Here is a 57,671-nt window from a genome sequence, read left to right as displayed (position 1 = left end):
GCCACGCGATGATGGAGCCGCACGCGACCATCGCCGCCTGGGAGGGCGACAAGCTCACCCTCTGGACCTCCAACCAGATGATCGCCTGGACCAAGGGCAGCATCGCCAAGATCCTCGACATCCCGGAGGCGTCGATCCGCGTCGACTCGCCCTATATCGGCGGCGGCTTCGGGGGAAAGCTGTTCGTGCGCTCCGACGCCGTGGTGGCGGCGCTGGCCGCCAAGGCCGCCGGCCGACCGGTCAAGGTCGCGCTGACCCGGCCGCTGGTCGCCAACAACACGACCCACCGGCCGGCCACGATCCAGCGCATCCGCATCGGTGCGACACCGGACGGGACGATCACCGCCATTGCGCACGAGAGCACCTCCGGCAACCTGCCCAAGGGCAAGCCGGAGACGGCGGTGGATCAGACCAAGCTGCTCTATGCCGGGGCCAATCGCCTGACGGCGATGAAGCTCGCCCATCTCGACCTGCCCGAGGGCAATTCGATGCGGGCGCCGGGCGAGGCGCCGGGCCTGATGGCCCTCGAGATCGCCATGGACGAGATGGCCGAGAAGCTGGGCATGGACCCGGTCGCCTTCCGCGTCCGCAACGACACCCAGGTCGATCCGGGGCATCCCGAGCGTCCGTTCTCCCACCGCAACCTCGTGGGCTGCCTGAAGCTCGGCGCGGAGACGTTCAACTGGTCGGCCCGCAACCCGAAGCCCGGCCAGGTTCGCGACGGGCGCTGGCTCGTGGGCATCGGCATGGCGGCGGGTTTCCGCAACAACCTGCTGATGAAGTCGGGCGCCCGGGTCCGCCTCGGGCGCGACGGCATCGTCACGGTCGAGACCGACATGACCGATATCGGGACCGGCTCCTACACCATCATCGCGCAGACCGCCGCCGAGATGATGGGCGTGGGCCTCGACAAGGTGGTGGTGCGCCTCGGCGATTCGTCCTACCCGGTCTCGGCCGGCTCGGGTGGCCAGTTCGGTGCGAACAACTCGACCGCCGGTGTCTACGCGGCCTGCGTCCAGCTCCGCGAGGCGGTGGCGCAGCGGCTCGGCTTCAACTCGGCCGATGCGGTGTTCGCGGACGGGCAGGTCCGCTCCGGAAATCGCACCGAGACCCTGGCCAAGGCGGCCAGCGAGGGTGAACTGGTGGCGGAGGATTCGATCGAGTACGGCGACCTCGCCAAGAAGCAGCAGCAATCGACCTTCGCGGGCCACTTCGTCGAGGTCGGCGTCGACGTCGACACGGCGGAGATCCGGGTGCGGCGCATGCTGGCGGTCTGTGCCGCCGGGCGCATCCTCAACCCGAAATCGGCCCGCAGCCAGGTCATCGGCGGTATGACGATGGGCGTCGGCGGAGCGCTGATGGAGGAACTCGCGGTCGACACCAAGCGCGGCTTCTTCGTGAACCACGATCTCGCCGGCTACGAGGTGCCGGTGCACGCGGACATTCCGCACCAGGAGGTGATCTTCCTCGACGAGGTCGATCCGCAATCCTCGCCGATGAAGGCCAAGGGCGTGGGCGAACTCGGCATCTGCGGTGTGGGCGCGGCGGTGGCCAACGCGGTCTACAACGCCACCGGCGTGCGGGTGCGGAGCTACCCGATCACCCTCGACAAGCTCCTCGGCCAAATGCCGGACGCTGCCTGAGACCGAACGCGCGAAGGCCGCGGCAGGGATCCTGCCGCGGCCCGCAGGACGTCGCGCGACCCCCGGTGGCCTCAGGCCGCCGGGGGTCGTTCGCGTTCAGCTGTGTGCCAGCACCGCCAGCAGCAGCAGGGCGATGATGTTCGTGATCTTGATCGCCGGATTCACGGCGGGGCCGGCTGTGTCCTTGTAGGGATCGCCGACGGTGTCGCCGGTCACGGCCGCCTTGTGGGCGTCCGAGCCCTTGCCGCCGTGATGCCCGTCCTCGATGTACTTCTTGGCGTTGTCCCAGGCACCGCCGCCCGAGGTCATCGAGATCGCAACGTAGAGCCCCGTGATGATCACGCCGAGGAGCATCGCTCCCACCGTGGCGAAGGCCTGGCTCTTTCCGCCGATCGGCTGGATCACGAAGAACAGCACGATCGGCGACAGCACCGGCAGCAGCGAGGGAACGATCATCTCCTTGATCGCCGCCCGGGTGAGCATGTCGACGGCGCGGCCGTAATCCGGCCGGTCGGTCCCCTGCATGATGCCGGGCTTCTCACGGAACTGCCGACGCACCTCCTCCACCACGGCGCCGGCCGCGCGGCCCACCGCGGTCATCGCCATGCCGCCGAACAGGAACGGGATCAGGCCGCCCAGCAGCAGACCGACGACCACGTAGGGGTTGGAGAGCGAGAAATCGACGGTCACGCCCTGGAAGAAGCGGTACTGGGTCGGGCTCGCATGGGCGATGAAGTAGTTCAGGTCGGAGGTGTAGGCGGCGAACAGCACCAGGGCGCCGAGGCCGGCCGAGCCGATGGCGTAGCCCTTGGTCACCGCCTTGGTGGTGTTGCCGACCGCGTCGAGGGCATCGGTGGACTTGCGAACGTCCGGCGGCAGGCCGGCCATCTCGGCGATGCCGCCGGCATTGTCGGTGACCGGCCCGAAGGCATCGAGGGCCACGATGAAGCCGGCGAGCGCCAGCATGGCGGTGACCGCGATGGCGATGCCGAACAGCCCGGCCAGCGAGTAGGTGCTGATGATGCCCGCGACGATGACGAGCGCGGGCAGAGCGGTGGATTCGAGCGAGATCGCCAGGCCTTGGATCACGTTGGTGCCGTGGCCCGTCACGGACGCGTCCGCGATGGACTTCACCGGCCGGAAGTTGGTGCCGGTGTAGTACTCGGTGATGACGACGATCAGCGCCGTGATGACGAGGCCGATCACCGCGCAGCCGAGAAGGCCCCCGGAGGTGAAGGTCACGCCCGCGTTGGTGGTGAAGGCCGTGCCGAAGCCGCCGAACAGGGCGTAGTTCACGCCCGCGATGGCGACGATCGAGAGGGCTCCGGCGGTGATCAGGCCCTTGTAGAGTGCGCCCATGATCGACTGGTTGGCCCCGAGCCGCACCGCGTAGGTGCCGGCGATCGAGGTCAGGATGCAGGCCGAGCCGATGGCCAGGGGATAGAGCAGCATCGCCTCGAGGACGTTGCGCCCCCCGACCTCGGTCTGGCCGGAGAAGAAGATCGCCGCGAGCACCATGGTGGCGACCACGGTCACCGCGTAGGTCTCGAACAGGTCGGCCGCCATGCCGGCGCAGTCGCCGACGTTGTCGCCGACATTGTCCGCGATGGTGGCAGGGTTGCGCGGATCGTCCTCCGGGATCCCGGCCTCGACCTTGCCGACGAGGTCGCCGCCGACATCCGCGCCCTTGGTGAAGATGCCGCCGCCGAGACGGGCGAAGATCGAGATTAGCGAGGCGCCGAAGCCCAGGGCCACCAGGGCGTCGATGACGTCGCGGCTGGCCGGCGACAGGCCGGCGATGCGGGTGAGGTAGCCGTAGTAGAGCGCCACGCCGAGGAGCGCGAGGCCGGCCACGAACATGCCGGTGACGGCCCCCGATTTGAAGGCGACGTCGAGGCCGCCGCCGAGCGACGTGGAGGCCGCCTGCGCGGTGCGGACGTTGGCACGCACCGAGACGTTCATGCCGATGAAGCCGGCCGCCCCCGACAGCACGGCGCCGATCAGGAAGCCGATCCCCACCTTCAACCCGAGGAAATATGTGAGGGCGACGAACAGCACGAGCCCGACGATCGCGATCGTGGCGTATTGGCGCCGGAGATAGGCCTGCGCCCCCTCGGCGATCGCCCCCGCGATCTCCTGCATGCGCTGGGTGCCGGCGTCGCGCTTCATCACGTCGTTGATCGTGAGGATGCCATAGGCGACGGCGCACAGCCCGCCCAGGATGATAAGCAACAAAGCTGTCATTCGACCGTCCTTGATTGGCGATGCCTGTGCGGGTCTGTCGTGGCGTTGCTGGACTTCGTGGCCGTGATTTCCGGGTGTGCGCAGCGTTTCTGGCGTGCGAAGGTCATCGTTCGCGCGAGCGTCTCCGCCGCGCGCCGCGTTTCTGTTTTTGTGCATCTCCTCCCAAGGAATGCCTGCTCTGAGTGCCAAACTTCACCGGCGCTGGCAAATGCTGCCGAGCTTTTTCAGCCGCGAATATTTTTGCATCGCAAAACAGGTCGGGTTCGGTGGAAGTGTTCGCGCGGGCGCGAGCCTGATCTCAGCGTTCGCGGACGGCGCCGCGCGAAGCGGCCGGCGTCTCAGAAGTGGCTGAAGGACCCTGTCCCCAGCATCCGCGGCGTGCCGTCGGCCTCCCGGAAGGAAGGCGACGCGGAACCGGCCGTGACCGTGCCGATGCAGGTCAGGGGCGTGCCGGTGGCGCCCGCCGCCGCCAGGCAGGCGTTCAGGTTCGCGGGGGCCACGGCGCAGAGGATCTCGTAATCGTCGCCGCCGGTCGCGATCGGGGTCAGGAGGGCCGGCTCCTGGGCCAAGGCTCTCGCGGCGGCGGGCGAGAGCGGGAGCCGGGCGAGATCGATCTCCGCGGAGCGCTCCTCCCCCTTCAGCATCTTGGCCAGATCCCCGGCGAGGCCGTCCGAGACGTCCATCGCGGCCCGGGCATAGCGGCGCAGGACCGGAGCGAGGCCGATGCGCGGGCGGGGATGCCAGTAGCGATCGATGAGGGCGTCGCGATCCGCCGCGTCCAGCGCGCCCGCCCAGCCCGGCCCGTTGGGGCGGCGCAGGAGCAAGCCCAGGGCCGCATCCCCGATCGTGCCGCTGACGCAGATCCGGTCGCCGACCTGCGCGGTCCCACGCCGGACGATTCCCCCCGCTGGGACTTCGCCGATCGCGGTCACGCCGATCAGCGCCGGGCCGGCCGCCCGCACGGTATCGCCGCCGAGGAGGTCGAGGCCGAACTCCGAGAGACCATCGGCGAGGCCGGCCGCGAAGCCAGCGAGCCAGTGCTCGGTCCAGTCATCGGGCAGCGCGAGCGTCAGCAGGATTCCGCGCGGGCGGGCGCCCTTGGCGGCGAGGTCCGAGACGTTCACGCCGAGGGCCTTGCGGGCGATCGAACCCGGTGGATCGTCGGGAAAATAATGCACCCCGGCCACGATGGCGTCGGCCGTGAGAACGAGGTCGCAGCCGGGACTGGGCGACAGGGTGGCGGCGTCGTCGCGCAGGCCATCCGCTCCGGGTCCCGCCAGGGGCGCGAAGTAGCGCGCGATCAGCCCGTCCTCGTCGGGCCGGGCCACCGGGGTCAGGCCCGGCCGGAGGCCGGCAGGCCGGCAAATTCGTTGCCGCGCACGTCCCGGGCCACCTTGTCGAGGACGCCGTTGACCATGCCGGGCTCGTCGCCGCCGAAGAAGCTGTGGGCGACATCGACGTATTCGGAGATGACGACCCGCGCCGGTACGTCGCGGCGGGACATGAGCTCGTAGGCGCCCGCCCGCAGGATGGCGCGCAGGACCGCCTCGATGCGCTTGAGGGGCCAGCCCGAGGCCAGTGCCCCGTCGAGGATCGGATCGATGGCCCGCTGCTCTTCGACGACGCCGCGCAGGAGGTCGCGGAAGAAGGCGATCTCGGCGGCCGGATGCTCGATGCCGTCGACTTCGCGCCCGATCCAGAAGGTCTCGAACTCGGTGAGCGCCTCGATCACGCCCTTGCCCGAGATTTCCATGTCGTAGAGCGCCTGCACGACGGACAGGCGTGCGCCGCTGCGTTCGGCGGTCTTCATCCCGGAGTCGTTGGCCATGATCCTCAATCCTCTCCGACCGACGCCGCCGATGCGTCGCGCTTCAGCGACAGCACCGCGAGCGCGGCCTCGGCGGCACCGCCGCCCTTGTTCAGTTCGGCGACCCGGGCACGGGCCTGGGCCTGGGCTTCCGTCTCCACCGTGAGGATGCCGTTACCCAGCGGCAGGCGCAGGGTGACGGAGAGGTCCATCAGGGCCCGCGCGCTCTCGCCCGCGACGATGTCGTAATGCCCGGTCTCGCCGCGGATGACGCAACCGAGCGCCACCACGGCATCGTAGGGCTGGCCGGCACGGGCCGCGGCCTCGACCAGGATCGCGATGGCGGCCGGGATCTCCAGGGCGCCGGGCACGGTCACCACCGTGGCCACCGCTTCGGCCGCGGCAAGGGCGCCTTCCGCGCCGGCCAGGAGCTCGTCGGCGAGATCCTCGTAGTAGCGGGCTTCGACCACGAGGACGCGCGCGCCCTTGACGTTGGCGGGAGCGGTGCGGGAAGCGTAGGCGAGCGATACCATCGAGAGGCTTTCACGGGACACGGTCGGCGGACGGCACAGCAGCCGGGACCGGGCGCGCTTGCCGCGACCCTCGGGGATCCGTCGGTGCGCAAGACTCGACCGGCCGGACCTGTCCTGCGCCCGCAGCCGCGAGCGATAGACCCTAGGCGCCGTGGCGACAAGCGCGAGCCCCGCCAATCCGGGACTGCGGGTGCTGGTCCGCGCGCGCTCAGGCCCCTGCGGCGGCGCGGCTCTCGGACAGGCGGGCGGCGTAGCGGGCGATGAGGTCGACCTCGAGGTTGAGCCGATCCCCGGCCCGCCGCTCGCCCCAGGTGGTCACCGCCAGGGTGTGCGGGATGAGCAGCACCGAGAACAGGTCGCCGTCCACCGTGTTCACGGTCAGCGAAGTGCCGTCGAGGCAGACCGAGCCCTTCTCGGCGATGAAGCGTGCGAGCTGGGCCGGGGCGCGCAGGGTGAAGCGGTCCGAGGGGGCCCATTGCGGATCCCCCGCGCCGCCCGTGACGGGGTCTCGGGCCACGAGTTCGGCCAGGCCGTCCACGTGGCCGGTGACGAGATGGCCGCCGAGCTCGTCGCCGATCTTCAGGGAGCGCTCGAGATTCAGGCGCCGGCCCTCGCGCCACGTGCTCACATGGGTGCGGGCCAGCGTCTCGGCCGCGGCATCGACGGCGAAGATGCAGCCGTCCTCCGCCGGCTCGATCGCGACCGCCGTGAGGCAAGGGCCCGAGCAGGCGATGGAGGCACCCAGCGCGATGGTGGCGGGATCGTAGTGCGAGCGGATGCGAATGCGGCGCAGGCGGTCGTCGCCGGCGACCGACACGACCTCTCCGACATCCGTGACGAGACCGGTGAACATCTCAGGCGCTCCGCTCGTAGGTGACGGCCCGGTCGGGACCGAGAAACCGGGTTTCGACGACCCGGAGGTGGTGTTCGTCGAGCCGCTTCCGAAGCACAGGGCCGATGGCCGGCAGGCCGCCGGTGTCGCCGAGTCGTCCTGGGCCGGTGATGAGCGTGAAGACGTCGACGAGGTCGGCGCCCGCCAGGGCATCGGCAAGGTGCGGGCCGCCTTCGCAGCAGAGGCGCGTCACGCCCCGCTCGGCCAGGGCCCGCAAGGCGGCGTGCAGGTCGACCCGTCCCGCGCCGTCGGCATCGACGCCGATCACCTCCACACCGAAGGAGGCCAGCATGCGCTTGGCGTGCACCGGAGCCCGGCGGGTGCTGAGGATCAGGGTCGGAACGTCGCGGGCGCTCCGCACCAGGGTGGTGGAGGGCAGCAGGCGAAGGTTCGAATCGAGCACGACGCGCAGGGGCGAACGGTCGGACAGCCCCGGCAGCCGGACCGTGAGGGACGGATCGTCGGCGCGCGCGGTGCCGATGCCGACGAGGATCGCATCCGCGTGCGCTCGCCAGAGATGGACCGCTCCGTCGGCGATGGCGCCGGTGATCCGCAGGCGCTCGGCGGGTGCACCGGCGAAACCATCCTGGGTCTGGGCGAGCTTGAGGTGCAGGCTCGGCCGCCCCCGCGTCACACGGGTGACGTGGCCGCGATGATCGCGGGCGGCCTCCTCCGTTAGGAGGCCCGTGGTCACCGCGATCCCGGCGGCGGCGAGGAGATTATGGCCGCGCCCGGCGACCCGCGGATCGGGGTCCTCCAGGGCCGTGACGACGCGGGCGATGCCGGCTGCGACGATGGCGTCGGTGCAGGGTGGGGTCCGTCCGTGATGGGAGCACGGCTCCAGGCTGACGTAGAGCGTGGCGCCGCGGGCCGCCTCCCCCGCCATGGCGAGAGCGATCGGCTCCGCGTGCGGGCGGCCGCCAGGGGCGGTCACGCCCTGGCCGACGATCCGCTCCGCACCGGGCGGACCCGCCACCACCACCGCGCCGACGGAGGGGTTCGGCCAGGTGCGTCCGAGGTTGCGATGCCCGAGGGCGAGGGCGAGACGCATGTAGCGGCGGTCGGTCTCGGCCGGGCCCGCGGTCTCCGTTCCGGCGGTCTCCATTCCGGCGCTCCTCACGCCCGGGACTTCGGCTGGCGCTTCGGCCGGAGGGGCGTGACCGTCGCAGAGAGATCCGGAAGCCGGTCCCCAGTCGCGGTTCCGCCCGCCCCGCGCGGCTCCTCCGAGCCCGTATCGGCCGGGAGGGCAGCCGGATCGGAGAGGGTCCCGAGCAACGCCTTGAAGTCGCTGGCCTCGCGGAAATTCTTGTAGACCGAGGCGAAGCGCACGTAGGCGACGTCGTCGAGCCCCTTCAGGCCCTCCATCACGAGTTCGCCGATGGCCTCGCTGCCGATCTCGGCCTCGCCGCTGCTCTCGAGCTGACGCGTGATGCCGCTGACGAGGCGTTCGACGCGCTCGGGGTCCACCGGGCGCTTGCGCAGGGCGACCCCGATCGAGCGCTGGAGCTTGTCGCGGTCGAAGGGCACGCGCTTGCCCGAGCGCTTGAGCACGGTGAGTTCGCGCAACTGCACCCGTTCGAAGGTGGTGAAGCGACCGCCGCAATCCGGGCAGACCCGGCGCCGGCGGATCGCCGCCGCGTCGTCGCTCGGGCGCGAATCCTTCACCTGGGTGTCGGGACCGCCGCAATAGGGACACCGCATCGGACGGACACCTGGGAGGGAGGAGCGCTGAGGGGAAGGCGCGCCGGAAACGACAACGGCCGCGGACCCGAGGGTCCGCGGCCGTTGCATGGCATGGTGAGGGGCGCCGGTTCAAGCGCCCGCTGGCGGGGCGTTGCGCCTCAGCCGTAGATCGGGAAGCGGTCGGTGAGGGCGTGCACCCGCTGCTTCACGCTCGCCTCGACCGCGGCATCGCCCTCGTCACCCTTGGCCACCAGGCCATCGAGGACTTCGACGATGAGTCCGCCGATCTGCTTGAACTCGGCGACGCCGAAGCCGCGCGAGGTGCCGGCCGGGGTGCCAAGGCGGATGCCCGAGGTGATGGTGGGCTTCTGCGTGTCGAACGGCACGCCGTTCTTGTTGCAGGTGATGTCGGCGCGGCTGAGGGCCGCTTCCGCCGCCTTGCCGGTGAGGCCCTTGCTGGTGAGGTCGACCAGCATGAGGTGGTTGTCGGTACCGCCCGAGGTGATGTTGTAGCCGCTCGACATCAGGGTGTCGGCCAGCGCCTTGGCGTTCTCGATCACCTGCTTGGCGTAGATCTTGAACTCGGGCTTCAGGGCCTCGCCGAAGGCCACGGCCTTGCCGGCGATGACGTGCATGAGCGGGCCGCCCTGGATGCCGGGGAAGATCGCCGAATTGAACTTCTTGGCCAGCGCCTCGTCGTTCGTCAGGATCATGCCGCCGCGCGGGCCGCGCAGGGTCTTGTGGGTCGTCGTGGTGACGACGTGGGCGTGCGGGAACGGCGACGGATGCACGCCGGCCGCGATCAGGCCCGCGAAATGCGCCGCGTCCACGAAGAAATAGGCGCCGACGGCATCGGCGATCTCACGGAACTTGGCGAAGTCCCAGTGGCGCGGGTAGCCCGAGCCGCCGGCGATGATCACCTTGGGCTTGTGCTCGTGCGCAAGGGCCTCGACCTGCTCCATGTCGATGCGCTGGTCGTCGCGGCGCACGGTGTAGGAGACGGGCTTGAACCACTTGCCCGAGACGTTCGGGGGGGCGCCGTGGGTGAGGTGGCCGCCGGCCGCGAGGTCGAGGCCGAGGAAGGTGTCGCCCGGCTGCATCAGGGCCAGGAACACGCCCTGGTTCGCCTGGCTGCCGGAGTTCGGCTGCACGTTGGCGAAGCCGCAGTTGAACAGACGCTTGGCGCGATCGATGGCCAGGTTCTCGGCGATGTCGACGAACTGGCAGCCGCCATAGTAGCGGCGGCCCGGATAGCCCTCGGCGTACTTGTTCGTCAGCACCGAGCCCTGCGCTTCGAGAACCGCGCGCGAGACGATGTTCTCGGAGGCGATCAGCTCGATCTCGTGCTGCTGGCGGCCGAGTTCCTGGGCCACCGCCTGCGCGATCTCCGGATCCGCGTCCGCGAGGGGAGCAGCGAAGAAGGTGTTGGAGAAGTGCTTGTCGGCAGCAGTACCGGCGCTCATGGAAAGCCTCGATTGTTGAACGGGCGGACGCACCCGTAATCCGCTGGCGTTGGGCGGGCGGGCGTTCGAAGGCTGGATTACTACACGCGACCGGTTCCAAGGCCAAGCACAGGCATTTTTTTGCGTGGGATCAAAAAAATTCAGCACAGAGCGCGTCGCTCAGAGTCGAGACGGCAACAACCCGTGTCGTGGCGTCGCATCCACCATGCAAAAGGCCCGCGCCTTGGGGCGCGGGCCACGACAATCGTGCGGTTTGATCGCCCGTGAGCGGGCTCAGTTCTCCTCGTCGCCCGGCTCGAAGCTCTGAACCGGCTCGGCGCTGGCGACGGGGGTCGGGGCCGAGAGGGTCGAGGGCACGTTCACGCCGTCACGCTTGTAGATGTCGTCGCGGAACTGGACGAGGCCGTCCGGGGTCGACCAGGCCGTGATGTAGGTCCAGTAGACCGGAACCGGGGTCGACAGCGTGGCGTCGACCCGCTTGCCGCTCTCGATGGCCTGCTCGACCTGCTCGCGGCCCCAGCCGGGCGTGTCCTTGAGAAGCCAGGTGATGTACTCGCGCACGTTCTGCACGCGGACGCAGCCCGAGGAGATGAAGCGGAAATCGTCGCCGTAGACGCCCTTCGAGTTCGTGTCGTGCATGAACACGCCGTAGGGGTTCGGAATGTTGATGCGCACGATGCCCATCGAGTTGAAGTCGGCGCCCGAATCCTGGCGGTAGCGGTAGCGGGTGCCTTCGTCCGAGTTCCAGTTCACCGAAGCCGGGGAGATTTCGTTTTCGCCGGCGAAGATACGGATCTTGTTCTCGGTGAGGTAGGTCGGATCCTTCTGCATCTTGGGGATTAGGTCCTTCTTCACGATGGAAGCCGGGACCGTCCAGAACGGGTTGAAATTGATCTGCGTCGCCTTGGTGTTCATGATCGGCGACTGGCGGTCGATCTTGCCGACGCCGGCGGCGTGAAGGGTCACGACCTGGCCGTTCTCCACCGTCTGCACCAGGGCGGCGGGGATGTTGGTGATGACGAACCGATTACCGAGGTTGCCGGCATAGGAGCGCAGGCGCACCACGTTGATTTCGAGCTGGTGCAGGCGGACATCGGCCGGCACGTTCATGGCCGCCTGGGTGGTCTGGCTCATGGCGCCGGTCTGGCTCAGGCCATGCCGCGCCTGGAAACGCTTCACGCCGGCCGCGACGTAGGAATCGTATACGCCCGAGCCGCCGGATGCCGGGTCGAGGTCGCCCGTGACGATCAGGCGCTGGCGCAGGGCGGCCACGGCCGGCCCCTTGGCGCCGACGCGCAGGCGATCGGCGCCGGAGACCGGCTTCCATCCGCCGCGATTGACGATGTCCCGGTAGCGCTCGATCATCTGCTCCGTGGCCGCCACGGTCTGCGGAGACAGGATCGGCGTCGAGGAGCGCTGCACCTGCATGGCGGCGGGCGAGGCGTAGTCCTGCGCCCATTCGGCCTGGGCGAAGCCGCCGGCCTCACGCGCCGTCGCCGACTGGCCGATGACGGCCGCCGATGCGAGCAGCGCGAAGCCGAGCGCGCGGGTGTGGAAAGCCTGATTCAGCATCGGACGTGAACTCTGATCTGATTTACGAAGCGACATGCGGTGTCGTCGGTCCCGGCAGCGCGCGCCGAGGTCTCGCAACACCCCCTGTCACGACCGTGTCGGGGTACGGTTAAGAACTCATGGGGACCCGGCCACATTGTGGCACGGCGCGGCTTATCCCCGCGATCCCCGGACACGTTCTCTCGACTGCGGCCCGTGTGCCACAGCACGGTGTCTCACCGTGCGATCGGTATGGCGAAACGAGGACCGATGGCGTAAGTCGAAGGACGATGACGCTTCCGGCGAACCAGGCTGGCCACGGAAGGTGGGCCCCGCTGCGTGCGATCACTGCGGTGGTCGCCCTCTACGCGTTCGTTCTCCATGCCGTCCTCAGCGGTCTCGTGCCCCTGCCGGACTCCTCCGCGCACGGCATCCTCTGCCTCGGGCAGATCGACGAGGCCGGCCCCGCTGCACCCGATTCGACCCACGCCCATCATCAGCCCTGTTGCACCGTGGCCGGGCCGATGCTGCACGCGGCGATGCCGGAGGTGTCGGCTCGCACCATCGTCTGGCCGGCGCCCGCGACGAGCCGGGTGACCTGGCGACGCGAGGCGTCCGTTTCCGCTCGTGGACCGCCGGGCACGATCCCCCATCCCAGAGGTCCGCCCGCCGTCTGATCCGATCGCCGATTCCCGATCCCATCAGACACGGACCATCCGATGAACCGCATCCCCCGGGCCGAGCTCTTCGCAGGCCTCCTCCTCTCCCTGTCCGCTACCGCCGCCCTCGCCCACGCCACCCTGGAGCGCAAGGAGGCGAGCCCGAATGCCGCCTACCGCGGCGTCGTGCAGATCACCCATGGCTGCGACGGCCAGCCGACCAACCGCGTCAGCGTCACCATCCCCGAGGGCGTGATCGGTGCCAAACCGATGCCGAAGCCCGGCTGGACCGTGACGACCGCGAAGGGCGCCTATGCCCGCGCCTATCCGTACTATCACGGGGACATTCGCGAGGGGGTGAGGACCATCACCTGGACCGGGGGCAGCCTGCCCGACGATCAGGTCGACGAATTCACTTTCCTGGCGCGGGTCAGCGACGCCTTCGCGCCCGGCAGTACGGTCTACTTCCCCGTCGAGCAGGATTGCGCCGCGGGGCAGTACCGCTGGGGCGAGATCCCGGCCGCGGGGCAGGATGCCCATGCCCTGAAATCCCCCGCCCCCGGCGTCCGCATCGTGGCCGCCGCCTCCGGCCCGGCCCGCGCCGCGGCGTCGAGCGTCAAGGCCGGCGACCTGAGCATCGAGACCCCCTGGATGCGCGCGACGCCCGGCGGCGCCAAGGTGGCGGGCGGCTACGTCCGCGTCACCAACACCGGCAGCCAGGCCGACCGCCTCGTCGGTGCTTCGACCCCCCTGGCGGGACGCACGTCGATCCACTCCATGACCATGGAGGGCGGCGTGATGAAGATGGCCCCGGTCGAGGGTGGCCTGATGATCAAGCCGGGCGAGACGGTGGAGCTGAAGCCCGGCGGGCTGCACCTCATGTTCGAGGATCTCGCGAGTGGACCCAAGGCCGGCGAGACGGTCGAGGGCACGCTGCGCTTCGAGCGCGCCGGCACCGTGCCCGTCACCTTCAGCGTCGCGCCCATCGGCGCGATGAAGCCGGGTGCGCCAGCCGCCGCCGCGACGGCACCGGGCCACCACGAGCACTGACGCCGCGCGTCCCCGGATCCCGGGGACCGAAGGCCGGCCGGATCCTACCGTGACCGGCCGGCTCGACGCCTGGCGGTGTTCGTCTTCCAACTGGCCCGACCCATCGCTCCGCCGCGCGCATCCCCGCGCGGCGTCCGCCACCTCGCCCCTCTCCCACCGGGATCATGCCGGCCCCTTCGCGCCGTCGCGAAGCGCGGGCCCATGGTCCGGAGCCCGTCCCATGTCCGCGCCTCGGAATGTCTCCCCTCCCCGAAATGAGCTCGCCCCGCTCTCCCCCTGCCCCAAGGCCGCTGCCCTCGCCCTCCTGGGGGGTGCCTCGCTCCTGACCCTCGTCATCGCCGCGACGCCGTCCTGCGCCGAGGAAACGGCTGCCGCAACGTTGTCCGAGCTCAGCATCGAGGGCGCCGCGGCCGGCTCCCTCACGGTGCCGAGCGTCGCGGCCCAGCGCGCTGCGGTGAACGCCACCGTCGGTTCCGTCGCCTTCGTCGACGCCAAGGACTTCCAGGACCGCTACGCCAATACCCTGCGCGATACGCTGAAGGACGTGCCCGGTGTCTACGTGCAGGAACGCTACGGCCAGGAACTCCGCCTGTCGGTGCGGGGCTCGGGCATCTCGCGTGGCTTCCACCTGCGCGGGCTCGAACTGCTGCAGGACGGCATTCCGCTGAACCTCGCCGACGGCAGCGGCGACTTCTACCAGGTCGATCCCCTGGGGCTGCGCTCGATCGAGGTCTACAAGGGCGGCAACGCCCTCACCTTCGGAGCGACAACCCTCGGCGGGGCCATCAACGCCGTCACCCCCACCGCCCAGACGGCCTTCGCGCCCAACATCCTGCGCATCGACGGCGGCGCCTTCAACACGATCCGGGAGAACGTTCAGGTCTCGCGCATCTCCGGCCCGGTCGATTTTCTCGTCAACGGCACGATCACCAATTCCGACGGCTACCGGGACCACGAGACCCAGCGGACGCAGAACTTCAACGCCAATCTCGGCTACCAGCTCGCGCCGGGCGTCGAGACGCGCTTCTATGCCGGAGTCTACCTGACCGACCAGAAGCTCCCCGGCACGCTGAGCCTCTTCAATGCCCTGAACAATCCGACGCTCGCCAATCCGTCGGCGATCGCCGGCAACCAGTCGCGCAAGGTCGAGACCGAGCGGATCGCCAACCGCACCTCGTTCCTGCTCGATGTCGGCAAGCTCGACATCGACACCTGGGCGATCCACAAGTCGCTCTACCACCCGATTTTCCAGGTCATCGATCAGGACGGCTGGACCTACGGGATCGCCCCGCACTGGGCCGGGACCTTCGAGGTCGCCGGCTATCGCAACGACCTGATCCTCGGCCTGCGCGCCTTCGCGGGCCAGAATTCGGCCCTCCAGTTCGTCAACGTCGCCGGCCAGCGCGGCGCGCAGACGCTGCGCGCGGTGCAGAGCGCCTCGAACTACGAAGCCTATGGCGAGAACCGCTTCTGGTTCCTCCCGGACGTGGCCCTGATGGCCGGCGCCAAGGCGTTTTCCTCCAACCGGACCTACAGCAACAAGGGCGGCTTCTCCGGCGCCAACGCGTTCCCCGCCTCGGCCAACGAGACCTATGCGGGTATCAATCCCAAGGTCGGCCTCCTCTGGCAGCCGCTGCCCGACCTGCAGGTCTTCGGCGACATCACCGGGTCGCGTGACGTGCCGGATTTCTCCGACCTCGTGCAGCAGAATACGCTGAACACCACGTTCGTGCCGCTGCGGGCGCAGCGCGCCGTGACCTACGAGGCCGGCACGCGCGGGCGGATCGATCGACTGTCCTGGGACGTCACCCTCTATCGCTCGGAGATCCGCGACGAGCTCATCAACTTCTCGATCAACCCGGGCCTCAACATTCCGGCCGCGACCTTCAACGCGCCCCGGACCCGCCACCAGGGCGTCGAGGCCGCAATCGCCCTCGATCTTGCCCGCGATCTGATCGGCACCGGCGACGCGGTCGTGGTTTCGCAGATCTGGACCCACAACGACTTCCACTTCCTCGCCGACCCGGTCTTCGGCGACAACCAGATCGCCGGCATCCCGCGCGATGTGCTGCGCACGGTCTTGACCTATCGCAACCGCGAGGGTTTCCACGTCAGTCCCTCCGTCGACTGGGTGCCCCAGGGTGCCTTCGCCGACCATGCCAACAGCCTGAAGGTGCCGGGCTACGCCCTCCTCAACGTCCAGGCCGGGTACGACTTCCAGAACGGCGTCTCGGTCTTCGTCGATGCCCGAAACCTGACCGATGCCCGCTACGTGTCGGACATCTCCGTCGTCACCGATGCCCGGACCGTCGCGGGCGGCCCGGTGGCCTTTTACCCGGGCGTCGGCCGCAGCATCTTCGGCGGCATCCGCGCCGGTTTCTGATCGGGCGGGAGCGGGCCGCCGGGTGAGGGTGCGCCTTTCGCGGCCGCCCGCTAGAAGCGCGCCATGAATGAGGGTTTCACCATCGCGCGCGCCCCCGGTGTTCCGGCGCCAGACCATCACCCGGACGTGCATGTCGGCCGGGATGGCTGGCTGTTCCTGATCGGCGGCACCAATTCCGTGCTGAGGCAGTATCGCGATCCGGGGATGCCACGCGCCATCCTCTGGCGCTGGCGCCGCATCCTGGAAGCGCGGGTGCGGCGCTGCGCGGGCCTCGGCATCCGCTACGCCCACGTGGTGGCGCCGGAGAAGCTCACGGTCTATCCGCAGGCGTCCGATGCGCTCGCCTTCGACCCCGAGCGCGCGCCGGTCCTGCGCCTGGAGCGCTGGCTCCGCCTCTCGCCGGCCCGGCGCCACTGGATCGATCTCGTACGGCCGTTTCGCGCGCGTGCCGCCGAGGCGCCGCTCTATTGCCGAACGGACAGCCACTGGACCTTCGCCGGATATCTCCTCGCCTATGGCGAGATTTGCCGCCATCTCGGTCTTGCTCCGCGCCAGGATATCCTCCGGCGCCGCATCGGCTCACCCGCACCCTATGCCGGCGATCTCGGCCTGAAGTTCGATCCGATCCGCAGGGAGACGGTGGAGTCCTGCCTGTTCGAGACCTCGGCGCGGCGCATCCACGCCAACAGGCTTGTCACGGCCTTCGAGGCGGAGGGCCGGGGTCAGGCGGCGCATATCGGCGCCCACGTGGTCTACCGAAACGACTCGTCCGAGGCCGACCCGCGCCGGCTGGTGTTGTTCGCCGATTCCTACGGCCACCACACGTCGACCCCCCATACGGGCAGCCTGACGCCGCTCCTCGCCGACACCTTTCGCGAAGTTCACGTCCTGTGGTCGACGAGCATCGACTGGGGCTACCTCGCGCGGGTGAAGCCGGATTTCGTGGTGTCGGAGATCGCCGAGCGCTTCATGATCGAGCTGCCCCAGACCGGCTTCAACATCGAGAAGCTCGCGGATCTCGCCTTGGCGCGTAGGGCAGGCTGAAACGACGAACGCCCCGGAGATGTCTCCGGGGCGCGATGTCGATCGATGGCGGTCCGCGATGGGTGTGCGGGCCTAGTAGAGCCCGCCGGCCTGGGCGGCGCGATCTGCGTCCGGCGGAACCGCGGCCGGGGCGCTGGAGGATTGTGCCGGGGCGGCGACGTAGGCGTCGGGCGGGGCGGTGCCGGGCTTGAAGGCCTCGAGGATGGTACCACCACCCTCGCCCGAGCCGGCGCGCATGCCGGAGGCGGCCGAGACGCGGATCAGCTTGATGCCCGGGGGCACGCGGAACGGCGTCGGCGGCTTGTCCTTGAGGGCCTGCTTCAGGAAGTCCAGGGCGATGGGGGCTGCGAGACCGCCGCCGGTGGCCCGGTCCCCCAGGGAGCGCGGCTTGTCGAAGCCGATATAGACCCCCACCGCGAGGTCCGGCGAGAAGCCGACGAACCAGGCGTCCTTGGCGTCGTTCGTCGTCCCGGTCTTGCCGGCGAGGGGCTTGCCGACCTGCTTCAGGATGGTGGCGGTGCCGCGCTGGACCACGCCTTCCATGATCGAGACCATCTGGTAGGCGGTCAGCGGGTCGAGGACCTGCTCGGAATCGTCCACGAGCTTGGGCTCGTCCTGGCCCGACCACTTGTCCGCGTCGCAGCCGAGGCACTTGCGGTTGTCGTGCTTGTAGATGGTCTCGCCGACGCGATCCTGGATGCGGTCGATCAGGGTCGGGCGGATGCGCCGGCCGCCATTGGCCAGCATCGAATAGGCGGTGACCATGCGCATCACCGTGGTCTCGCCGGCGCCGAGCGACATCGGCAGCACCGGCAGCATGTCGTCGTAGACGCCGAAGCGGCGGGCATATTCCGCGATCAGCGGCATGCCGACGTCCTTCGCGAGCCGCACCGTCATCAGGTTCTTCGAATGCTCGATGCCGTAGCGCAGGGTGTGCGGACCGCCGGACTTGCCGTCGTAGTTCGAGGGCGTCCAGGCCTCCTGGCCGGGGCCCGCCTCGATGGTGATCGGCGAATCCTGCACGATGGAGGAAGGCGTGTAGCCGTTGTCCAGGGCCGCCGAGTAGACGATCGGCTTGAAGGAGGAGCCGGGCTGGCGCATCGCCTGGGTGGCGCGGTTGAATTGGCTCTCGTCGTAGGAGAAGCCGCCGACCATTGCGTGCACGCGACCGGTATAGGGGTCCATCGCCACGATGGCGCCCGAGACCTCGGGCCGCTGGCGCAGGCGGTACTGGTTGCGGCTCGTATCCGTCGCCTCGACGTAGACGACGTCGCCGGCGTTCAGCGCCGCGGCGGGCGACCGCCCGGTCCAGCGGGTGCCCTCGGCGGTGATCGTGCCGGTCTCGCGCTCCTTCGAAACCTGGCCGGAGGCTTCGCGGCGCGGCTGCAGCCCGATCTGGGCGGAGCCGCCGGTGGTGTTCAGGACCACGGCGAGGCGCCACGGCGCGACGTCGCCGAGACCGGGCACTTCGGCCACGGCGAGGCCCCAGTCGCGGCCGACGAGGTCGACCTTGGCTTGCGCGCCGCGCCAGCCGTGCGACTGGTCGTAGCGAACAAGACCGTCCACCAGGGCCTTGCGGGCCCAGGACTGCATCTTCGGGTCCAGGGTGGCGCGCACGGAGAGGCCGCCCTCGTAGAGCTTCTTCTCGCCGTAGCGCTCGGCGATCTCGCGCCGGACCTCTTCGGTGAAGTAGTTGGCGTTGGCGGCGTTGGCGAAGGCGACGCGCGGATTGACGCCGAGGGGCATCTTGCGGGCCGCTTCGGCCTCTTCCTTGGTGATGTACCCGTTCTGGGCCATCAGGCCGATGATCTCGTTGCGCCGATCGAGCGCCTTCTGGGTCTGGCGGTAGGGGTGGTAGTTGTTCGGCCCCTTCGGCAGGGCGGCGAGGTAGGCCGCTTCGTTGATCGTGAGTTCGTGAACCGACTTGCCGAAGTAATCGAGTGCCGCTGCGGCGACGCCGTGCAGGTTGCGCCCGGGCACGATCGTGCCGAGGAAGATCTCGTTCAGGTAGAGCTCGAGGATCTTGTCCTTCGAGTAGGCGGCCTCGATCCGGAAGGCGATCAGCGCCTCCTTGGCCTTGCGCTCGAAGGTCTGCTCCGGGGACAGGAGGAAGTTCTTGGCGACCTGCTGGGTGATCGTCGAGGCGCCCTGCTTCTTGCCGCTCTTGAAGTTCGTCAGCGCGGCGCGCACGAGACCCTCGGGGTCGACGCCGCCATGCTTGTAGAAGTTCTTGTCCTCGGCCGAGAGGAAGGCCGCGACGACGATCTTGGGCATCGCCTGGATCGGGAGGTAGAGCCGCCGCTCACTGGCGTACTCGGCCAGCAGCGAGCCGTCCGCCGCATGGACGCGGCTCATCACCGGCGGCTCGTAATTGGCGAGCGCGGCGTGATCCGGCAGGTCCTGGCTGAATTTCCAGTAGAAGAACGCGGCCGCCGCGGCGGCGATCACGAAGACCATCGCGCCGACGCTGAACAGGAAGCCGAAGAAACGAAGGATGAAGCGCATCCGGGTCCCGTCCGTCGATGATCCATCGCCGCCGGACGGCCGCGAGAGCACCCGCCACGATGGCGCGTACCTCCTCGGACCGTGTCCCATTCCGAAATGCAAGAGTCCCGCCGCGTTAAATGCGGTCGAGCCCACGCTGTCGGCGGCGTTCGCTCAAGCGCGCCGCGATCAATCCGACCGAGACCATCGGCATCGGTGTGACCGGAGCGCTGTGAGCCCCGGTTTCACACGCATTCTATGGTGAAACTGGGGCGATTGCGGCCGAGCGACGGGGCGGCTGCGGACGGGTCAGCGACGTCCGGCTGCCGAAGAACGCATCGATCGCCTTGGCCATGCCGCCGGTCACCTCGGCGCGCCAACCCTCCGACTGCAGCAGGTCGAGGTCGTGCTTGCTGGACAGGTAGCCGAGTTCCACCAGCACCGAGGGGACGTCGGGCGAGCGCAGAACCTGGAAGCCGGCCTCGCGGTGCGGCTTGGCGCTCATCTCCATGACCGGCCCGAGATGGGTCATCAGCCTCTTGGCGAACCCCGACGAGAAGGTGCGGGTCTCGCGCAGGGTCAGTTCCTGGAGGATGTCGGCGACATGGCCGGGACCCTCGTTCGATTCGGTGCCGGCGGCCGCGTCGGCGCGGTTCTCGCGCTCGGCGAGCTTGGCCGATTCGGCGTCGGTGGCCTTCTCGGAGCCGGTGTAGATGGTGGCGCCGCGCACCTGCGGGGCCGACGAGATCGAATCCGCATGGATCGAGACGAAGAGGTCGGCCTTCGCCTCGCGGGCGAGGCGGACGCGCTCGGAGAGGGGCACGAAGACGTCGCGGTCCCGCGTCATCCGCACCCGGTACCGGCCGCCGGCTTCGAGCTGGGACACCAGGGCCTGGGCGAAGCCGAACACGATGTCCTTTTCGAAGGCGCCGGTGGCCGCGATGGCGCCGGGATCGGTCCCGCCGTGGCCGGCATCGACCATGATCAGAGGGCGGGCGTCCGTCGATTCCGGGATGGTCGCGACCTTGCGCTGGGCCGGTGCCGGATCGCTCGCCACCGAAGCGCGTCGGAAGCCCTCGCGATCGCTGCGCTGGAACTCGATGCTGAGCAGCACGGCGCCGTCGCGCGGGCGCGTCATGGTCTCGATCCGCCCCACCGTCGCCGGTTGGGCGAGGTCGACGACGATGCGCGACCGTCCCGGCGCGAAGAGCCCGTAGCGGAAGGAGGCCACCACCCCGTCGCGCTTCCGGCCCGTCTCCGGCCCGAGCTGGAAGTTCACCTCCGCCAGATCGATCACCGCCCGATCCGGACGCTCCATCACGAAGGCCTTCGCCTCGATGGCCTTTGAAAGGGTCAGGGTCAGCTTCGTGGTACCGTTGCTCGTGGCGAGGTCCGCCGCGATGGCGACGGCCGCCGGCGAGGCGGTCCCATGAGCCTTGTCGGTGTCCTGTGCCCGTGCACCGGTCCCGGCGAACGGGCTCGCTCCGGCGCAGGCCAGGGCGAGGAGGACGGAGCGGAGAAGGCGGGCGCGTCTCGGCATCGTTCCGACAATCATCCCCGTGAGGACGGGCACGCCCCGGAGGAGCGGGCTCGCGAGCGGGCTATGGCGTAAGCCAGCCACTACGGGATACCGACGGGATGGTTAACCGTTCCTCAAGGGCCGCGCTCCACTTCGGCGCCCCTTGTGTCCCGGGGGCGACAGCCCCCGCCACGACGCGGGCCGCGGCGATCCCCCTGCCGAGGTTCGGCACGGAGATGTCAGGTCAGAGCGGCAGATCAAAGATTAAGGACCTTGCCAAAACGTCGCGACGCTCTGTAATGATACGGTCCCCTTCCCGGTGCCGTGCGGTTTGCTCCGCGGCCCGCGGGCGCGGTTCGGCATTGCGTCGAATCGCCTTCGCAGTCGGTTCCCCGCGTCAGACATGGCGGCACAGCAAGGCCGGGTGGGAGTCGGTTCATTCGGTGGCCTTTTCGGCCGCCGCACCGTTCTGCACATGCCGGCCTGTCCTCGGATGGGCCCATACAGTCTTCGCGAGGTCAGGGAGAGAATGAGCGGACACACAGCATCGGTTGCCGTTGCTCGTGTTCAACGCCTGCGCGTTTCGCGTGGCGCCGCCTTCTCGTCGCCCCTGGCCAGGATCAACCCCACGCGCGCCGAGATCCGGCGCCCAGCGGCGGTTGGCGGCAATCCCTTCCCCACAGCTTCCGCGACCCCCTTCCCCGGGTCGTCACGGGCACCGATCCGCCGGGCCGTCGCGCCCGGACCGGTCGGCGCCCCATCGGGACCGCGCGGTTCGAGGAGAACGACGTCGACCGCCATGTCGAAAGTTCGTCATGGCCAACAACAACAAGATGCTCATCGACGCGATGCACCCGGAGGAGACCCGGGTCGTCACGGTTCACGGGTCTAGGGTCGAGGAATTCGACTTCGAGGCCGCCAACAGGCGCCAGCTTCGCGGCAATATCTACCTCGCCAAGGTGACGCGCGTGGAGCCCTCGCTCCAGGCCGCCTTCATCGAGTACGGCGGCAACCGCCACGGCTTCCTCGCTTTCAGCGAGATCCACCCGGACTACTACCAGATCCCCCTCGCGGACCGGCAGGCCCTGCTCGAGGACGAGGCCCGCGAAGCCGAGGAGCACCGGGAGCGCGAGGAGCGCAAGCCCCGCCGCCGCTCGCGCGGCCGTCGCGACGGCACCTCCGCCAAGAAGGCCCGTACGTCCGAGACGGTGACGTCGGAGGACGTCGGCGCACCGATTGCCGGCGAGGCCAACGGCAACCCGATCTCCTTCGACGAGACCTCCTTCGACGAGACTTCGGCCAGCGATCCGGCGATCGGCGTCGCCGACGCGCTGCTCGAGGGCGGCCTCGGCGACGCGCCGCCGCCGATCCTGCCCGGCAGCGATGAATCCGCCGACCTGCCGCAAGCGGCCCTCGCCAGCGGCGAGAGCTCCGAGGGCGACGAGCCGGCGGCGTCGGACGTCCCGTTCTCCGACGACGCAGGGTCTGCTGGTGCCACCGCCGAGGCGCCGGTCGAGCCGGCGGCCGAGTTGGCGCTCGAAGCCGCACCCATGGGCGAGGCCGACTCAGACGTCGCGGCGCCCGCCGCCGGGACCACGTCCGAGGAGGAGTCCGACGAGGACGATGTGGACGAGAGCGACGAGGATTCGGAGGACGACGATTCGGACGACGAGTCCGAGGATGACGACGACGATTCCGATGAGGACGACGACGAGGACGACGAGGAGAGCGAGGGCGAGGACGGCGAGCGTCCGCAGAAGATCGCTCAGGTCGGCGGCGATGCCCTGGCCGAGATCCCCGAGCGCCCGCGCACCTATCGTCGCCACTACAAGATCCAGGAGGTCATCAAGCGCCGCCAGATCATCCTGGTGCAGGTCGTCAAGGAAGAGCGCGGCACCAAGGGCGCGGCGCTGACCACCTACCTGTCTCTGGCCGGGCGCTACTCGGTGCTCATGCCGAATACCGGACGAGGCGGTGGCATCTCCCGCAAGATCACCTCGGCCGCCGACCGCAAGCGCCTCAAGGAAGTCGCCCAGGACCTGGAGGTGCCGGAAGGGATGGGCGTCATCCTGCGCACGGCCGGCGCCTCGCGCACCAAGCCCGAGATCAAGCGCGACTTCGAGTACCTGATGCGCCTGTGGGAGAGCGTCCGCGAGCTGACGCTGTCGTCCTCCGCTCCGGCGCTGGTCTACGAGGAAGGCTCGCTCATCAAGCGCGCCATTCGCGACCTCTATAACAAGGACATCGACGACATCCTGGTGGCGGGCGACGAGGCCTACCGCGAAGCCCGCGACTTCATGCGCATGCTGATGCCCGGTCAGTCGAAGGTCGTGCAGCCCTACCGGGACGCGACGCCGATCTTCGCGCGCTACGGGGTCGAGCAGCAGCTCGACGCGATGTTCTCCACCCACGTCACCCTGAAGTCGGGCGGCTACCTCGTCATCAACCCGACGGAAGCCCTCGTCTCCATCGACGTGAACTCGGGTCGCTCCACCCGCGAGCACGACATCGAGGACACCGCCCTGCGCACCAACCTGGAGGCGGCCGAGGAGGTCGCCCGCCAGCTGCGCCTGCGCGATCTCGCCGGCCTCGTCGTGATCGACTTCATCGACATGGAGGAGAAGCGCAACAACCGCGCCGTGGAGAAGAAGCTCAACGAGTGCTTGAAGAACGATCGCGCCCGCATCCAGGTCGGCCGGATTTCGCCCTTCGGCCTCCTGGAGATGAGCCGCCAGCGCATCCGCACCGGGATGCTGGAGAGCTCGTCCCTGCCCTGCACCCATTGCGGCGGCTCGGGCTACGTCCGGGCGACCTCGTCGGTGGCGCTGCAGATCCTGCGGGCGATCGAGGAATCGCTCCTCAAGAGCACGACGCACAACCTCGTCCTGCGCACCCGCACCGAGGTGGCGCTCTACATCCTGAACCAGAAGCGGGCGCACCTGCGCGAGCTGGAGGTCCGTTTCGGCGTCTCCCTCACCATCGCGGCCGATGAGCGCCTCGCCGCCACCTCCGCCTTCCAGCTCGAACGTGGCGAGCCGGCGGTCCGTGCCGAGGGGCCGGTGACCGGTGTGCGTGCCGTGGCGATCAGCTCCGCCCTTGAGCCCGAGGAGGATTTCGATCCGGAGATCGAGGAGGAGGTCTCCGAGGCCGAGACCGAGGAGACCGAGGCCGGCGCCCCGGCCGAAGAGACCCGTGAGAAGGCCGCCGACGGTGGCGAGGGCCGCGGTGGACGTCGCCGCCGTCGCCGTCGGCGGGGCGGTCGCACCGAAGCGGGCGAGCAGATCGGTGGCGAGTCGGCCTCCGAGGGCGACGAGGATGGCGAGGGCGAGGAGTCCGAGGACATCGCCGCGCAGGCCGAGGCCGACGAGACGGTCGCGTCGGCCGAGACGCCTGCGTCCGGCGAGGATGATGGCAGCGGCCGCCGTCGCCGCCGGGGTCGCCGCGGCGGCCGCGGGCGCGACCGTGACGGTCGCGGGCGCGATGGCGAAGCCGTCGGCCAGGAAGCCGGGCGCGACGAGTCCGAAACTCAGGACTCCGCTCACCGGACCGGTGACGAGCAGGCCTTCGGCGATCGGCCGGTCGCTTCGGTGGAGGGCGATGAAGGTGCAACCGACGCGCCGTCCGCTTTCCTGGGCGGAGAGGAGCCGGTGAGCGCCGCGGCGGTGTCCGAGGCGGTGGCACCGGTGGCCTCCGAGACGGCCGCGCCGGTCGCCCTGGAAGCGCCAGTGGCGGTCGAGCCGGAGGCCGAAGCGGCCCAGACGACGGAGCCGGTGCTTGCGTCCAAGCCGGTGCCCGAGCCGGTGGCGGTGGTGCTCACGCCCCCGTCCGATCCGGATCGTCCGAAGCGGGCCGGCTGGTGGTCCCGGACCAAGGCGGCCCTGACCGGCGAGTGATCGTCCGTCATTAGCCAGAACGAGCGGGGTGGGCGTCGAGCCCGCCCCGTTTTGCGTTTCAGCGAAGCCAAGCCTTGAGGCGCCGCACCGCATCGACGCAATCGGCGTGCGAGCCGGCGAACGAGAAGCGGACGTGGTGGCCGCCATCCTGGCCGTCGAAATCGAGGCCCGGAGTCGCGGCGACCCCTGCCTCGTCGAGCATTCGCCGGCAGAATGCCACCGAATCGTCGGTGAGGTTCGAGACGTCGGCGTAGAGGTAGAAGGCCCCGTCGGCCGGGTGCGTCCGCCCCAGGCCAAGGCCCGGGAAGGCGTCGAGGAGAAGGGCGCGGTTGACGGCGTAGCCCGCGCGCACCGCCTCGACCTCGCCCACGGCGTCGAAGGCCGCCAGCGCCGCGACCTGCGAGAGATAGGGCGCCGAGATGTAGAGGTTCTGCGCCAGCCGCTCGACGGGCCGGGCGAGCCAGTCCGGCACCACCATCCAGCCGATGCGCCAGCCCGTCATGCACCAGGTCTTCGAGAACGAGTTGATGACGATCGCTTCGTCGTCGTAGCGCAGGGCCGTCTCGGTCGGCACGCCGTAGGCGAGCCCGTGATAGATCTCGTCGGAGATGAAGCGCAGCCCCAGCGCCCGGGCCGTGGCACAGAGGTCGGCGAGGCGCGCCGGCTCGATCACGGTGCCGGAGGGGTTGGCCGGGCTCATCACGAGGATGCCGGACAGGGGCTCTCGTTCGTGTAGCGCCTTGAGGGCGGCGCCGGTGGGGGCGAAACGGTCCGCTTCCTGCAGCACCAGGGGGGCCGGGACGAGGTCGAGGGCGTTGAGGAGGCTGCGATAGGCCGGGTAGCCCGGTTGCGGAACCGCGATGCGGGCGCCGGCATCGAACAGGCCGAGGAAGGCGAGCACGAAACCGGCCGAAGAGCCGGTCGTCACGACGATCCGGCTCGGTGGGACCGCGACCCCGTAGGTTTCGGCGTAGTGGCGTGCGATGCGCTCACGCAGGGCCGGGAGGCCGAGCGCCTGGGTGTAGGGCAGTGCGCCGGTCGCGAGAGCCGCCTGTGCAGCCGCGATCACCGCGCGCGGGGCCGGTGCCGAGGGCTGCCCGACCTCCATGTGCACGACGGCCTCCCCGCGCGCCTCGCGGGCGGCGGCCGCCGACATCACGTCCATGGCGAGGAACGGGGCGACGCGGGCCGCGCGTTCGGAGGGCAGGTTCGAAGAGAGGATCAGGGGCTGGCTCATCGGCTCCGTCATAGCGGCTGCGCCGCGCGAGGGCCAAACCTGCCATTCGGTGATTGACCGCCCGCCGCGAAAACGCCTAACCCGGCCGCTAACCGCATGTCGCATCGACGACACGACCCCCGATGGCCGGCCTACGTCTGACCGGTCCCGCCCCGCGAGGACGTATGCCCCTCTTCCGCTCCCTGCTCTCCGCCACGATCCTGGCCGGCACCCTCGGCGCCGCGGTGGCTCAGACCACCCCGAGCCAGCCCGCCCCGGCCGCCGCCTTCACGGATGCGCAGCGCCAGGCGATCGAGGGGATCATCAAGGATTACCTCGTCAAGAACCCCGAGGTGTTGCAGGAGGCGATCGCCGAGGGCGAGCGCCGGCAGCAGGAGACCCAGAAGCTGGCCCAGTCGGCGGCCCTGAAGGAATCCCGCGAGGCTCTGGTCAACTCGCCCCACGGCGTCGTGGCGGGCAATCCCACGGGTGACGTCACGCTGGTCGAGTTCTTCGACTACAATTGCGGGTATTGCCGCAAGGCGCTCTCGGACATCCAGGCCCTGATCAAGGGGGACCCGAAGCTGCGCGTCGTCCTGAAGGACTTCCCCGTGCTCGGCGCCGAATCCCTGGAGGCCAGCAAGATCGCGCTCGCGGCCAAGCAGCAGCTCAAGGGCGACAAGATCTTCGAATTCCATACCAAGCTCCTGGAATCGAAGGGCCGGGTGAACGGCGAGCGCGCCGTGGCCGTGGCGAAGGAGATGGGCCTCGACGTCACCCGCCTGATGAAGGACGCGCAGGGCCCCGAGGTGAAGGCCGCCCTGTCCGAGAATGTCGGCCTCGGCGACAAGCTCGGCCTGTCGGGCACGCCCGCCTTCGTCATCGGCGACGAGATCATTCCCGGCGCGGTCGGCCTCGAGCCGATCCGCAAGACCATCAGCGACGTGCGCCAGTGCGGCCACGCCAGCTGCTGAGTCCTCGACGTCCAGACCCGAGTCGTCGCTGCCGGGCATGTTCCGCCCGGCCATGGCATCCGCCAGCGACCCTAGCCGCACCCTCCGCCTGACCTGAAGACGACCGAGCCGATGCCCAAGGAGCCGATGTCCAAGAACGACCCCTTCGATCCGGAGCTCGTCCGCGAGCTCGCCAAGCTCATCAACGAGACCGATCTCAGCGAGATCGAGGTCGAGAAGGGGGATCTGCGCATCCGCGTCGCCCGCCGCATCGAGGCGGTTCAGGTGCAGGTCGCGGCTCCCGCGCCGGCCCCGGTGCCCGCGATGGCCGCCGTCGCCGCGCCGCTTCCGGTCCCCGGTCCCGGGGGCGGCCTCGACCGCAAGGCCGGTGCCGGCCATCCCGGCTCGGTCCCCTCCCCCATGGTGGGTACCGCCTATCGCCGGCCCTCGCCCGAGGCGAAGCTGTTCGTCGATGTCGGCTCGAAGGTCGAGGCGGGCGACAAGCTCCTGCTCATCGAGGCGATGAAGACCTTCAACGAGATCGTTGCGCCCCGCGCCGGCACCGTCACCGCCGTCTTCGTCGAGGACGGCCAGCCCGTCGAGTTCGGCGAACCCCTCCTCGTCATCGAGTGAGCAGGGCCGCACCCATGTTCGACAAGATCCTGATTGCCAACCGGGGCGAGATCGCCCTGCGCATCCTGCGTGCGGCCAAGGAACTCGGGATCGCCACCGTGGCGGTCCACTCCACCGCCGACGCGGATGCGATGCATGTGCGCCTCGCCGACGAGAGCGTCTGCATCGGGCCGCCGGCGGCCCGCGACAGCTATCTAAACATTCCCTCGATCATCGCGGCTTGCGAGATCACCGGGGCCGACGCCGTCCACCCGGGCTACGGCTTCCTCTCCGAGAATGCGCGCTTCGCCGAGGTGCTGGCCCACCACAACATCGGCTTCATCGGCCCCAAGGCGGAGCACATCCGCATCATGGGCGACAAGATCGAGGCCAAGCGGACCGCCAAGCGCCTGGGAATCCCTTGCGTGCCCGGCTCCGAGGGCGGCGTGGAGGATCCCGAGGAAGCCAAGCGGATCGCCGCCGAGATCGGCTATCCGGTCCTGGTCAAGGCGGCTTCCGGCGGCGGTGGCCGCGGTATGAAGGTCGCGAGGTCCGAGGCCGACTTGGAGCAGGCTCTCGGCATGGCCCGCACCGAGGCCAAGGCGGCCTTCGGCGACGATGCGGTCTACCTGGAGAAATACCTGGAGAAGCCGCGACACATCGAGGTTCAGGTGCTTGGCGACGGGCGCGGCAACGCGGTTCACCTCGCCGAGCGTGACTGCTCCCTGCAGCGCCGGCACCAGAAGGTCTGGGAGGAAGGCGGCTCGCCGGCTCTCAACGCCGACATGCGCGCCGAGATCGGCGGCATCTGCGCCCGCGCGATGCAGGACCTGCAATATCTCGGCGCCGGGACGGTGGAGTTCCTCTACGAGGACGGAAAGTTCTACTTCATCGAGATGAACACCCGCATTCAGGTCGAGCATCCCGTCACAGAGATGATCACCGGAATCGACCTGGTGAACGAGCAGATCCGCGTCGCCGCCGGTCTGCCTCTGTCGATGACGCAGGACGAGATCAAGGTCGAGGGGCACGCCATCGAGTGCCGCATCAATGCCGAGCATCCGGCGACCTTCCGTCCCTCGCCGGGGCTCATCACCTATTTCCATCCGCCCGGCGGGCTCGGCGTGCGCGTGGATTCGGCCGTGTTCCAGGGCTATCGCATTCCGCCGAACTACGACTCGCTGATCGGCAAGCTGATCGTGCACGGACGCACGCGCAACGAGTGCCTCATGCGCCTGCGCCGCGCCCTCGACGAGTTCGTGGTCGACGGTGTCGACACCACCCTGCCGCTGTTCCGGACCCTAGTGCGCAATGCGGATGTCCAGAACGGGGAGTACGACATCCATTGGCTCGAGGGGTTCCTGGCCGATGGCGGCCTCGACGAACCGTCGGCGCCGTAAGCCGGGGGGAACAGCGCCGGCGCAGATTCGTTCTCCAGCATCTGCCCAGGCTTGATGGCGGGATTTGCCGCCGGGCCGCCCTGCAAGGAATACCCACCGCGTGCTCCTGACCATCCCGCTTCTCGCCGGCCTCCTTCTCGCCGGTCCCGCCCTCGCCCAATCGCCCTCCGGCAACGTCGGCCAGCCCGAGCGGGCGGTACCGCAGGCTGGTGGAACCACCCGCGGACCGATCGACAACCCCTCGACCCGCGACATGGCGCCGGTCCCGGGCGCAGCGACGGCCCCGGCCGGCGAACGCGGCATGAGCGCCGGCGCGGGCGCGGTCGATTCGGCCAAGGGCGGCAATGCCAACGACACCAACCGCGGCGTACCGAACACAGGTACGACGTCCGGCGGCCCCGCCCGCTGATCGGACAACCCGTCGCGGCGGGTCTGCCCTGATTGTTCGATCCCGAGCCGGCCCCGAAACGGGCCGGCTTTTTCGTGCCGGTCCGGTCCCCTGGCGGGTCATCGACCACCCATGTGCGTTCACGCACAACCAAATTGCGCGTGAACGAGATTCAAGCTGATCCGGATCATCTCTTTCAGGCTGGGCTGCCTTCGCGGATGGGCTCAATCTGAGCCGTTGCGACGACGTTCGCTTGTTCCCTGGGAATGATCTCAACACTTTCCAGTCCCGTCGCCTGCGACCGATTGCCAGCGAAGGAAGTGCCGGAACGCTTTGATCCGTCACGACTTCCTCCCCCAGATCAGTCAGGCGGAGCCGGAGCGGGCCTTTCGAGCCCCGAAGCGACCTGCTCCGCCGGAGACCGAATTCCTAACGACCGACTTCCCGAAAGATTCCGATGCGCACCTTCAGCCTGACCTTCGTCGCCGCCTCCCTGATCGCCTCTGCCGCCCTGGCGCAGTCTCCGTCCGGCAATGTCGGCCAGCCCGAGCGGGCCGTTCCGCAGGCCGGCAACACCACCCGTGGCCCGATCGACAATCCGTCGGCCTACGGCGCCTACCGCAACGCCGATGGCCGCGTCGACATGGACGTGACCGGTTCGGTGGTCGAGGCGCCCTACGCCACCAACCGCGAGGCGATCTTCGAGGATTCCGCGAAGGGCGGGAACGCCGAGCAGCCGAATCGGATCGTGCCGAATCTCGGCACTACCTCGGGCGGCCCGAACTTCTGAGCATTCCCGCCGTCTGGCATGCGAGGGCGGAACCGGGAGGTTCCGCCCTTTTTCGTGAATCGGGCACCCCGTGCGGCGAGCCTCCCTCTGGCCTTCCACGTGGCACCGCTTCAAACTCCGCTCATGTATGATGGCGACCGCGTCGAGATCACGCCCGAGATCCTGTTGAAGGCGTATGCGGCCGGCATCTTTCCCATGGCGGAGGATGCCGACGATCCGGCCATCTACTGGGTTGAACCACGGGCGCGCGGCGTCCTGCCCCTCGACGCCTTCCATGTCGCCAAGCGTCTCGCGCGAACCGTGCGGTCGGACGTGTTCGAGGTTCGAACCGATCAGGATTTTGATGCGGTCATCGCCGGCTGCGCCGCGCCGCGAGGTGACGCCCAGCGAACCTGGATCAATGGCCGGATCCGCGAGCTCTACGGTGCCCTTTTCGAGGCTGGGCATGCCCACACGGTCGAGGTGTTCCTCGACGGCCAGCGGGTCGGCGGCCTCTACGGCGTCTCCCTCGGAGCCGCCTTCTTCGGGGAGAGCATGTTCCACACCGTCCGCGACGCCTCGAAGGTCGCCCTGGTGCATCTCGTGGCCCGTCTGCGTGCGGGCGGCTACCGCCTCGCCGACACGCAGTTCGTGACCGATCACTTGATGCAGTTCGGCGCGGAGGAACTCCCGCGCCACATCTACAAGCGGCGCTTGGCCGAGGCGATCGACCAGCGGGCAGACTGGTCTGTCTGGCCCGGGGACGGATCGGTGCGCGGGCAACAGGTTTTGGACGCGTTAGCCCTCGACTGACGCGCGTCGGTGCATCTTAGCGGAACAGGGCGTCGAACAGCGACTGCGGCTGCTGCGGCGGCGGCGCCGGGGCCGGCCCCTCGTTCGACGGGAAGAACTTGCGCGAGGGCTTCTGCCTGGGCTGGACCGGCACCCCGCGCGGCGCTTCCACATCCACCTGGCCGTTCGGATTCACCTGCTGGGCGGTCCGGGTGGCATCCTGGCCGCTCTTCGGACGCCGGGTCTTCTCCGGCTTCGAGGCCATGGCGGGCACATCTTCCTGCTCGCGCGCCTCGGCGATCACGTCGGAGCCGCCCTTACAATCGACGAGCCAGACATCGTAGATCGGATGCTCGATGGCGTGCAGGCCGGGGCTCGACGCGAACATCCAGCCGGTGAAGATGCGGCGATACTTGTTGTCGAGGGTAACCTCGTCGACCTCAAGGAAGCCCGTGGTCTTCGGGCTCTCGGTCGGCGGGCGGCTGTAGCAGACCCGCGGCGTCAGCTGCAGGGCGCCGAACTGCACGGTCTCGTCCACCGCCACTTCGAAGGAAACGATGCGCCCGGTGATCTTGTCGAGGCCCGAGAACACCGCGGTGGGGTTCTTGATCTTGTCGGCGGCGGCCGGGAGGCCGGAGAGGCCGATCGCGACCGACGCGAGGAGGAGGCGCTTGACCACGGAGCGAGACGATCCTGCTGTGCTGCGGCTCACGGACGACCCTCCTCGCTGGCGCCCCGGGCGGGCGCGACGATGCGAGGTCTTCTTAAGCGCGCGAAGATTGGTGGAAAAAGGGCCGGCCCCTGACCGGAGGGCCTGCCCTCAGTTGCCCGGGCTCCAGGGCACGTAGTCGCCGGTGGCGGCGGGGCGCTGGCCGACATTCAACTGCGAGCCGCGCGGGCGGTAGGCGCCGCTGGTGCCGGTCAGGTTCTCCACGTAGGGCTTCTGCCAGGCCCGCGGCGTGTAATCCTGTTCGCTCGGGGGCACGTCGCCGTTGTGACAGAGCCAAGCGCGCCAGCCCGGGGGCACCTTCGAGGCGTCGGCATATCCGTTATAGACCACCCAGCGCCGCTCGGTGCCGACGGAACGGTCGATCAGCGGCCCCTGCGCCCGGTAGTAGACGTTGCCGAGATCGTCCGCGCCGACGCGCTGACCGCTGCGCGCCGTGTAGAGCGCGAGCGACATCGTCTGACCGTTCCACCAGGTGAAGATCCGCAGGAGCGTGTCCTTGAGAGCCATCGCGTTCGCCTGAATGGGGCACCCGCGCCCCGCCATCGTGTTCCGGCGCGGACTATGGTGAGGCGCATGCGTGAAGTCCAGTCGCGCGGCGGCGCCCGCGAGGCGAAGGGACTGAGCCCGATGCGGCGGAAATCTCACACCCGGTGCCGTTAACCCTGCGGGCACCACCGGCGAGGGTGGCACCACCTGTGGGTGGAAAATTTTTCGCCTCCGAATCCATCAAGCGAAAAGGGCACTTACGGAACGGGTCGCGATATCCACAGGAATAAGACGTCACCCACTACATGTAGCCCGGAACAGGCAGCCGGCACACTAGTTATTGACGTGAGGCCCCGGGCTGGCATACCTTCGGATCGTCGCCGAGGCTGTCGCGTCACCGGCGGACCACCGAATTTTCGAGACCCATTCCGGCGCTTCGCGGCGTTCGCGGACGCTTGGCTTCATCATTCTTCGACACGGCGCCGCACTTCTTCAGGCGGCTCGGGAGACAGGTTCCATGCGGTTCGAACGGCGCCATACCACGGCCGGACAATCCCCTTACGCGACGATTCCCTTTCGCAAGACCCTGAGCGAGATCCGCAACCCGGACGGTTCCACGGTCTTCCGCCTCGACGGGATCGAGGTGCCGGAGAGCTGGTCCCAGGTGGCCAGCGACGTCCTCGCGCAGAAGTACTTCCGCAAGGCCGGCGTACCGGCGGCCCTGAAGAAGGTTGAGGAGAACGACGTGCCGTCGTTCCTGTGGCGTTCGGAGCCGGATCTCGTCGCGCTGGCCGAGCTGCCCGAGGCCGAGCGCTACGTCTCCGAGATCTCGTCGACGCAGGTCTTCGACCGTCTCGCCGGCTGCTGGACCTACTGGGGCTGGAAGGGCGGCTACTTCACGTCCGAGGCGGACGCCTCGGCCTTCCTCGACGAGCTGCGCTTCATGCTCGCCCGCCAGATGGTGGCGCCGAACTCGCCGCAATGGTTCAATACCGGCCTCCACTGGGCCTACGGCATCGATGGCCCGGCGCAGGGGCACTACTACGTCGATTACCGCACCGGTGAACTGACGAAGTCCGCCTCGTCCTACGAGCACCCGCAGCCGCATGCCTGCTTCATCCAGGGCGTGCAGGACGACCTCGTCAACGAGGGCGGCATCATGGACCTCTGGGTCCGCGAGGCGCGCCTGTTCAAGTACGGCTCGGGCACCGGCTCGAACTTCTCGCTGCTGCGCGGCGAGAACGAGAAGCTCGGCGGCGGCGGCAAGTCCTCCGGCCTGATGTCCTTCCTCAAGATCGGCGACCGGGCCGCAGGCGCCATCAAGTCGGGTGGCACCACCCGGCGCGCGGCCAAGATGGTCATCGTCGACATCGACCATCCGGATATCGAGCAGTACATCGACTGGAAGGTGAAGGAGGAGCAGAAGGTCGCTGCCCTCGTCACCGGCTCCAAGATCGTCTCCAAGCACCTGAGCGCGGTGATGAAGGCCTGCACCCAGTGCGAGGCGGAGGGAGATGCCTGCTTCGACCCCGAGCGCAATCCCGTCCTGAAGAAGGCCGTCAAGGCCGCCCGCAAGGACGCGGTACCGGATTCCTACACGAAGCGCGTGATCCAGTTCGCCCGCCAGGGCTTCACCAAGATCGACTTCCCCGTCTACGACACCGACTGGGATTCGGAAGCCTACCTCACCGTCGCCGGCCAGAACTCCAACAACTCGGTCTCCCTCACCGACGACTTCCTGCGCGCGGTCGAGTCCGATGCCGACTGGAACCTCACCGCGCGCACCACCGGCAAGACCACGAAGACCGTGAAGGCCCGCGACCTTTGGGAAAAGATCGGTCAGGCCGCCTGGGCCTCGGCCGATCCGGGCCTGCACTTCAACACGACGATGAACGACTGGCACACCTGCCCGGCGGGCGGCCGGATCCGGGCGTCGAATCCGTGCTCCGAATACATGTTCCTCGACGACACCGCCTGCAACCTGGCCTCGGCCAACCTGCTGACGATGTACGACCGCGCCACGAACCACTTCGACGTTGCCACCTTCGAGCATCTTAACCGCCTCTGGACGGTCGTGCTCGAGATCTCGGTGATGATGGCGCAGTTCCCCTCGAAGGAGATCGCAGAGCTCTCGTACCGCTACCGCACCCTCGGTCTGGGCTACGCCAATATCGGCGGCCTGCTGATGAGCATGGGCCTGCCCTACGACTCCGAGAAGGGTCGTGCGCTGGCCGGCGCCCTCACGGCGATCATGACCGGCGTGGCCTACGCCACCTCCGCCGAGATGGCCGGCGAACTCGGGGCCTTCCCGGCCTACGAGGAGAACGCGGATGCCATGCTCAAGGTGATCCGCAACCACCGTCGCGCCGCCCACGGCGAGGCGGAGGGCTACGAGTTCCTCTCGATCGCCCCGGTGCCCCTCGATCTGGCCAACGTGCCCCAGGCCGACATCGCCGAGCGGGCGAAGCACGCCTGGGACCGCGCCCTGGCGCTGGGCGAGGAGCACGGCTACCGCAACGCCCAGGCGACCGTCATCGCGCCCACCGGCACGATCGGCCTCGTGATGGATTGCGACACCACCGGCATCGAGCCGGACTTCGCCCTGGTGAAGTTCAAGAAGCTCGCTGGCGGCGGCTACTTCAAGATCATCAACCGCGCGGTGCCGGATGCCCTGCGCACCCTCGGCTACCGGGAATCCGAGATCGCCGAGATCGAGGCCTACGCGGTCGGCCACGGCTCGATGGGCCAGGCGCCGGCGATCAACCCCGGGTCGCTCCGCGCCAAGGGCTTCACCGACGACAAGCTCGCGGCGGTGGAGGCGGGCCTGAAGTCGGCCTTCGACATCAAGTTCGTGTTCAACCGCTGGACCCTGGGCGACGACTTCCTGAAGGACGTGCTCAAGGTTCCGGCCGAGAAGCTTGCCGATCCGACCTTCGAGATCCTGCCCTTCCTGGGCTATTCGAAGAAGGACATCGAAGCGGCCAACACCCACATCTGCGGTGCGATGACCCTGGAGGGTGCCCCCTTCCTCAAGCCGGAACACTACGCGGTGTTCGATTGCGCCAACCCGTGCGGCCGCATCGGCAAGCGCTACCTCTCGGTGGAGAGCCACATCCGCATGATGGCGGCGGCGCAGCCCTTCATCTCGGGCGCCATCTCCAAGACCATCAACATGCCCAACGACGCGACGGTCGAGGATTGCAAGAACGCCTACAAGCTGTCCTGGACCCTGGCCCTCAAGGCCAACGCCCTCTACCGCGACGGCTCGAAGCTCTCGCAGCCCCTGAACTCGGCCCTGATCGCCGACGAGGACGACGACGCCGAGGACTTGGTCGAGGCGCTGATCGCGGCCCCGGCCGCCGCCAAGGCCGCGCAGGTCGCGGAGAAGATCGTCGAGCGGGTGATCGAGCGCGTCGAGCGCATCCGCTCCCGCGAGAAGATGCCCCATCGTCGCAAGGGCTACACCCAGAAGGCGGTCGTGGGCGGGCACAAGGTCTACCTGCGGACCGGCGAGTACGATGACGGTCGCCTCGGCGAGATCTTCATCGACATGCACAAGGAAGGCGCCACCTTCCGCAGCCTGATGAACAACTTCGCCATCGCGATCTCGCTTGGGCTCCAGTACGGCGTGCCGCTGGAGGAATACGTCGAGGCCTTCACTTTCACCCGCTTCGAACCCGCGGGCTTCGTGCAAGGCAACGACGCGATCAAGAACGCGACTTCGCTCCTCGACTACGTCTTCCGCGAGCTCGCCGTGTCCTACCTCGGCCGCGCGGATCTGGCCCACGTCAACCCGTCCGAGATCGGAGGCACGGTGATCGGCGGCGGGGAGACCGACACCACCCGCGAGCCCGGCCGGACGGAAGCCACCGCCTCCAGCGTCGTCTCCCGCGGCCTCCTGCGTGGCTCGGCCGACCGGCTCACCCTGATCCAGGGCGGACCGGCCGGCGGCACCATCGGTGTCGGCGCGGCGACCTCCGGCCAGACCACCCCCGCCGGCGGCGTGGTCCATGCGCTGCGCGGTGCCACGGCTTTGAAGGCCGAGCCGGTCCAGGCCGGCCAGGCCGAGGCCCTGGTCAATGCCTTGCCCTTCGCCAAGCCCGACCCGATCAAGCCCGAGCGCACGGTCTCCGATCGCCGCGCCGAGGCGAAGATGAAGGGCTACGTCGGCGAAGCCTGCCCGGAATGCGCGAACTTCACGCTCGTCCGGAACGGCACCTGCCTGAAGTGCGACACCTGCGGCTCGACGACCGGCTGCTCGTAAGTCTCGGGAACCTTCGGAACGGCCGCGCGATCCCCATCGCGCGGCCGTTTCGCGTGACGGGAACGGAACCCATCCATGTCTGCCTCGCCGCCCAGCGCCGTGGTGATCGGCGCCTCCGGCGGGATCGGCCGGGCCCTCGTCGCCGGCCTCGTGGGCCGGGGGACCTACGGATCGGTCTTTGCCCTCTCGCGGTCGGGGACCGTCGAGGCTGGGCCCGTGGCGGTGGGACCGATCGACCTGACCGATGAGGCGTCCGTCCGTATCGCGGCCGAGCGCGTCGGGCGTCACGGTCCGGTGGGCCTCGTCCTCGTGGCCACGGGCCTCCTGCACGGCCCGGGCGTCGCGCCCGAGAAGGCGATCCGGACCCTGGATCCGGCGGGCATGGCCGCGGTCTTCGCGGTGAACGCGATCGGTCCGGCCCTGGCGGCCAAGCACTTCCTGCCCCTGATGCCGCGCGCCGGGCGCAGCGTCTTCGCCGCGCTGTCGGCGCGGGTCGGCTCGATCTCCGACAATCGTCTCGGTGGCTGGTACGCCTACCGCGCGTCGAAGGCGGCCCTGAATCAGATCCTGCGCACCCTTGCGATCGAGGCACGCCGCACCCACCCCGATGCGATCGTGGCGGGCCTGCATCCCGGCACCGTGACCACGGCCCTGTCCGAACCCTTCCGACCGGACCCCAACACCCCCGGTCTGTTCACCCCCGAGACGAGCGCGGCGCACCTGCTGCGGGTGATCGAGGGGCTCGGGCCGGAGGATACGGGCGGGGTCTTTGCCTGGGATGGACGCCGCGTTCCCGACTGATCCGGTTCCGGGCGTCGCATGGGGACCGGAAGGACCGATGTCGCTCCCCGGCAACGGCGCGAACGATACGGACGAGGCAGGAACGTCCGATGTCGGACGAACGATGTCGCCCCGGCGAGGATGGTGCTAGACCGAAGCAGGTCCTGTCGGCCGGGCGATCCGCCGTCGGCGCGCGGCCGGGAGCCACATCGTGCCGGACTGCGCTGGCCCTCCAGGCCTCTCGACCTTGGCGGATGCCGGGACGACCCCCTCGCAAAGGCGATTCGCTGTTGCGGTCGCCGCCGCCTTCGGGCTTCTGACGCTCGCCCTCCTGCCCATCGTGGCGGAGCCGATGAGCGCGATGCCGGGATTCGTCCCGAGCTACCAAGCCGCGCTGATCACGGTCTACGCGGTCACAACCTGCCTTTTCTTCGCGCAATACCGGCGCACCCGGTCGGTGCCGCTGCTGGTTCTCGCCGCCGGCAGCCTGTTCACGACACTCATCGTCGCGGTTCAACTCCTCAGCTTCCCGGGCCTGTTCGGACCGGGGCGGATCATCGGCTCGGGGCCGGGCACCACGACCTGGCTCTGGACCCTGTGGCATGTGGGGCCGCCGCTCTTCGCCCTGCCCTACGCGATCATGGAGGGCGACCGGCGCCCGCGCCTCGTGCCGCGCGCCCGGGTCGGGGCCGTCGGCGGCCTCACCGCCCTGGCCGTCGCAGCCGCCGCCGGTGGGCTGAGCTGGATCGTCGTCGCCTACGTCGACTATCTGCCCCGCAGCGTCGAGGGCGACAATTACTGGCTGCTGACCACGTCGGGAGTCGGTCCGGCCGTGGTGCTCCTCACGGTGGCGGCCCTTGCGACCCTGTGCTGGCGCACGCGCCTGCGCACCGTGCTGCAGCTCTGGCTCGCGGTTTCGCTGCTGCTCCTCGTCTTCGACAACCTCATCACCCTGCCGGGCGCCGCCCGAGGTACGGTGGGCTGGTTCGCCGGGCGGCTGGAGGCCCTGGCGGCCGGCATCGTCGTCCTGGCCGTCTACCTGCGCGAGGTCGACGTCCTCTACGGCGCCGCGGAGGCAGCCGCCGTCCAGAGCGAGCGCCAGCGGGCCGAGCTCGAGATTGCCCGCGACAACGTCGCGATCGCCCTCGAGGCCGCGGATATGGGCAACTGGACCCTCGACCTCCGGACCGGGGCCTCCGTTCGCACGCTGCGGCACGACCGCATCTTCGGCTACGACAGCCTGCTTCCGCGCTGGGGCCTCGCCGACTTCCTGGGGCATGTGGTCGTTGACGACCGGGCGCTGGCGGAAGCCGCCATGGCGCGGGCGCAGGTGGAGAACACCCTCTGTTTCCAGTGTCGCATCACCCGGGCCGGGGACGGTGCCGAGCGCTGGATCGACGTGCGCGGCCGGCTCTATCGGGACCCGGATGGAACCCCCGCCAGCATGGCCGGCGTGGTCATCGACACCACCGATCGGCACGAGGCCGAGCAGCGCCTCAGCCAGGCGCAGAAGATGGAGGCGATCGGCCAGCTCACGGGTGGCGTCGCCCACGACTTTAACAACCTCCTCACGGTCATCGTCGGAAACCTCGACATGATCGTGCGCCGGCCCGACAACGCCCAGCGGGTCGAGCGGCTGGCGACCTCGGCGATGACGGCGGCCCGGCGCGGAGCCGAGGTCACCGAGAAGCTCCTGTCGTTCTCGCGCCGGCAGGTCCTGCGACCCGAGACCGTCAATCCCAACCACCTCATCAAGGACTTCCAGGGCCTGCTGCAGCGCGCGGTCGGCGAGACCGTCGACATCGTCCTCGACCTCGACGCGGCCCTCGATCCCGTCCGCCTCGATCCCGGGCAGTTCGAGAGCGCCATCCTGAACCTCGCGGTGAATGCCCGCGACGCCATGTCGAGTGGCGGCACCCTGACGATCCGGACCGAGAACCTGTCCCTCACCCCGGAGCGCCGGGCGGCTTGGCCCGATCTGTCCCCCGGCGATTACGTCCGCGTCACGGTCACGGATACCGGCCTCGGCATGGATGCGGCCACGGCCGCCCGAGCCTTCGAGCCGTTCTTCACCACCAAGGATGTCGGGAAAGGCACCGGGCTCGGTCTGAGCCAGGTCTACGGCTTCGCGCGCCAGGGCGGCGGGCAGGTCCGGGTCGCGAGTGCGCCGGGCCAGGGCACCAGCATCACCATCGACCTGCCGCGCTCGGCCGAGCCGGTCGTGCAAGCCGCCCGGACGGACGGGCTCCTGCCGCTGCGTCGGGCCGCGGAGGGCGAGGTCGTCCTGGTGGTGGAGGACGAGGCCGCGGTGCTGGAGATGGCGGTGGAGAGCCTGTCGGAACTCGGCTACCGCACCCTCACGGCCACCCATGCGGCCGAGGCGTTGGAACGCCTGAAAGGACCGGAGCGCATCGACATCCTCTTCTCCGACGTGGTCATGCCCGGCGGGATGAACGGCGTCGAGCTTGCGACCCATGCCCGCGCCCTGCGCGCCGGCCTGCGGGTGCTGCTGGCCTCGGGCTATACCGGCTCCGCCCTCGGCGAACAGGGGGTCCCCGTCGACCTGCCGCTCCTGAGCAAGCCCTACCGCCGCGAGGATCTCGCCGACAAGCTGCGGCTGGTCATGGGCGGGCGCTGAGAGCAACCGGGACCCGTCAGGGTTTCGGCAGCATCCGGTCGCTGATGATCCGGCGCTGGATCTCGCTCGTCCCTTCGAAGATCGTCGTCAGACGCGCGTCGCGCCAGTAGCGCTCCACCCGGCGTTCGGTGGTGTAGCCGTTCCCGCCATGGAGCTGCATCGCCTGGTTGGTGACCCGCACCGCCATTTCCGTGGCGACGAGCTTGACCATCGCCGACTCGCTCTCGGCCGGCTCGCCGGCATCGAGCAGGTGGGCCACCTGGTTCCAGAAGGCGCGCGCCTGCGCGACGTCGGCCGCCATGTCGGCCAGGGCGAAGCGCAGCGCCTGGAAATCGCCGATCGGGTGCCCGAACTGCTCGCGCTCCTGCAGGTAGGCCTGGCAATCCTCCAGGGCCGCCCGGGCCACCCCGACCGCGCGCGCCGCCGTGTGCACCCGTGCGATGTTGAGCCCCCGCTGGACCGAAGCGAAGCCCCCGGAATCCGCGTCGGCGCCCTGGTCGCCGTAGAGCCCGGTGAGGCGATCGGTCTCCGGCACCCGCACGCCGTCGAGGTCCAGTTCGAAGGTGAGGAAGCCGTGATAGCCGATCTTGTCGATGACCCGGCCGGTCATGCCGGGCGGAAAGGTACCGGGCTCCTTCACGACGAGGAAGGGTTCGAGCCCCGCCGAGCGTGGCTCGCCGGGCTCGGGATCGCGGGTCCGGGCCAAGACCTCGACGAAGTCCGCGGCCTTGGCGAAGCCCGCCCAGCGCTTGGTTCCGGTCAACACCCAGGTGTCGCCCTCGCGTACCGCCCGGGTCTGCACGCCGGCGAGGTCCGAGCCGGCGGTGGGCTCCGAGAGGGCGATGCCGCCGATCCATTGTCCCTTCGCCGACTTCTCCAGAAGGGCCTTTCGCCGCTCTGGATCGAGGGTCTGGGTGCCGAGACCCTGGCCCCGCGCCAGGATGCTGCCCACCGAGAGCCAGGCCCGGGCGAGTTCCTCGGAGACGAGGCAGTACTCGAACACGCCGTGGCCGAGGCCGCCCTGCTCGGCCGGGATCGTGATGCCGAACCAGCCCTTGGCGGCCATTTGATCGATGAGGCTTCGCGGCATCTCCGCCTTCTGCGGATCGAGCGCGTCGGCGAGCGGCATCACGACGTCCCGGGCGAAATCGCGTGCCTCGGCCTGCAGCCTGGCCCGCGCCTCGGTCCGCCAGGGGCTCAGGAGCTCTGGCGGCGTCGGTTCCATGCGCTCGCGCTTCGCCATAGCGTCCCCCCCTTATCGTCGATCCCGCCGCGTTGGACGGAGTCGATCCTCTGCGGAAGCTAGAGCGGTTCGCAGGGATGTCGACCGGAGATTGCGGGGCTGGCGGGCGCGACGGGGTACGGGAGTTCTCGCGGTCTGTTGTGGCTGCCGCGCGCCGGGTCGCGTTGCGCCGCCCGCGCGATCCGCGTAACCAACCGCGAGAGGACGCGCATGACGGGGACGGTCGGGGGGGAGCGGAGGCTTTGACGGTGGATTCGCGGGGGTTGGACATGGGTTTGCCGCCCGCCGAAGCTCTGACCGTCTGCGACCGTGAGCCGATCCACCGCCTCGGGACGCTCCAACCGCACGGCTTCCTCCTCGCCCTCCGGGCGACGGACGGCCGGATCGTCCAGGCGAGTGCCAACGTCCCCGGGGGTGTCGAGGCCTGCCTCGGCCAACCCTGCGATGCGGTCTTTCCGGAACTCGCCGGCCTCCTGCTGGAGGGAGCGGCGGAATCCGAGCGCGACGGCGCCCAATACCTGCGCACCGTGACCCTGGCCACCCCCGAGGGGGCCCTCGCCTACGACCTCGCGATCCATCGCTCGGCCGGGCTCATCCTTCTGGAATTCGAAGCGGTCGCGAGCGTCTTCGCATCCGACCACAGCCTCGACGCGCTCTACCCGCGCCTGAGCCGCTTCGTGGAGGGGCTGCACGACGCCGCCTCCGTCGCCGCGCTGTGTCACCTCGTGGCCGTCGACATCCGCCACATCACCGGCTTCGACCGTACCCTCGTCTATCGGTTCGACCGGGACTGGCACGGTACCGTCATCGCCGAGGATGGCAACGGCGCCTTGCCCTCCTACCTCGACCTCCGCTTTCCCGCGTCCGACATCCCTGCCCAGGCCCGGGAGCTTTACCGGCGCAACCGCCTGCGGATCATCCCCGATGCCGGGTACCGGCCGGTCCCCATCCTGCGGGAGGCCGGCGAGGACGCGGAGCCCCTCGACCTCAGCCAGTCGATTCTGCGCAGCGTTTCGCCGGTGCATGTCGAGTACATGCGCAACATGGGCACGATGGCGTCGATGTCGGTGTCGATCCTGGTCGACGGCGTCCTCTGGGGCCTGATTTCCTGCCACAATGCCGAGCCCCGCCGCGTGCCGCTCCAGGCCCGCAACGCCTGCGACTTCCTCACCCGCATCTTCGCGCTTCAGCTCGCCGCCAAGGAGCGTGGCGCGGAGGCCGAACAGCGCCTGCGCCTGGGGGCGATCCAGTCGCGGCTCCTCGGCTTCATGGCGGAGGAGGAAAACTTCCTCGACGGCTTGCTGAAGCATTCCGACGACGTCCTGGCCCTCGCCGGAGCATCAGGCGCGGCCGTGATCACCTCGGACACCTGCCGGCTCCTCGGCGCGACGCCGCGGGAATCCGAAGTGCGGGCAATCTACCAATGGCTCTCCAGCGGACCCGGCGGTGCCGACCTCGTCGCCACGGATGCGCTGAGTGAAGTCTATCCGCCGGCACGCGCCTTCGCCGAACGGGCGAGCGGCCTCTTGGCGATCTCGATCTCGCAGAAATATGCCAGCTACGTACTCTGGTTCCGACCCGAGGTGGTGCGCACGGTGAAGTGGGGCGGCGACCCGACCAAGGCCGCCGTGCCCGATCCGGCCGGCGGCCTTGAACGATTGCACCCTCGGCAATCCTTCGCCATCTGGAAGGAGACATTGCAGAACCGCGCCCTCCCCTGGATGCGGGCTGAGATCGAATCGGTGAAGGACCTGAGGGCCTCCGTGCTCGGGATCGTTCTGCGGCGGGCCGAGGAGCTCGCCTCCCTGAGCGAGGAATTGCAGCGCTCCAACAAGGAACTGGAAGCCTTCTCCTACTCGGTCAGCCACGACCTCCGCGCGCCCTTCCGGCATATCGTCGGGTACTCGGAGCTGTTGCGATCGCGCGAAGGCAGCCTCTTATCCGAGAAGGGGCGGCACTACATCAACACGATCATCGAGGCGGCCTTCTCGGCGGGTACTCTGGTCGACAACCTGCTGCGCTTCTCGCAGATGGGCCGCAACGCCCTGAACCCGGTCGCCGGCGATCTCAACGCGCTGGTCGAGGAGGTCCGTCGCTCTGTGCTTCGTGACGTCTCCTCGGAGCGGACGATCCACTGGACCATCGGGCAGCTCGGACGGGTCAACGCCGATCCGGTGATGCTGCGCCTCGTCATCGAAAATCTGCTCTCGAACGCCGTCAAGTACACCCGTGGTCGGACGGATGCGACGATCGAGATCGGTCGTCTCGATGGTCGGAGCCCCGACACCGGACAGGGGGACGACGGAGCGGAGCAGGCCGTCTTCTTCGTGCGCGACAACGGCGTCGGATTCGACATGGCCTATGTCGACAAGCTGTTCGGGGTGTTCCAGCGCCTGCACCGGGTAGAGGAATTCGAGGGAACCGGCATCGGACTTGCGAATGTGCGGCGCATCGTCGAGCGCCATGGCGGTCGCACCTGGGCCGAAGGAGCCGTGGGACACGGCGCAACCTTCTACTTCACGCTGCCGACACCGAGGGCGGTGCCCAATCCGAATGCCGCGAACCGAGCCCGATCGTCGCGGAACCCCAGGGAAGCGCGCTGATCCATGCCCGATCTGAAGCCGATCCTCCTCGTCGAGGACAATCCGAACGACATCGAACTCACCCTTGCCGCCCTGGAGAAGAGCCAACTCGCCAATGAGATCGTGATTTGTCGCGACGGTGCGGAGGCACTCGACTTCCTCTATCGCCGCGGCGACTTCGCGGGCCGGGATACGCGCGACCCGGCCGTCGTCCTCCTCGACCTCAAGCTGCCCAAGGTCGACGGCCTGGAGGTCCTCGCGCAGGTCAAGGGCGATGTCCGGACCCGCGCGATTCCGGTCGTGATGCTGACCTCCTCGCGGGAGGAGACCGACCTCGTGCGGTCCTACGACCTCGGCGTGAACGCTTTCGTGGTCAAGCCCGTTGGGTTCACGGAATTCTTCGAGGCGATCCAGGATCTCGGCGTGTTCTGGGCGGTCCTGAACGAGCCGCCCCCGCATCGGGGAGGAGGTTGGCCATCGAACACGTGACTCAGCCCGATCAGGCGACGCAGGATGATGTCGGTCCGGCAATCCTGAGAATCCTCCTTCTCGAAGACAGCGACCTCGATACGGAACTCCTCGGTGCGGTGCTCGACGATCTCGGGCGTCCGTATACGATCGACCGGGTGATGACCGCGCCGGACTTCACCGCTGCAGCTGCGTCCTGCGGGCATCACCTCATCCTCGCCGACTACGTTCTGCCGACCTTCGACGGCCTCAGCGCCCTGGCGATTGCTCGCACCCATTGTCCGGGTACGCCCTTCGTCTTCGTCTCGGGCACCCTCGGCGAGGATGTCGCGGTGGAAGCCCTGAAGCGGGGTGCCACCGACTACGTGACCAAGCAGCGCCTCGACCGCCTGCCCCGGACCATCCTGCGCGCCCTCGCCGAGGCGCGCGCCCATGCCGAGCGCGAGCGCGCAGTCCAGGATCTGCGGGACCTCAACGCGACCCTGGAGGCCCGTGTGAAAACGCGCACGAGCGACCTCGCTGCCGCCAATGCCGAGCTGCACCGCCAGATTGCCGAGCGCGAGCGGGTCGAGGAGGCTCTCCGCCAGGCGCAGCGCCTGGAAGCCGTGGGCCAACTCACCAGCGGCGTCGCCCACGATTTCAACAATCTGCTGACGGTGATCTCCGGCAACATCGAGTTCTTGGAGCGTGCCATCCCCGACGAGCGGTCGCAGCGCCGCCTTCAGATGATGCGTGGTGCCGCCGACCGCGGAGCACGCCTGACGGCGCAACTCCTCGCCTTCTCCCGTCGTCAGCGCCTGGAGCCGACGCCGGTGGAGCTGAACCAGACCGTCTCGTCCATGCGCGACCTCCTGCAGAGCTCGATCGGCGGTGCGGTGCGCATCGAGATGACGCTGCAATCCGATCTCTGGTCAGCCCTTGTCGATGCGACGCAGATCGAGCTCGTGATCCTGAACCTCGCGATCAACGCGCGCGACGCCATGGCCGTGGGGGGGTGCCTCACCATCGAGACCGCGAACGTCACCCTGACGCGGACCCCTGCCCATGCGGAGGAGCCGGTGCCCGGCGAGTACGTGATGCTCGCGGTGAGCGACACCGGTACCGGGATTGCGCCCGAGGTCCTGGCCCGTGTGTTCGAGCCGTTCTTCACCACGAAGGCGGTCGATAAGGGGTCTGGCCTCGGCCTCGCACAGGTCTATGGCTTCGTGAAGCAGTCCGGCGGCGGTGTTCGCATCGACACCCGCGTGGGCGAAGGCACCTCGGTGCGGATCTACCTTCCGCGGGCGGAGGCCACCTCCCCGGTCCGCGAGGCATTCCGGCCTGTTATCGACTGCGCCGAGCAGCGTCGGGCGGGCGATCGGCCGGTGGTCCTCGTGGTGGACGACGATAGTGCGGTGCGCGAGATCACCACCTCGATCCTGTCCGAGAACGGCTATCGCATCCGCGAGGCGGGCTCTGGCCTTGCCGCTCTCTCCGCTCTCGAATCCGACGCCTGTGTCGACCTGATCATTCTGGACTTCGCCATGCCGGGCATGAACGGGGCCGAGGCCGCGTGCCAGATCCGCCTTCGCTGGCCGCATCTTCCCGTGATGTTCGTCACCGGATACGCCGACACCGCGGCGCTGATGCAGGCGGGCGAGGTCGGAGCCGAGCGCATCGTCCAGAAGCCGTTCCAGCGCGGAGAACTGGCGCGCAAGGCCACCGCCATCCTCGCCGAGGCGTCCGTCGGCCCGGCCGGCTTGCGCCTCGTCGTCGGCCAGCGCCACACCGCCTGAGCTTGTTGCGGATCGGCCAAGCTCTCATTCGACGGCCGAGAGGGTTGATCGGAGATCGATCCACCGCATCCAGCCGTGACGATCGTTGCCGGCAAGCGTCGATCGGCCTTGTCCGACGGCCATGTCCGCAGGCCCTGCGTGCCCCGCCAAGTCGAAGGAGAAATCCGAACGGATGACGCGCGGTACGTCGGCGGCGACCGCTGCATCGAGCCGCCGACCCCGTGCTTCGAAGATGACAGGGTCCACCCCGCTCAGGGCCGTGACGACGCAGGCGGCCCCATTACGGACGTTCGTGAGCACCGGAGGCGATCGCCGCCGCGATCGTGACCGCGGGGTCGGTGTGCGCGTCGGGTTTGCCCGTCGCAGCGGCGACGAAGATCCCGGCCAGGACGGCGAAGGCCCAGCCAGCGGTGGTCGCGATTCAGCCTGCGCCTTCCGCCTTCGAGCCGCGCAAGAAGGGCCCCGGCCACACCCCTCTGCCGAGGATGATCAGCACCATCGTGCCGAGAAGCTCCCCCAGGAGTGGCGACGTCATGGCAAGTCCGCTGACGTCGTCTTGTGTTTCCGAGGTGGTCGATGCCGGGGTGAACGTCAGTCGTCCTGCCTGTCCCAGTTGAAGGCGCGCTTCACCGCCCGGCCCCAGGCCGCGGTGATGCGCTGGCGCTGCGTCGCGTCCATATTTGGCTCCCAGCGCCGGTCGATTCCCCAGTTGCGCACGAGGTCGTCCGTGCTCTTCCAGTATCCGGTCGCGAGGCCCGCAGCGTAGGCGGCTCCCAGCGCTGTGGTCTCCGTCACCTTCGGCCGCACGACCGGAACGTTGAGGATATCGGCCTGAAACTGCATGAGGGTCACGTTGGCGACCATGCCGCCGTCCGAGCGCAGCTCGCGCACCGGGATGCCGGAATCCTTCTCCATCGCTTCCAGGACCTCGTGGGTCTGGAACGCCGTAGCCTCCAAGCAGGCTCGGGCGATGTGGCCGCGATTGGCGTAGCGGGTCAGGCCGATGATCAGGCCGCGGGCACCCTCGTTCCAGTGCGGCGCGTAGAGCCCAGAGAAGGCGGGCACGAAGTACACACCGCCATTGTCTTCCACGGTGGTGGCCAGGCGCTCGACCTCGGCGCTGTCCTGGATCATGTGCAGGTTGTCGCGCAGCCACTGCACCAGCGCGCCCGTGATGGCGATGGAACCTTCCAGCGCGTAGACCGCGGGCGCGCCGTCGAGCTTGTAGCCCAGCGTCGTCACGAGGCCACAGGTCGAGGGCACCGGCGTCTCGCCGGTGTTCATCAAGGCGAAACAGCCGGTGCCGTAGGTGTTCTTCGCTTCGCCTGGCCGAAAGCAGGTCTGGCCGAACAGGGCGGCCTGCTGGTCTCCGAGGATCCCGGCGATCGGCACCCCGGCGAAGGGCAGGCGTGTCTCTCCGTAGACTTGGGACGAAGAGACGATCCCCGGCAGCATCGCGCGGGGAATTCCGAACATGGCAAGCATGCCATCGTCCCAGGCCAGGGTCTCGAGGGACATGAGTTGGGTGCGGCTGGCATTGGTCACGTCGGTGACGTGGAGGCCGCCGTCCGGGCCGCCGGTGAGATTCCAGACGAGCCAGCTGTCGATATTTCCGAATAGGACGTCGCCAGCTTCCGCCTTCTCTCGCGCGCCGTCGACATGGTCGAGGAGCCAGCGCAGTTTCAAGCCCGAGAAGTAGCTCGCCAGGGGCAGGCCTGTGAGCGCCCGGAAGCGATCGCGGCCGCCGTGGCGAGCAAACTCGGTCACGAGGCGATCGTTGCGGGTATCCTGCCAGACCAGCGCATTGTGAAGCGGAGTACCCGTGCGCCGGTCCCAGATCAGCGTAGTCTCACGCTGGTTCGTGATGCCGATCGAGAGCAGGTCCTTCGGCGTCAGTCCGGCCCCGTCGAGGGCATCCTGCATGACGGCCTGCGTATTGCGCCAGATCTCTATCGGATCGTGCTCGACGTGGCCGGGCCGCGGATAGATCTGCGCATGTTCCCGCTGCCTGCAGGCGGTGATGTGCCCTTCGCGATCGAAGACGATGAAGCGGCTGCTGGTGGTGCCCTGGTCGATGGCGCCGACATACTGAGACATGGTCGTCTTCCTCCCTTGGGAGCGGCGTCGAAGATGTCCGGGCCGGTCTTCGTGCCGGCTTTGGCGTTTCGGAAGGCGTTGGCGTCAGGCGGCTTCGGCCTTCCGCGCGATATAGGCGGCGAGGCGCGCGGCACTTTTCGGACTCGTGCGCAGGCCGAGCTTCGAGCGGCGCCAAAGGATGTCCTCGGCGGTCCGCACCCATTCGGCGCGAACGAGATAGTCGACCTCGACAGCCGTCAGGCCGCCGTCGAAGGCGTCGCCGAGATCCGCAAGAGTGCGGGCGCCCTTCACGATGGTTCGCGCTTCGGTCCCATAGGCTCGGGCGAGGCGCCGCGCGGTCTCGGACGGGAGGAAAGGAGCCTCTCGGCGGAACTGCTCCAGAAATGTTTCGAAATTCGCCGCCGGCATCGCGCCGCCGGGCAGGACTGCAGTGCCGGTCCAGGCTTTCTTGAGCCCCGGGAAATGTGGCGCGATCTTCTCCATCGCGTGCTCGGCGAGGCGACGGTAGGTCGTGATCTTGCCGCCGAAGACCGAGAGTGCTGGAGCCCGCCCACCGCCATCCTCGAGGTCGAGCACGTAGTCTCGGGTGACCGCCGAGGCGTCGGCTGCCGCGTCATCGTAGAGCGGGCGCACCCCGGAGTAGCTCCAGACCACATCCTTCGGGTCGATCGACCAGGCGAAGGAGCGATTGATGCAATCGCAGAGATAGCGCGTCTCCTCCGCCGAGATCGTCGCCGGGCCGGGCTCGTTCTCGTAAGGCACGTCGGTGGTACCGATCAGGGTGAAGTCGTGCTCGTACGGAATCGCGAAGATGATGCGCTTGTCGGGCTGCTGCAGGATATAGGCCTGGTCGCCTTCGTAGAGCTTCGGCACGACGATGTGGCTGCCCTTGATCAGGCGGACTGCCGCGTGGCTGTTGATCCCGAGGGTGGTGCCCAGCGTCTCGCTCACCCAAGGTCCGGCCGCATTGATGATGGCCTTCGCGCGAACGGTCTCGGACTGCCCGGTGCCGACGTCGCGGAGGGTTGCGGTCCAGGACCCATCGATGCGGCGGGCCGATTCGACGCCGGTCCGTGTTCGGATTTCGGCGCCCCGCGACCTGGCATCCATCGCGTTGAGGACGACGAGCCGACTGTCCTCCACCCAGCAATCCGAATAGACGAAGCCCTTCGAGAGCCGACCCTGTAGAGGCGCGCCCATCGGCGATGTTCGCAAGCGAACCATCTCCGAGCGCGGGAGCGTGCGCAGGCGCGCGAGATGATCGTAGAGGAAGAGGCCGATCCGCAGCATCCAGGCCGGGCGGAGTCCATCGTCGTGCGGGAGCACGAAGCGGAGCGGCCAGATGATGTGCGGTGCCAGACGCAGCAGGCGTTCCCGCTCGGCGAGCGCCTCGCGCACCAGGCGGAACTCGTAATATTCCAGGTAGCGCAGGCCGCCATGGATCAGCTTCGTGCTCGATGACGAGGTGAATTCGGCGAGGTCCCCACGCTCGCAGAGCAGGACCGAGAGGCCTCGTCCGGCCGCGTCGCGAGCGATCCCCGTGCCGTTGATGCCTCCGCCGATGACGAGCAGATCGTAGGGGGCTCCCTCGGCCCGACGGATCCCTCCTGACGTCATGAGTCTCCTCCAGGTCTCGTCGTATGCCGACGCCAGGAGGATTTCCCTTTGTCGAGGAATAGTCGCAAGCGAAAATGAGGGCTTTGCGAGACGCCTCCCGATCCGGTCAATGCGAGCTTCACCCCGTGCCGTTCCATCAGGGCGACGATTTCTGGCGGCGGCGGCGGCTGGTTCGTGAAGAGCGTGTCGATCTGCGCCAGGCGTCCCACCTCGACCATCGGCCGGCACGTGAACTTGGTGTGATCGGCCACCAGGAAGGTCCGGCGGGCGTGCAGGAGGATGGTCTTAGCAGGGTGTTGAAGAAGTCCGTGGCGTGCCAGGGGTTGGCATGATTCACTGCTCCCTTGCAGTAAGCGGGGTAGGCAGATGCGGGGTTCGGATCGGCGTTCGGGAGCGTTGTTCTCGTATGTGGCCCTTGGGGCTCGGGTCCGGTCCGATCATCCTCTGCGAGCCATCCGACACTGACGGACGAGGCGCTGGCGGCCCTGAGCGGGTCGTTCTCGGCGCTCTATGCGGCCCGGATGGGTCATCCGTCGATCCCGCCCGAGATGCTGCTGCGGGCCATGCTCCTGCAGATGTTCTACTCGATCCGCTCTGAGCGGCAACTGATGGGGCGGCTGGCGTTCGACCTGTTGTTCTGCTGGTTCGTCGGGCTGGGCATCGACGATCAGGCCTGGGACCATTCGAGCTTCACCCGGAACCGGGACCGGCTGCTGGCCGGTGGGATCGCGGCCCAGTTCCTGGCCGCCGTGCTGGCCCAGCCCCGGGTCAGGCGGCTTCCGTCCAGCGATCACTTCAGCGTCGACGGGACGCTGATCGAGGCCTGGGCGTCGATTCATATGCTTCAAGCCAAGAATCAGGGCGGCAACGATCAAGGGAAAGATCCGCCGCCGTCCGCCGGCGGGCGCAACGTCGAGGTCGACTTCAGGGGTCAGACGCGCTCGAACGAGACCCACGCGAGCACCACGGACCGAGAAGCCCGCCTCTACCGTAAAAGTTCGGGAATGGAAGCCAAGCTCTGCTTCATCGGTCACACCCTGATGGAGAACCGCTGGGGCCTGATCGTAGATAACCTCGCCGCATGTCCAGCTGGTTCGGTCCTGGCTGATCCTTTCAATCAGCCCGGTCCAAAGCCAGCCGGTCAGGTCATGATGTCGCCGGGGCGCTTGAGATTCATCAGGTTTTTGGCATCCTTGATGCCAGCCGGTGCGTTGGCGACGCGGACCTTGACCATCTTGACGCATGCCTCGAGGGCGGTCTGGCCAAACTCGTCGTTGTCGAACCAGAGGATGATCTCCTCGAACCGGTCGAGGCAAAGGTAGTCGGCCTTGAGCTTCCCGGCGGCCCCCTTGGAACCCCCGTCGACCGACTCTACAGCGAATTGCCGCAGGCGAAGCAGTGCGTGTGGCTATCGGCAGTCGTTGCCCTCGGGGAAGCTGGTGTCGCGTGGGGCATGGGGTCTCCATGTCCGGCGAGCCCTCGGCTCCGCTCCGGCTTTTGGTGGGACTGCGTGGGACTTGGCGTAGGATAACTTGACGGGAGACCCGGAGAATGGCCGGCGATAGGTCGCAAATGTTCTCGCCGGGAGGCGCCAGAAGAAGGCGCCCCCGGGAGTTGCCATCTTGGTTTTCTGAGAAGAACCTGGCGACCCCGGTTGGGCTCGAACCAACGACCTGCCGCTTAGAAGGCGGCTGCTCTATCCAGCTGAGCTACGGAGTCGGGGGTGCCGTCGCCCGTAAAAGGCATGGGTCCCGCCCGGGGTCAAGCCTTTCGGTCGCGGGGGCGAGGCCCCGGCTTCCGGCGCACGGGAAGGGTCGACGTGTACCGCGCCGGGTCGGTCGTTTCGAGGCTTCGCGCGGGCGGCCGCTTGAAAAAGTCCGGCCGGTCCTGTGGGATGCCGATCCATCGTCGAGGGCGGCCCCGCCGGGAGCGGACGCGCGTCGGCGGCCGGCGCGGAGAGCATCCCGATGAGCAGCGCGAATCAACCCGAAGGACCGGCCCCTGTAAAGGGGGGCCTCGTGGCCTACCTGACCGTGGCGGGCGCGATGAAGGCGGCGGAGTTCTACGTCGGGGCCTTTGGGGCGGAGATCGCTGCCGCGTTGCCCGTCGACGACCAGGGACGGACGATGCACGTGCATCTCTACGTCAACGGGGCGTCGCTGATGCTGAGCGACGCGTTTCCCGAGTACGGGCACGCGCTCCAGCCGCCGCAGGCCTTCTCCCTGATGCTGATGGTCGACGACATCGACGCGCGCTACGCCCATGCCGTCGCGGCCGGCGCGACCGCCGTGACGCCGCCGGCCGACATGTTCTGGGGGGATCGCTACGGCCAGCTGCGCGACCCCTTCGGGGTGCTCTGGGCGATGAACCAGCCGAAGCGCTGACCCTCTCTCGCCCGCCGTCCTCTGTCGCTGCTGGACCGAGCGGGACGCGATCGGGCGCTGGTTTGCCCGCAAGGCGTTTGTGGCGGCGGCGGAGACCGACCTGGGGCCGGGCGGCGCGACTGGATTCGTCATGCGGGGCCCGGACGGCGCGAGATTCCCAGCGCGGGCTTCAACCTTGAACCGATGAAGAACCCCCGGATCGTCTCCACGAACGCCTCTGTCCCGGCCCGGGACCCCTCGGCCAAACCGCTCTCCACCGGCCTCGTCACCTTCGCGCCGGAGGGCGAGGCCACCCGCCACATCACGCGGCTGCGGCACTGGTCGGCGGAGGACTGCGCGGCCCAGGTGGCCATGGGCTTCCCAAACGAATGGGGCCGCGCTCGCCGCAAACCTCTGATGCGGCCTTCACCCTGGCCGCCCTCAGGACCAACGCGGGGGAATGCGGTCATCTCCGAGAAGAGCGTCAAGGTCAGCGCGCCAATCTGCACGAACCTCCGGTCCACGTGCAATGCAGAAGAGGCGATCCGCCACGACGTCTCGCGGTTGCCGGACTCCCGCCCCGATCACCTCCCGCGGGCCCGCGGCCCCTGGCCCGGCGGCACGCCCGGCGACGTGATCCCGATCCGCTTCACCCTCGGCGGGCAGAGCTTCCAGGCCCTGAACGGCGACGTGGCGGCCGATGACGGCACGGCCGCCTCGATCAGGGTTGCCTTCGTGGATCGGGCGGCGTCGAACGGCTCCGGAGGGGGCGCCGGGCGGAGGGCGGTTCCCATATCCCGTGGGGCTGGCTGCGCGACCGCTGGGGTGTGCCCTGGCCGATCGTTCCGGCGATCCCGCCTTGGCCGGTCGGGTCTTCACCGCCATGCAGTCCCTGGTGAAGCGCGACGTCGCCGCCCTCCAGCACGCGGCAGAAGGAACGGATTAAAACCGGGGGCGCCGCAAAAATGACGGAATCCTCGCGGGCCGTGGAACCACTCTCCATGCTTACGCTTGTATAGCAAAGGTTACGGCATAGGTAAGGGACCCAACATGAAGACCTTGGCGACTGCCCTCGCAGGCCTACTCGGTGTCTGCGTTCTCTCCACGAGCCCTGTTGTGGCGGCTCCCTATGATCCGTTCGGCACGAATGCCGGCGAGGATTACTACGCGTCCGATCCGGCCTACGGCTACGGCCGCGCGACCGACGATCCGTATGGCTACCCGGCCACCGCCGGCCAGGGCTACCAGGCGGCGCCCCAGGCGCAGGTCGCCCCGATCCCGCGCGAGATCGTGGCCTTTAACGGCAACTACAAGCCGGGCACGATCGTGGTCTCCACGGCCGAGCGGCGCCTCTACTTCGTGATGCCGAATGGCGAAGCGATCCGCTACGGCGTCGGCGTCGGCCGTCCGGGCTTCACCTGGTCGGGCGTCAAGACGGTGACGGCGAAGAAGGAATGGCCGTCGTGGACGCCCCCGGCCGCGATGATCGCCCGTCGCCCCGACCTGCCGCGTTACATGGCTGGTGGCGTCGAGAACCCCCTGGGCGCCCGCGCCATGTATATCGGCAACACCGAATACCGCATTCACGGCTCCAACGAGCCGGATACCATCGGTCAGGCCGTGTCGTCGGGCTGCATCCGGATGACCAACGAGGACGTCACCGACCTCTACGAGCGTGTGAAGGTCGGCGCCAAGGTCGTCGTTCTGAACTGATTTTTCGCGACACGGACGATCACGCGAAGGCCGCGCCATCCGGAAGGATGACGCGGCCTTCGGCGTTCCGGGCGTCGGATCGTCGACCGCTCAGGGGACCACGCGCCCGACCGCGGTCTGCGGTGGGCTGAAGGGCGCGATCGGCATGTCGCAGAAGCAGCGCGCACCGAGGGGGCGCGGACCCGGCAGCGGGCAGGAATAGGGTTGGTACCCGGTCAGGCCCGACTGCACCGCATCGCAGTTCAGGCCGACCTCGCGACGGGGCGGCAGGCGGCGCTCGTCATAGGCGCGGCGCGGCGGCGGCCTGTCGTAGCCGTCGTCATCATATTGCGCGCTGGCGCCCTGTGCCGCGAAAAGCCCGGCGAGGACCGTGAGGATCAGGCTGCCTCGGGAGATACGTCGCATGGTCATACGCCCTCGTTGACAGCGCCGGCCCGGAACACTCGGGCAAGCGCGGCGACAGGGTTAGGAGACCCGCCCGGGGCGGGCAAGTCGGGTTCGCGACGGTTCGCATCGCAGCCGGTGCCGCTCTGCACGCCCGGGCTCGAACGCGAACAGCCCACTTGGCCGAAGGGCGAAGCGGGCTGCGAGGCGGAAGCCGCGAGGGCTTCGCGGAGCGAGACTCAGGAGTTGGTGGCGTTCCGCATGGCCTGCTCGGCATCGCTGCCGGCCTTGCGAGCGGCTTCGGAACCCTGCTCCATCGCCTTGCGGGCGTGCTCGGCGCCCTCCTGCATGGCACCCTTGGCCTTCTCGGCGCTCTGCTGCATCGCCGACTGGGCGAGGCCGCCGAATTCCTTGGCCTGGGCCTGGATGGCGGCGAACTGGCTGCGAACGAACTCGGCCTGATGCTGCATCGCTTCCTGCAGGTCGCGGGAACGGACGAGCTTCTGGGCGAGGTCGAACGCCGCCGTCACGTTCTGCTCGGCGAATTCGAAGCCGCGGGCGGACACGTCCTGGGCGTTGGTGCGCGCCATCTCGGCGGAGCCCTGCACGGTGTCGGCGGTGCGGCGGGCGGCGCTGATGAAGGTGTCGAACGCCTTGCGGGCCTGATCGACGCTCTTCTCGGCGAAATCGCGCATCTCGGCGGGAACCTCGTAATTCGGGGTGCTGTTCATTATCCTCTCCTCGATCTCGTTGTTGATGGCGCGTTGTGCACTGCACAATAGCACAGCGCCGGCCCTATGCCACCCTGCTCGGGCGCATTAAGGTTGACAACAGGTAAACGTGCGGCGGCCCCTCTCGTGGCTTATGGAGAGGCGGTGACGCGGTAAAAAGGACGTCACGTTCCAAGATTCGTCACGCGAAACAGGTGCGGATGTTCGAGAGTGGAGCCTCAGGGCCTGGCGGGAATGACGACGGGGCGATTCAGGCGGCTCTGCGTCGATGCGCGGATGATTCGCGTCTCGGCCCCAGCCTGAGCGATTCGAAGACGGCGGTTCTGATCCTTGATGCGGACGGGACGCGCATCCTGCACGCGTCGCCGCGGGCCGCCAATCTCCGGGACGGCATCAGCGGAGCGGACGGCCGTGTCGACGCGGGGCTCAGGCTCGGCGAGCAGATCGCGCAGGCTCGCCTGCGAAAGGACCGGCCGGTGCTCATGCGCCTGCATCTCGATGCCCGGCGCCTGGCACCGCCGGTCCTGGTCAGCGTGATGCGCATTGCCCTCGCCGAGTCGCGCGACGCGGTCGTGCTCCTCGCGAACTCGCCGCTCCCGATGCGTCTGCAGGGTCTCCGCGGGCGCCGCGCACCCGGTGTAGCGGCCGTCGACACGGCTGCGATCGCCGAGCCGGACGCGGCGGAGCACGCGGGCGCGCCGGTCGTGAGCGAACCCGTCGTGGAGACGGGGGAGCCGATCGTCGCCCGGCAGCGCTTCACCTGGGAAAGCGACGCGGCGGGGACGATCCTCCAGGTTTCGTCGGCGGCCGGACCGGGCTTGCGCCGGCGCCTCGAGGGGCGGAGCTGGCAGGCGCTGGCGGATGCGGACATCCTGCGCGATGCCGGCGGCCTTCTCGCCGCCCTCGATCTTGGGCGGACCTTCCGGGCGATCCCGCTGACGTTGATCGCGGCGGATGGCGCCCTCTGCGATCTCGAAATGTCCGGCGCTCCGAAGAGCCGGGCCGGATCGGGATGTCGCGGCTTCGGGCAGATCCGCTCGATCACGGGTCCCGTCGCGGCGCCGCCGGCACCGACGGTCGCGGCGGCGCCCGCCCAGGCGACAACCGCGGCCGCGGTCGTGCCCGACCCGCCCGCGGCCTCCCATACCGAGGCCGATGTGGCGGTCGAGCCGGCGGTCGATTCCAGCGATCCGCATCTCTCGAGCCACGAGCACGCGGCGTTCCGCGAGATCGCACGGGCCCTCGGTGCCCGGTTCGCGGGCGACGAGCGTTCGGACAGGGAGGCCGAGCCCAGCCTTCCCTGCGCGGTGATGCCGTTTCCGGTTCCGTTCGCGCGGTCGGCCGACGACCTGTCGCCCGACGCCTCCATGGTGGCGACCCTGGAGCGCATCCCCTCCGGCGTCTTGGTCTATCGCGACGACACCGTGCTGTTTGCCAACCAGACCCTCCTCCGCCTCGTCGGGTACGCGACGCGGGAGGATCTGACGGCGGCCGGTGGGATCGGGCACCTGTTCGGTGGCCTCGATCCCCAGGCCCGACCGGCGGGTGAGGCACCCCTGGTGCTGACGACCCGGGACGGCGGACGGGTCAGCGTCCTGATCGAGCATTCCGCCCTCGATTGGGCCGGCCGACCGGCCCACCTCCTGCTCGCCCGCGATGCCGAGCCGAGCGAGGAAGCCCGCGCCGCGACGGCGACCGCGATCGCCCAGGATTTCGCCGCCCGCCATAGCGTGGATGCCCGCGCGGTCCTCGATGCGCTGGAGGACGGCATCGTGCTGCTCGACCACCAGGCCCGCATCCTCTCCCTGAACCGCCGGACCGCCGAGACCTTCGGGCTCGATCCGCGCGAGGTGGTGGGCGCGAGCTTCCTTGGCCTGTTCGCCTCGGAGCATGCCGTCGATCTGCTGGCGCGCCTGCATGCCGAGCCGGGCTCAATGGTGCGGGACGAGGTGCCGGTGGCGGTGCGCGGCACGGGACGGCGCCTTCGGGTGAAGGTGCTGCCGCTCTCGGGGGACGCGGAGGAACGTGTCTGCGCCGTGATCCGCGACGAGGCCGCAGCCGCCGACCGGAGCGGGGCCGACCTGCGGAGTTCGATTGCGGCACGGGAGGCGATCCCGCAGCAGGCCGAGCTCCTGGCTCAGGTCGCTCAGACCCTTCAGGCGCCGGTCAAGCAGATGCTTGATTCGCTCGGGGGCCTCGTCGACGAGACCGTCGGTCCCGTGGGGTCGGAGCGTTACCGCGTATCCCTCCGGGAGGTGCACGCCTCGGGCGCGCGCCTGCTGGATCTCCTCACGGATCTACTGGACCTGGCGCGGATCGAGGCCGGGAAGATCGACCGCGTCGTCGCGGACATCGCGCTGAACGACGTTGTGACGCACTGCGTCACCCTCCTCCACCCGGAGGCCGTCCGCCGGCGCATCGTCCTGCGCACCAGCTTCTCCACCGACCTGCCGGTTCTCTCGGCCGACGAGCGTTTCGTGCGCCAGGCGACCATGAACGTCATCGCGAACGCCATCGCGCTGACCGAGGCCGGCGGACAGGTCATCGTGTCGACGTCGCTCGCGGATCGCGGGGAGATCGCCCTGCGCATCCGTGATACCGGGGTCGGGATGACGGCGGCCGAGATGGAGGGCGCCCTGTATCCCTTCCGGTCGGGCTCCCGGGTCGAACCATCCCGCGGTACCGGACTCGGGCTGCCGCTGACCAAGGCCCTGACCGAGGCCAATCACGGTCGCTTCCGCATCTCCAGCCGGAAGGACGAGGGAACCCTGGTGGAGATGCTCTTCCCCGTACCGGGGGCGACGAAACGGGCCTGACACCGG

The 57,671-nt window shown here is 69.0% G+C and carries 45 protein-coding genes, 1 tRNA gene and 1 pseudogene (1 of these 47 cut by a window edge); 24 read left to right on the top strand and 23 right to left on the bottom strand.

Annotation, left to right across the window (positions count from 1 at the left end; genetic code table 11):
• Positions 1-1,643 carry the 3' portion of an aldehyde oxidoreductase molybdenum-binding subunit PaoC gene (paoC, locus tag ASF18_RS10690; protein WP_056351409.1) on the top strand. 577 nt of this gene lie to the left of the window's left edge, so 1,643 of the gene's 2,220 nt are visible here — the last part of the coding sequence; the start codon falls outside the window, past its left edge; the stop codon is at positions 1,641-1,643.
• A gap of 96 nt (positions 1,644-1,739) precedes the next feature.
• Here the strand turns inward: paoC and ASF18_RS10685 are convergent, their stop codons facing one another.
• From ASF18_RS10685 to ASF18_RS10645, 9 genes are all read right to left on the bottom strand, one after another.
• A complete protein-coding gene (locus ASF18_RS10685; RefSeq protein WP_056351406.1) occupies positions 1,740-3,887 on the bottom strand; it encodes a sodium-translocating pyrophosphatase in 2,148 nt (715 codons plus the stop codon).
• A 338-nt stretch (positions 3,888-4,225) separates the two neighbouring features.
• Entirely contained in the window at positions 4,226-5,215 is a 990-nt protein-coding gene (gene thiL / locus ASF18_RS10680) for a thiamine-phosphate kinase (RefSeq protein WP_056351403.1), read from the bottom strand.
• A gap of 5 nt (positions 5,216-5,220) precedes the next feature.
• On the bottom strand, positions 5,221-5,697 hold the full coding sequence (gene nusB, locus ASF18_RS10675) for a transcription antitermination factor NusB (RefSeq protein WP_056214016.1): 477 nt from the start codon (positions 5,695-5,697) through the stop codon (positions 5,221-5,223).
• A gap of 23 nt (positions 5,698-5,720) precedes the next feature.
• On the bottom strand, positions 5,721-6,227 hold the full coding sequence (gene ribH, locus ASF18_RS10670) for a 6,7-dimethyl-8-ribityllumazine synthase (protein WP_056213889.1): 507 nt from the start codon (positions 6,225-6,227) through the stop codon (positions 5,721-5,723).
• A gap of 208 nt (positions 6,228-6,435) precedes the next feature.
• Entirely contained in the window at positions 6,436-7,080 is a 645-nt protein-coding gene (locus tag ASF18_RS10665) for a riboflavin synthase (protein ID WP_056351400.1), read from the bottom strand.
• 1 nt (position 7,081) lies between these two features.
• The gene (ribD, locus tag ASF18_RS10660) at positions 7,082-8,224 is read right to left on the bottom strand and encodes a bifunctional diaminohydroxyphosphoribosylaminopyrimidine deaminase/5-amino-6-(5-phosphoribosylamino)uracil reductase RibD (protein WP_056351397.1); all 1,143 of its coding nucleotides are present in this window, start codon (positions 8,222-8,224) and stop codon (positions 7,082-7,084) included.
• A gap of 11 nt (positions 8,225-8,235) precedes the next feature.
• Complete coding sequence (gene nrdR / locus ASF18_RS10655; RefSeq protein ID WP_244472659.1) at positions 8,236-8,820, bottom strand: transcriptional regulator NrdR; 585 nt, start codon at positions 8,818-8,820, stop codon at positions 8,236-8,238.
• Positions 8,821-8,960: 140 nt separating this feature from the next.
• Positions 8,961-10,265 (bottom strand): serine hydroxymethyltransferase, encoded by a 1,305-nt coding sequence (gene glyA, locus ASF18_RS10650; RefSeq protein WP_056274539.1) that lies wholly within the window; start codon positions 10,263-10,265, stop codon positions 8,961-8,963.
• 273 nt (positions 10,266-10,538) lie between these two features.
• The gene (locus ASF18_RS10645; RefSeq protein WP_056351394.1) at positions 10,539-11,837 is read right to left on the bottom strand and encodes a L,D-transpeptidase family protein; all 1,299 of its coding nucleotides are present in this window, start codon (positions 11,835-11,837) and stop codon (positions 10,539-10,541) included.
• A 269-nt stretch (positions 11,838-12,106) separates the two neighbouring features.
• On the opposite strand from ASF18_RS10645, the gene ASF18_RS10640 reads away from it, so the two are divergent.
• The 4 genes from ASF18_RS10640 to ASF18_RS10625 all read left to right on the top strand — a co-directional run bounded on the left by ASF18_RS10640 (position 12,107) and on the right by ASF18_RS10625 (position 16,952).
• Positions 12,107-12,493 carry a hypothetical protein gene (locus ASF18_RS10640; protein WP_082487394.1) on the top strand — a complete coding sequence of 129 codons (387 nt, stop codon included), beginning with the start codon at positions 12,107-12,109 and terminating at the stop codon, positions 12,491-12,493.
• 42 nt (positions 12,494-12,535) lie between these two features.
• Positions 12,536-13,525: a DUF1775 domain-containing protein gene (locus ASF18_RS10635; protein WP_056351388.1), complete on the top strand. Its 990-nt coding sequence runs from the start codon at positions 12,536-12,538 to the stop codon at positions 13,523-13,525.
• Positions 13,526-13,745: 220 nt separating this feature from the next.
• On the top strand, positions 13,746-15,908 hold the full coding sequence (locus ASF18_RS10630; RefSeq protein ID WP_082487392.1) for a TonB-dependent receptor: 2,163 nt from the start codon (positions 13,746-13,748) through the stop codon (positions 15,906-15,908).
• A 63-nt stretch (positions 15,909-15,971) separates the two neighbouring features.
• Complete coding sequence (locus ASF18_RS10625) at positions 15,972-16,952, top strand: hypothetical protein (RefSeq protein WP_082487390.1); 981 nt, start codon at positions 15,972-15,974, stop codon at positions 16,950-16,952.
• 72 nt (positions 16,953-17,024) lie between these two features.
• Here the strand turns inward: ASF18_RS10625 and ASF18_RS10620 are convergent, their stop codons facing one another.
• Both ASF18_RS10620 and ASF18_RS10615 read right to left on the bottom strand, forming a co-directional pair.
• The gene (locus ASF18_RS10620) at positions 17,025-19,457 is read right to left on the bottom strand and encodes a penicillin-binding protein 1A (RefSeq protein ID WP_056213908.1); all 2,433 of its coding nucleotides are present in this window, start codon (positions 19,455-19,457) and stop codon (positions 17,025-17,027) included.
• Between the two features lie 235 nt (positions 19,458-19,692).
• The gene (locus ASF18_RS10615; protein WP_056213911.1) at positions 19,693-20,976 is read right to left on the bottom strand and encodes an N-acetylmuramoyl-L-alanine amidase; all 1,284 of its coding nucleotides are present in this window, start codon (positions 20,974-20,976) and stop codon (positions 19,693-19,695) included.
• 794 nt (positions 20,977-21,770) lie between these two features.
• Here ASF18_RS10615 and ASF18_RS10610 point away from each other — a divergent pair.
• Positions 21,771-24,848: a ribonuclease E/G gene (locus ASF18_RS10610; RefSeq protein WP_056351385.1), complete on the top strand. Its 3,078-nt coding sequence runs from the start codon at positions 21,771-21,773 to the stop codon at positions 24,846-24,848.
• Between the two features lie 58 nt (positions 24,849-24,906).
• On the opposite strand, the gene ASF18_RS10605 is transcribed toward ASF18_RS10610, so the two are convergent.
• Entirely contained in the window at positions 24,907-26,085 is a 1,179-nt protein-coding gene (locus tag ASF18_RS10605) for an aminotransferase class I/II-fold pyridoxal phosphate-dependent enzyme (RefSeq protein WP_056351618.1), read from the bottom strand.
• 164 nt (positions 26,086-26,249) lie between these two features.
• On the opposite strand from ASF18_RS10605, the gene ASF18_RS10600 reads away from it, so the two are divergent.
• The 6 genes from ASF18_RS10600 to aat all read left to right on the top strand — a co-directional run bounded on the left by ASF18_RS10600 (position 26,250) and on the right by aat (position 30,999).
• The gene (locus ASF18_RS10600; protein ID WP_056274531.1) at positions 26,250-27,038 is read left to right on the top strand and encodes a DsbA family protein; all 789 of its coding nucleotides are present in this window, start codon (positions 26,250-26,252) and stop codon (positions 27,036-27,038) included.
• A gap of 126 nt (positions 27,039-27,164) precedes the next feature.
• Positions 27,165-27,650 carry an acetyl-CoA carboxylase biotin carboxyl carrier protein gene (gene accB, locus ASF18_RS10595; protein WP_056214026.1) on the top strand — a complete coding sequence of 162 codons (486 nt, stop codon included), beginning with the start codon at positions 27,165-27,167 and terminating at the stop codon, positions 27,648-27,650.
• Positions 27,651-27,664: 14 nt separating this feature from the next.
• Positions 27,665-29,029, top strand: a complete 1,365-nt coding sequence (gene accC, locus ASF18_RS10590) for an acetyl-CoA carboxylase biotin carboxylase subunit (protein ID WP_056213926.1) — start codon at positions 27,665-27,667, stop codon at positions 29,027-29,029.
• 100 nt (positions 29,030-29,129) lie between these two features.
• Positions 29,130-29,438: a hypothetical protein gene (locus ASF18_RS10585; protein ID WP_056351378.1), complete on the top strand. Its 309-nt coding sequence runs from the start codon at positions 29,130-29,132 to the stop codon at positions 29,436-29,438.
• Positions 29,439-29,874: 436 nt separating this feature from the next.
• Positions 29,875-30,207: a hypothetical protein gene (locus tag ASF18_RS10580; protein WP_056351375.1), complete on the top strand. Its 333-nt coding sequence runs from the start codon at positions 29,875-29,877 to the stop codon at positions 30,205-30,207.
• A 123-nt stretch (positions 30,208-30,330) separates the two neighbouring features.
• Complete coding sequence (gene aat / locus ASF18_RS10575; RefSeq protein WP_056351372.1) at positions 30,331-30,999, top strand: leucyl/phenylalanyl-tRNA--protein transferase; 669 nt, start codon at positions 30,331-30,333, stop codon at positions 30,997-30,999.
• A gap of 16 nt (positions 31,000-31,015) precedes the next feature.
• On the opposite strand, the gene ASF18_RS10570 is transcribed toward aat, so the two are convergent.
• Positions 31,016-31,657, bottom strand: a complete 642-nt coding sequence (locus ASF18_RS10570; RefSeq protein WP_244472658.1) for a DUF2155 domain-containing protein — start codon at positions 31,655-31,657, stop codon at positions 31,016-31,018.
• Positions 31,658-31,798: 141 nt separating this feature from the next.
• Complete coding sequence (locus tag ASF18_RS10565; protein ID WP_056213944.1) at positions 31,799-32,215, bottom strand: NADH:ubiquinone oxidoreductase subunit NDUFA12; 417 nt, start codon at positions 32,213-32,215, stop codon at positions 31,799-31,801.
• A gap of 496 nt (positions 32,216-32,711) precedes the next feature.
• Between ASF18_RS10565 and ASF18_RS10560 the strand changes: the two genes are divergently transcribed.
• From ASF18_RS10560 to ASF18_RS10550, 3 genes are all read left to right on the top strand, one after another.
• Positions 32,712-36,458 (top strand): vitamin B12-dependent ribonucleotide reductase, encoded by a 3,747-nt coding sequence (locus tag ASF18_RS10560; protein WP_056351367.1) that lies wholly within the window; start codon positions 32,712-32,714, stop codon positions 36,456-36,458.
• Positions 36,459-36,533: 75 nt separating this feature from the next.
• Complete coding sequence (locus ASF18_RS10555) at positions 36,534-37,259, top strand: SDR family NAD(P)-dependent oxidoreductase (protein ID WP_056351364.1); 726 nt, start codon at positions 36,534-36,536, stop codon at positions 37,257-37,259.
• A gap of 340 nt (positions 37,260-37,599) precedes the next feature.
• Positions 37,600-39,876 carry an MASE4 domain-containing protein gene (locus ASF18_RS10550; protein ID WP_244472657.1) on the top strand — a complete coding sequence of 759 codons (2,277 nt, stop codon included), beginning with the start codon at positions 37,600-37,602 and terminating at the stop codon, positions 39,874-39,876.
• Positions 39,877-39,892: 16 nt separating this feature from the next.
• Here ASF18_RS10550 and ASF18_RS10545 read toward each other — a convergent pair whose 3' ends face one another.
• The gene (locus ASF18_RS10545; RefSeq protein ID WP_056213959.1) at positions 39,893-41,119 is read right to left on the bottom strand and encodes an acyl-CoA dehydrogenase family protein; all 1,227 of its coding nucleotides are present in this window, start codon (positions 41,117-41,119) and stop codon (positions 39,893-39,895) included.
• Between the two features lie 269 nt (positions 41,120-41,388).
• On the opposite strand from ASF18_RS10545, the gene ASF18_RS10540 reads away from it, so the two are divergent.
• From ASF18_RS10540 to ASF18_RS10530, 3 genes are read left to right on the top strand one after another with little or no spacing between them, the layout of a single operon-like run.
• Entirely contained in the window at positions 41,389-43,722 is a 2,334-nt protein-coding gene (locus tag ASF18_RS10540; protein WP_082487388.1) for an ATP-binding protein, read from the top strand.
• Between the two features lie 3 nt (positions 43,723-43,725).
• Positions 43,726-44,190, top strand: coding sequence for a response regulator (locus ASF18_RS10535; protein ID WP_056213964.1), 465 nt, complete (start codon positions 43,726-43,728; stop codon positions 44,188-44,190).
• A complete protein-coding gene (locus ASF18_RS10530; RefSeq protein WP_244472668.1) occupies positions 44,178-45,944 on the top strand; it encodes a response regulator in 1,767 nt (588 codons plus the stop codon). Before ASF18_RS10535 ends, ASF18_RS10530 begins: the two co-directional genes overlap by 13 nt.
• A 24-nt stretch (positions 45,945-45,968) precedes the next feature.
• On the opposite strand, the gene ASF18_RS23675 is transcribed toward ASF18_RS10530, so the two are convergent.
• The 3 genes from ASF18_RS23675 to glpD form a co-directional block, all read right to left on the bottom strand.
• Positions 45,969-46,244, bottom strand: a complete 276-nt coding sequence (locus tag ASF18_RS23675; RefSeq protein ID WP_056351359.1) for a hypothetical protein — start codon at positions 46,242-46,244, stop codon at positions 45,969-45,971.
• A 291-nt stretch (positions 46,245-46,535) separates the two neighbouring features.
• A complete protein-coding gene (gene glpK, locus ASF18_RS10520) occupies positions 46,536-48,041 on the bottom strand; it encodes a glycerol kinase GlpK (RefSeq protein ID WP_056351355.1) in 1,506 nt (501 codons plus the stop codon).
• Between the two features lie 84 nt (positions 48,042-48,125).
• Complete coding sequence (glpD, locus tag ASF18_RS10515) at positions 48,126-49,658, bottom strand: glycerol-3-phosphate dehydrogenase (RefSeq protein WP_056351351.1); 1,533 nt, start codon at positions 49,656-49,658, stop codon at positions 48,126-48,128.
• A 125-nt stretch (positions 49,659-49,783) separates the two neighbouring features.
• On the opposite strand from glpD, the gene ASF18_RS24395 reads away from it, so the two are divergent.
• Complete coding sequence (locus ASF18_RS24395; RefSeq protein ID WP_210166756.1) at positions 49,784-49,990, top strand: hypothetical protein; 207 nt, start codon at positions 49,784-49,786, stop codon at positions 49,988-49,990.
• Between the two features lie 34 nt (positions 49,991-50,024).
• Positions 50,025-50,728 (top strand): annotated as a pseudogene (locus ASF18_RS10510) (transposase); the annotation flags it as partial.
• Between the two features lie 572 nt (positions 50,729-51,300).
• Here ASF18_RS10510 and ASF18_RS10505 read toward each other — a convergent pair.
• Positions 51,301-51,377: transfer RNA gene (locus tag ASF18_RS10505), tRNA-Arg, on the bottom strand.
• A 248-nt stretch (positions 51,378-51,625) separates the two neighbouring features.
• Here ASF18_RS10505 and ASF18_RS10500 point away from each other — a divergent pair.
• Positions 51,626-52,042 carry a glyoxalase/bleomycin resistance/extradiol dioxygenase family protein gene (locus tag ASF18_RS10500; protein WP_056351345.1) on the top strand — a complete coding sequence of 139 codons (417 nt, stop codon included), beginning with the start codon at positions 51,626-51,628 and terminating at the stop codon, positions 52,040-52,042.
• Positions 52,043-52,170: 128 nt separating this feature from the next.
• Here ASF18_RS10500 and ASF18_RS24125 read toward each other — a convergent pair whose 3' ends face one another.
• A complete protein-coding gene (locus ASF18_RS24125) occupies positions 52,171-52,395 on the bottom strand; it encodes a hypothetical protein (RefSeq protein WP_156389647.1) in 225 nt (74 codons plus the stop codon).
• On the opposite strand from ASF18_RS24125, the gene ASF18_RS22990 reads away from it, so the two are divergent.
• Together ASF18_RS22990 and ASF18_RS10490 are read left to right on the top strand one after the other, a co-directional pair.
• Positions 52,394-52,990, top strand: a complete 597-nt coding sequence (locus ASF18_RS22990; RefSeq protein WP_348271396.1) for a VOC family protein — start codon at positions 52,394-52,396, stop codon at positions 52,988-52,990. The two genes, ASF18_RS24125 and ASF18_RS22990, sit on opposite strands and share 2 nt — an antisense overlap.
• Before the next feature lie 81 nt (positions 52,991-53,071).
• Positions 53,072-53,734, top strand: coding sequence for a L,D-transpeptidase (locus ASF18_RS10490; protein ID WP_056351338.1), 663 nt, complete (start codon positions 53,072-53,074; stop codon positions 53,732-53,734).
• A 90-nt stretch (positions 53,735-53,824) separates the two neighbouring features.
• On the opposite strand, the gene ASF18_RS10485 is transcribed toward ASF18_RS10490, so the two are convergent.
• The 3 genes from ASF18_RS10485 to ASF18_RS23670 all read right to left on the bottom strand — a co-directional run bounded on the left by ASF18_RS10485 (position 53,825) and on the right by ASF18_RS23670 (position 55,343).
• On the bottom strand, positions 53,825-54,145 hold the full coding sequence (locus tag ASF18_RS10485) for a hypothetical protein (RefSeq protein WP_156389648.1): 321 nt from the start codon (positions 54,143-54,145) through the stop codon (positions 53,825-53,827).
• 212 nt (positions 54,146-54,357) lie between these two features.
• Positions 54,358-54,849: a phasin gene (locus ASF18_RS10480; protein WP_056222335.1), complete on the bottom strand. Its 492-nt coding sequence runs from the start codon at positions 54,847-54,849 to the stop codon at positions 54,358-54,360.
• 218 nt (positions 54,850-55,067) lie between these two features.
• Positions 55,068-55,343 carry a hypothetical protein gene (locus tag ASF18_RS23670; protein WP_156649773.1) on the bottom strand — a complete coding sequence of 92 codons (276 nt, stop codon included), beginning with the start codon at positions 55,341-55,343 and terminating at the stop codon, positions 55,068-55,070.
• On the opposite strand from ASF18_RS23670, the gene ASF18_RS10475 reads away from it, so the two are divergent.
• A complete protein-coding gene (locus ASF18_RS10475) occupies positions 55,332-57,665 on the top strand; it encodes an ATP-binding protein (RefSeq protein WP_156649771.1) in 2,334 nt (777 codons plus the stop codon). The genes ASF18_RS23670 and ASF18_RS10475 overlap by 12 nt on opposite strands.
• The last annotated feature ends 6 nt before the right edge of the window (positions 57,666-57,671 follow it).

The organism is Methylobacterium sp. Leaf89, from assembly GCF_001422215.1.
GTDB lineage: Bacteria > Pseudomonadota > Alphaproteobacteria > Rhizobiales > Beijerinckiaceae > Methylobacterium.
The sequence above is the reverse complement of the archived record's forward strand: the minus strand, read 5'-3'. Positions and strand labels throughout refer to the sequence as shown.

Coding starts and splice junctions, on each gene's coding strand:
- ASF18_RS10685 (WP_056351406.1), bottom strand. CDS start 3,887: ATGACAGCTTTGTTGCTTATCATCCTGGGCGGGCTGTGCGCCGTCGCC.
- nusB (WP_056214016.1), bottom strand. CDS start 5,697: ATGAAGACCGCCGAACGCAGCGGCGCACGCCTGTCCGTCGTGCAGGCG.
- ribH (WP_056213889.1), bottom strand. CDS start 6,227: ATGGTATCGCTCGCCTACGCTTCCCGCACCGCTCCCGCCAACGTCAAG.
- ASF18_RS10665 (WP_056351400.1), bottom strand. CDS start 7,080: ATGTTCACCGGTCTCGTCACGGATGTCGGAGAGGTCGTGTCGGTCGCC.
- ribD (WP_056351397.1), bottom strand. CDS start 8,224: ATGGAGACCGCCGGAACGGAGACCGCGGGCCCGGCCGAGACCGACCGC.
- nrdR (WP_244472659.1), bottom strand. CDS start 8,820: ATGCGGTGTCCCTATTGCGGCGGTCCCGACACCCAGGTGAAGGATTCG.
- glyA (WP_056274539.1), bottom strand. CDS start 10,265: ATGAGCGCCGGTACTGCTGCCGACAAGCACTTCTCCAACACCTTCTTC.
- ASF18_RS10645 (WP_056351394.1), bottom strand. CDS start 11,837: ATGCTGAATCAGGCTTTCCACACCCGCGCGCTCGGCTTCGCGCTGCTC.
- ASF18_RS10640 (WP_082487394.1), top strand. CDS start 12,107: ATGACGCTTCCGGCGAACCAGGCTGGCCACGGAAGGTGGGCCCCGCTG.
- ASF18_RS10635 (WP_056351388.1), top strand. CDS start 12,536: ATGAACCGCATCCCCCGGGCCGAGCTCTTCGCAGGCCTCCTCCTCTCC.
- ASF18_RS10630 (WP_082487392.1), top strand. CDS start 13,746: ATGTCCGCGCCTCGGAATGTCTCCCCTCCCCGAAATGAGCTCGCCCCG.
- ASF18_RS10625 (WP_082487390.1), top strand. CDS start 15,972: ATGAATGAGGGTTTCACCATCGCGCGCGCCCCCGGTGTTCCGGCGCCA.
- ASF18_RS10620 (WP_056213908.1), bottom strand. CDS start 19,457: ATGCGCTTCATCCTTCGTTTCTTCGGCTTCCTGTTCAGCGTCGGCGCG.
- ASF18_RS10615 (WP_056213911.1), bottom strand. CDS start 20,976: ATGCCGAGACGCGCCCGCCTTCTCCGCTCCGTCCTCCTCGCCCTGGCC.
- ASF18_RS10610 (WP_056351385.1), top strand. CDS start 21,771: ATGGCCAACAACAACAAGATGCTCATCGACGCGATGCACCCGGAGGAG.
- ASF18_RS10605 (WP_056351618.1), bottom strand. CDS start 26,085: ATGAGCCAGCCCCTGATCCTCTCTTCGAACCTGCCCTCCGAACGCGCG.
- ASF18_RS10600 (WP_056274531.1), top strand. CDS start 26,250: ATGCCCCTCTTCCGCTCCCTGCTCTCCGCCACGATCCTGGCCGGCACC.
- accB (WP_056214026.1), top strand. CDS start 27,165: ATGTCCAAGAACGACCCCTTCGATCCGGAGCTCGTCCGCGAGCTCGCC.
- accC (WP_056213926.1), top strand. CDS start 27,665: ATGTTCGACAAGATCCTGATTGCCAACCGGGGCGAGATCGCCCTGCGC.
- ASF18_RS10580 (WP_056351375.1), top strand. CDS start 29,875: ATGCGCACCTTCAGCCTGACCTTCGTCGCCGCCTCCCTGATCGCCTCT.
- aat (WP_056351372.1), top strand. CDS start 30,331: ATGTATGATGGCGACCGCGTCGAGATCACGCCCGAGATCCTGTTGAAG.
- ASF18_RS10565 (WP_056213944.1), bottom strand. CDS start 32,215: ATGGCTCTCAAGGACACGCTCCTGCGGATCTTCACCTGGTGGAACGGT.
- ASF18_RS10560 (WP_056351367.1), top strand. CDS start 32,712: ATGCGGTTCGAACGGCGCCATACCACGGCCGGACAATCCCCTTACGCG.
- ASF18_RS10555 (WP_056351364.1), top strand. CDS start 36,534: ATGTCTGCCTCGCCGCCCAGCGCCGTGGTGATCGGCGCCTCCGGCGGG.
- ASF18_RS10550 (WP_244472657.1), top strand. CDS start 37,600: ATGCCGGGATTCGTCCCGAGCTACCAAGCCGCGCTGATCACGGTCTAC.
- ASF18_RS10545 (WP_056213959.1), bottom strand. CDS start 41,119: ATGGCGAAGCGCGAGCGCATGGAACCGACGCCGCCAGAGCTCCTGAGC.
- ASF18_RS10540 (WP_082487388.1), top strand. CDS start 41,389: ATGGGTTTGCCGCCCGCCGAAGCTCTGACCGTCTGCGACCGTGAGCCG.
- ASF18_RS10535 (WP_056213964.1), top strand. CDS start 43,726: ATGCCCGATCTGAAGCCGATCCTCCTCGTCGAGGACAATCCGAACGAC.
- glpK (WP_056351355.1), bottom strand. CDS start 48,041: ATGTCTCAGTATGTCGGCGCCATCGACCAGGGCACCACCAGCAGCCGC.
- glpD (WP_056351351.1), bottom strand. CDS start 49,658: ATGACGTCAGGAGGGATCCGTCGGGCCGAGGGAGCCCCCTACGATCTG.
- ASF18_RS10500 (WP_056351345.1), top strand. CDS start 51,626: ATGAGCAGCGCGAATCAACCCGAAGGACCGGCCCCTGTAAAGGGGGGC.
- ASF18_RS22990 (WP_348271396.1), top strand. CDS start 52,394: ATGGGCTTCCCAAACGAATGGGGCCGCGCTCGCCGCAAACCTCTGATG.
- ASF18_RS24125 (WP_156389647.1), bottom strand. CDS start 52,395: ATGGCCACCTGGGCCGCGCAGTCCTCCGCCGACCAGTGCCGCAGCCGC.
- ASF18_RS10490 (WP_056351338.1), top strand. CDS start 53,072: ATGAAGACCTTGGCGACTGCCCTCGCAGGCCTACTCGGTGTCTGCGTT.
- ASF18_RS10485 (WP_156389648.1), bottom strand. CDS start 54,145: ATGACCATGCGACGTATCTCCCGAGGCAGCCTGATCCTCACGGTCCTC.
- ASF18_RS10480 (WP_056222335.1), bottom strand. CDS start 54,849: ATGAACAGCACCCCGAATTACGAGGTTCCCGCCGAGATGCGCGATTTC.
- ASF18_RS10475 (WP_156649771.1), top strand. CDS start 55,332: ATGCGCCTGCATCTCGATGCCCGGCGCCTGGCACCGCCGGTCCTGGTC.
- ASF18_RS23670 (WP_156649773.1), bottom strand. CDS start 55,343: ATGCAGGCGCATGAGCACCGGCCGGTCCTTTCGCAGGCGAGCCTGCGC.